51 protein-coding genes are annotated in these 57671 nt (G+C 42.8%); 31 read left to right on the top strand and 20 right to left on the bottom strand.

The features are described from left to right. Positions 1-61 precede the first annotated feature (61 nt). Together RM544_RS17460 and RM544_RS17455 are read left to right on the top strand one after the other, a co-directional pair. Positions 62-988 (top strand): hypothetical protein, encoded by a 927-nt coding sequence (locus RM544_RS17460; RefSeq protein ID WP_311363111.1) that lies wholly within the window; start codon positions 62-64, stop codon positions 986-988. A gap of 67 nt (positions 989-1055) precedes the next feature. Beyond that, entirely contained in the window at positions 1056-1757 is a 702-nt protein-coding gene (locus RM544_RS17455) for an aspartate/glutamate racemase family protein (RefSeq protein WP_311363110.1), read from the top strand. Positions 1758-1763: 6 nt separating this feature from the next. Here RM544_RS17455 and RM544_RS17450 read toward each other — a convergent pair whose 3' ends face one another. After that, positions 1764-2846: a methyl-accepting chemotaxis protein gene (locus tag RM544_RS17450; protein WP_311363109.1), complete on the bottom strand. Its 1083-nt coding sequence runs from the start codon at positions 2844-2846 to the stop codon at positions 1764-1766. Here RM544_RS17450 and RM544_RS17445 point away from each other — a divergent pair. Then, complete coding sequence (locus tag RM544_RS17445) at positions 2845-3060, top strand: hypothetical protein (RefSeq protein ID WP_311363108.1); 216 nt, start codon at positions 2845-2847, stop codon at positions 3058-3060. The genes RM544_RS17450 and RM544_RS17445 overlap by 2 nt on opposite strands. A gap of 203 nt (positions 3061-3263) precedes the next feature. Here the strand turns inward: RM544_RS17445 and RM544_RS17440 are convergent, their stop codons facing one another. From RM544_RS17440 to RM544_RS17430, 3 genes are all read right to left on the bottom strand, one after another. Further along, entirely contained in the window at positions 3264-4208 is a 945-nt protein-coding gene (locus tag RM544_RS17440; protein ID WP_311363107.1) for an AEC family transporter, read from the bottom strand. 57 nt (positions 4209-4265) lie between these two features. Then, complete coding sequence (locus tag RM544_RS17435; protein ID WP_311363106.1) at positions 4266-5831, bottom strand: AMP-binding protein; 1566 nt, start codon at positions 5829-5831, stop codon at positions 4266-4268. A gap of 122 nt (positions 5832-5953) precedes the next feature. Next, positions 5954-6415 (bottom strand): hypothetical protein, encoded by a 462-nt coding sequence (locus tag RM544_RS17430; protein WP_311363105.1) that lies wholly within the window; start codon positions 6413-6415, stop codon positions 5954-5956. Between the two features lie 173 nt (positions 6416-6588). Between RM544_RS17430 and RM544_RS17425 the strand changes: the two genes are divergently transcribed. The 4 genes from RM544_RS17425 (at position 6589) to lysC (ending at position 12708) form a co-directional block, all read left to right on the top strand. Next, the gene (locus RM544_RS17425) at positions 6589-7716 is read left to right on the top strand and encodes a PQQ-dependent sugar dehydrogenase (protein WP_311363104.1); all 1128 of its coding nucleotides are present in this window, start codon (positions 6589-6591) and stop codon (positions 7714-7716) included. 188 nt (positions 7717-7904) lie between these two features. Then, on the top strand, positions 7905-10517 hold the full coding sequence (gene acnB / locus RM544_RS17420; RefSeq protein WP_311363103.1) for a bifunctional aconitate hydratase 2/2-methylisocitrate dehydratase: 2613 nt from the start codon (positions 7905-7907) through the stop codon (positions 10515-10517). A 218-nt stretch (positions 10518-10735) separates the two neighbouring features. Next, a complete protein-coding gene (locus RM544_RS17415; RefSeq protein ID WP_311363102.1) occupies positions 10736-11293 on the top strand; it encodes a DUF192 domain-containing protein in 558 nt (185 codons plus the stop codon). A gap of 65 nt (positions 11294-11358) precedes the next feature. After that, positions 11359-12708, top strand: coding sequence for a lysine-sensitive aspartokinase 3 (lysC, locus tag RM544_RS17410; protein WP_311363101.1), 1350 nt, complete (start codon positions 11359-11361; stop codon positions 12706-12708). Positions 12709-12786: 78 nt separating this feature from the next. Here lysC and RM544_RS17405 read toward each other — a convergent pair whose 3' ends face one another. The 7 genes from RM544_RS17405 to RM544_RS17375 form a co-directional block, all read right to left on the bottom strand. Beyond that, the gene (locus RM544_RS17405; RefSeq protein WP_311363100.1) at positions 12787-14811 is read right to left on the bottom strand and encodes a HAMP domain-containing methyl-accepting chemotaxis protein; all 2025 of its coding nucleotides are present in this window, start codon (positions 14809-14811) and stop codon (positions 12787-12789) included. Between the two features lie 138 nt (positions 14812-14949). Continuing rightward, on the bottom strand, positions 14950-15768 hold the full coding sequence (locus RM544_RS17400; RefSeq protein ID WP_311363099.1) for a symmetrical bis(5'-nucleosyl)-tetraphosphatase: 819 nt from the start codon (positions 15766-15768) through the stop codon (positions 14950-14952). Between the two features lie 7 nt (positions 15769-15775). Continuing rightward, entirely contained in the window at positions 15776-16156 is a 381-nt protein-coding gene (gene apaG / locus RM544_RS17395; protein ID WP_311363098.1) for a Co2+/Mg2+ efflux protein ApaG, read from the bottom strand. 36 nt (positions 16157-16192) lie between these two features. Further along, entirely contained in the window at positions 16193-17008 is an 816-nt protein-coding gene (rsmA, locus tag RM544_RS17390) for a 16S rRNA (adenine(1518)-N(6)/adenine(1519)-N(6))-dimethyltransferase RsmA (RefSeq protein WP_311363097.1), read from the bottom strand. Further along, a complete protein-coding gene (pdxA, locus tag RM544_RS17385; RefSeq protein WP_311363096.1) occupies positions 17005-17991 on the bottom strand; it encodes a 4-hydroxythreonine-4-phosphate dehydrogenase PdxA in 987 nt (328 codons plus the stop codon). Before pdxA ends, rsmA begins: the two co-directional genes overlap by 4 nt. Further along, positions 17991-19307 carry a peptidylprolyl isomerase SurA gene (gene surA, locus RM544_RS17380; RefSeq protein WP_311363113.1) on the bottom strand — a complete coding sequence of 439 codons (1317 nt, stop codon included), beginning with the start codon at positions 19305-19307 and terminating at the stop codon, positions 17991-17993. The genes pdxA and surA overlap by 1 nt, the downstream gene beginning before the upstream one ends. A gap of 20 nt (positions 19308-19327) precedes the next feature. Then, positions 19328-21541 carry an LPS-assembly protein LptD gene (locus RM544_RS17375; protein WP_311363095.1) on the bottom strand — a complete coding sequence of 738 codons (2214 nt, stop codon included), beginning with the start codon at positions 21539-21541 and terminating at the stop codon, positions 19328-19330. A gap of 379 nt (positions 21542-21920) precedes the next feature. On the opposite strand from RM544_RS17375, the gene djlA reads away from it, so the two are divergent. The 3 genes from djlA (at position 21921) to RM544_RS17360 (ending at position 24571) form a co-directional block, all read left to right on the top strand. Continuing rightward, the gene (gene djlA / locus RM544_RS17370; RefSeq protein ID WP_311363094.1) at positions 21921-22799 is read left to right on the top strand and encodes a co-chaperone DjlA; all 879 of its coding nucleotides are present in this window, start codon (positions 21921-21923) and stop codon (positions 22797-22799) included. A 42-nt stretch (positions 22800-22841) separates the two neighbouring features. Further along, positions 22842-23753 carry a site-specific tyrosine recombinase XerD gene (gene xerD / locus RM544_RS17365; protein ID WP_311363112.1) on the top strand — a complete coding sequence of 304 codons (912 nt, stop codon included), beginning with the start codon at positions 22842-22844 and terminating at the stop codon, positions 23751-23753. 77 nt (positions 23754-23830) lie between these two features. Further along, a complete protein-coding gene (locus RM544_RS17360) occupies positions 23831-24571 on the top strand; it encodes a thioredoxin fold domain-containing protein (RefSeq protein WP_311363093.1) in 741 nt (246 codons plus the stop codon). Between the two features lie 8 nt (positions 24572-24579). On the opposite strand, the gene RM544_RS17355 is transcribed toward RM544_RS17360, so the two are convergent. The 3 genes from RM544_RS17355 to pdsO all read right to left on the bottom strand — a co-directional run bounded on the left by RM544_RS17355 (position 24580) and on the right by pdsO (position 28383). Beyond that, a complete protein-coding gene (locus tag RM544_RS17355) occupies positions 24580-25188 on the bottom strand; it encodes a class GN sortase (RefSeq protein WP_311363092.1) in 609 nt (202 codons plus the stop codon). Beyond that, the gene (locus tag RM544_RS17350; RefSeq protein ID WP_311363091.1) at positions 25188-27527 is read right to left on the bottom strand and encodes a marine proteobacterial sortase target protein; all 2340 of its coding nucleotides are present in this window, start codon (positions 27525-27527) and stop codon (positions 25188-25190) included. The genes RM544_RS17355 and RM544_RS17350 overlap by 1 nt, the downstream gene beginning before the upstream one ends. A gap of 85 nt (positions 27528-27612) precedes the next feature. Then, entirely contained in the window at positions 27613-28383 is a 771-nt protein-coding gene (gene pdsO, locus RM544_RS17345; protein WP_311363090.1) for a sortase-associated OmpA-like protein PdsO, read from the bottom strand. A 213-nt stretch (positions 28384-28596) separates the two neighbouring features. On the opposite strand from pdsO, the gene pdsR reads away from it, so the two are divergent. From pdsR to RM544_RS17250, 19 genes are all read left to right on the top strand, one after another. After that, entirely contained in the window at positions 28597-29289 is a 693-nt protein-coding gene (pdsR, locus tag RM544_RS17340) for a proteobacterial dedicated sortase system response regulator (protein ID WP_311363089.1), read from the top strand. Between the two features lie 3 nt (positions 29290-29292). Beyond that, positions 29293-31449 (top strand): proteobacterial dedicated sortase system histidine kinase, encoded by a 2157-nt coding sequence (gene pdsS, locus RM544_RS17335; RefSeq protein ID WP_311363088.1) that lies wholly within the window; start codon positions 29293-29295, stop codon positions 31447-31449. A gap of 197 nt (positions 31450-31646) precedes the next feature. After that, positions 31647-36236, top strand: coding sequence for a PAS domain-containing protein (locus RM544_RS17330; protein ID WP_311363087.1), 4590 nt, complete (start codon positions 31647-31649; stop codon positions 36234-36236). A 169-nt stretch (positions 36237-36405) separates the two neighbouring features. Beyond that, positions 36406-38121, top strand: a complete 1716-nt coding sequence (recJ, locus tag RM544_RS17325) for a single-stranded-DNA-specific exonuclease RecJ (RefSeq protein WP_311363086.1) — start codon at positions 36406-36408, stop codon at positions 38119-38121. 54 nt (positions 38122-38175) lie between these two features. Next, positions 38176-38457 (top strand): hypothetical protein, encoded by a 282-nt coding sequence (locus RM544_RS17320; protein WP_311363085.1) that lies wholly within the window; start codon positions 38176-38178, stop codon positions 38455-38457. A 10-nt stretch (positions 38458-38467) separates the two neighbouring features. Beyond that, on the top strand, positions 38468-39190 hold the full coding sequence (gene recO / locus RM544_RS17315; RefSeq protein WP_311363084.1) for a DNA repair protein RecO: 723 nt from the start codon (positions 38468-38470) through the stop codon (positions 39188-39190). A gap of 58 nt (positions 39191-39248) precedes the next feature. Further along, a complete protein-coding gene (gene pdxJ, locus RM544_RS17310; RefSeq protein ID WP_311363083.1) occupies positions 39249-39989 on the top strand; it encodes a pyridoxine 5'-phosphate synthase in 741 nt (246 codons plus the stop codon). 31 nt (positions 39990-40020) lie between these two features. Continuing rightward, positions 40021-40464, top strand: a complete 444-nt coding sequence (gene acpS, locus RM544_RS17305; RefSeq protein ID WP_311363082.1) for a holo-ACP synthase — start codon at positions 40021-40023, stop codon at positions 40462-40464. A gap of 3 nt (positions 40465-40467) precedes the next feature. Next, a complete protein-coding gene (rlmD, locus tag RM544_RS17300) occupies positions 40468-41835 on the top strand; it encodes a 23S rRNA (uracil(1939)-C(5))-methyltransferase RlmD (RefSeq protein ID WP_311363081.1) in 1368 nt (455 codons plus the stop codon). A gap of 106 nt (positions 41836-41941) precedes the next feature. After that, positions 41942-44089, top strand: a complete 2148-nt coding sequence (gene relA, locus RM544_RS17295) for a GTP diphosphokinase (RefSeq protein ID WP_311363080.1) — start codon at positions 41942-41944, stop codon at positions 44087-44089. A 1-nt stretch (position 44090) separates the two neighbouring features. Further along, a complete protein-coding gene (locus RM544_RS17290) occupies positions 44091-44483 on the top strand; it encodes a MazG nucleotide pyrophosphohydrolase domain-containing protein (protein WP_311363079.1) in 393 nt (130 codons plus the stop codon). Positions 44484-44495: 12 nt separating this feature from the next. Then, positions 44496-44705, top strand: coding sequence for a tautomerase family protein (locus RM544_RS17285; protein ID WP_311363078.1), 210 nt, complete (start codon positions 44496-44498; stop codon positions 44703-44705). A gap of 204 nt (positions 44706-44909) precedes the next feature. After that, positions 44910-45338, top strand: coding sequence for a 50S ribosomal protein L13 (rplM, locus tag RM544_RS17280; RefSeq protein ID WP_311363077.1), 429 nt, complete (start codon positions 44910-44912; stop codon positions 45336-45338). Between the two features lie 12 nt (positions 45339-45350). Further along, positions 45351-45743, top strand: coding sequence for a 30S ribosomal protein S9 (gene rpsI / locus RM544_RS17275; protein WP_311363076.1), 393 nt, complete (start codon positions 45351-45353; stop codon positions 45741-45743). Between the two features lie 323 nt (positions 45744-46066). Further along, entirely contained in the window at positions 46067-46699 is a 633-nt protein-coding gene (petA, locus tag RM544_RS17270; RefSeq protein ID WP_311363075.1) for a ubiquinol-cytochrome c reductase iron-sulfur subunit, read from the top strand. Beyond that, positions 46699-47964 (top strand): cytochrome b, encoded by a 1266-nt coding sequence (locus RM544_RS17265; RefSeq protein WP_311363074.1) that lies wholly within the window; start codon positions 46699-46701, stop codon positions 47962-47964. Before petA ends, RM544_RS17265 begins: the two co-directional genes overlap by 1 nt. Next, positions 47961-48695, top strand: coding sequence for a cytochrome c1 (locus RM544_RS17260; protein ID WP_311363073.1), 735 nt, complete (start codon positions 47961-47963; stop codon positions 48693-48695). Before RM544_RS17265 ends, RM544_RS17260 begins: the two co-directional genes overlap by 4 nt. Before the next feature lie 107 nt (positions 48696-48802). Further along, positions 48803-49435 carry a stringent starvation protein SspA gene (sspA, locus tag RM544_RS17255; protein WP_311363072.1) on the top strand — a complete coding sequence of 211 codons (633 nt, stop codon included), beginning with the start codon at positions 48803-48805 and terminating at the stop codon, positions 49433-49435. A gap of 31 nt (positions 49436-49466) precedes the next feature. Beyond that, positions 49467-49934, top strand: a complete 468-nt coding sequence (locus RM544_RS17250; protein WP_311363071.1) for a ClpXP protease specificity-enhancing factor — start codon at positions 49467-49469, stop codon at positions 49932-49934. Position 49935: 1 nt separating this feature from the next. On the opposite strand, the gene RM544_RS17245 is transcribed toward RM544_RS17250, so the two are convergent. The 4 genes from RM544_RS17245 to RM544_RS17230 are packed head-to-tail and all read right to left on the bottom strand — an operon-like array spanning position 49936 to position 53465. Beyond that, entirely contained in the window at positions 49936-50520 is a 585-nt protein-coding gene (locus RM544_RS17245) for a BON domain-containing protein (RefSeq protein ID WP_311363070.1), read from the bottom strand. A gap of 14 nt (positions 50521-50534) precedes the next feature. Further along, positions 50535-51128: a phosphoheptose isomerase gene (locus RM544_RS17240; protein WP_311363069.1), complete on the bottom strand. Its 594-nt coding sequence runs from the start codon at positions 51126-51128 to the stop codon at positions 50535-50537. A 41-nt stretch (positions 51129-51169) separates the two neighbouring features. Continuing rightward, the gene (locus tag RM544_RS17235; RefSeq protein WP_311363068.1) at positions 51170-51526 is read right to left on the bottom strand and encodes a YraN family protein; all 357 of its coding nucleotides are present in this window, start codon (positions 51524-51526) and stop codon (positions 51170-51172) included. Next, entirely contained in the window at positions 51516-53465 is a 1950-nt protein-coding gene (locus RM544_RS17230) for a penicillin-binding protein activator (RefSeq protein ID WP_311363067.1), read from the bottom strand. Before RM544_RS17230 ends, RM544_RS17235 begins: the two co-directional genes overlap by 11 nt. Before the next feature lie 129 nt (positions 53466-53594). On the opposite strand from RM544_RS17230, the gene rsmI reads away from it, so the two are divergent. Then, positions 53595-54452, top strand: coding sequence for a 16S rRNA (cytidine(1402)-2'-O)-methyltransferase (gene rsmI / locus RM544_RS17225; protein WP_311363066.1), 858 nt, complete (start codon positions 53595-53597; stop codon positions 54450-54452). Positions 54453-54591: 139 nt separating this feature from the next. Here the strand turns inward: rsmI and RM544_RS17220 are convergent, their stop codons facing one another. Together RM544_RS17220 and argR are read right to left on the bottom strand one after the other, a co-directional pair. Beyond that, a complete protein-coding gene (locus RM544_RS17220) occupies positions 54592-55863 on the bottom strand; it encodes a hypothetical protein (RefSeq protein ID WP_311363065.1) in 1272 nt (423 codons plus the stop codon). Between the two features lie 152 nt (positions 55864-56015). Continuing rightward, positions 56016-56480, bottom strand: a complete 465-nt coding sequence (gene argR, locus RM544_RS17215; RefSeq protein ID WP_311363064.1) for a transcriptional regulator ArgR — start codon at positions 56478-56480, stop codon at positions 56016-56018. Between the two features lie 222 nt (positions 56481-56702). Here argR and mdh point away from each other — a divergent pair, with 222 nt between their 5' ends. Continuing rightward, positions 56703-57641, top strand: a complete 939-nt coding sequence (gene mdh, locus RM544_RS17210) for a malate dehydrogenase (protein ID WP_311363063.1) — start codon at positions 56703-56705, stop codon at positions 57639-57641. The last annotated feature ends 30 nt before the right edge of the window (positions 57642-57671 follow it).

Genomic DNA, 57671 nt, shown 5'->3' with positions numbered 1-57671 from the left:
ATTGGTCATTATTAGTAGGCACAATGCCATCGAGTTTACTTTTATACACAATAAGGATCGAATGAAAGCTAGCCCTCTATTTTTTCTCAGTTTTTTAATCATTATATCTAGTAACGAAGCATCAGCAGATAGTCTTTTCAATAATAAGCTAGAGACACAGCTACGTTTTGACGATCGCTCGAATCGAGATCATCGTTTTCAGTATCGTGTACGTGCTTATTCGGCGTTTTCTATTCCCGACACATCCTGGACTATAAACGCATTCGCTGTAACTGGAGATGAATTTTCCTCTAGCCACAACACAATCGATAGTGATGTTTCCAATTACTTTTATTTACGTCGTATTTATTTCAGACACACTGGATCGCTGGGTAGTAAAACTGAAATTGGTGTCATACCCACTTATAAAGGACGAGTATCTTCTAGTGGATTGGCCAAAGATGGTTGGATAAAAGGGGCAAGACATGTTTATGCCTACGATAGCGCTACTAAATTTGAAGTGGTAGTCGGTGAGCTTGAAGATGATGACGCTAGTACCGCACTAGACAGCCTGCGTAAGCTTAATTACGTAGAGTTAGAGATATCATCGCAGATTAATGATTATTCGTCATATGAAGTGAGCCTGGAGCGTATGACGGATGCAAATTTTGCGCGTGCAGAATATCGTTACTTTACACCCGATTCGCCAACCTATTCGATTGAAATGATCAGTAGATTGAGTACCTCTAAGACAAAGTTTGTTTTAGGACTTGAAGATGAGATTACATTATTTGATAGACCCTTCGAATATTACGCTTATTACTCTTATGTCAGTCGTCGATTTGGTGCTAGAGCAGAATTGACCGAGGATTTCATCACGACCGGTAGCGGTTTATCGGTGGAAATTGAAACGAATATTTTGCAATCGGATAGCTGGGAAGCGTTCGCTCGCCTTGACGTATTTGACCAAAACACTCGCTTTATTCTTGGTGTCGGGTACGCTTTGTAAAGTTATAAGGCGACTCATAAACCAAATCATTTGAAAATAGGGAAAGTCTATGCAACGGCCAACGCCCATGAAAACGATAGGTATTTTAGGAGGTATGAGTAATCAAGCCACTTCAGAATACTATCGAATGATTAACGAAAAAGTGAATCAGCGGCTAGGTGGTTGGGAAATTGGCGAAACGCTTATTCAAGGTGTTAACTTTGGCAACATAGAATACTACGTGAGAAACGAGCGTTGGGATGAGGCTAGGGAATATATAGAAAAAAAAGCGATAGACGCCGAAAAAGGTGGTGCGGATCTTTTAATCTGTGTGAGCAATACAATGCATTGCGTTCTCGATCGCATGGAAGAAATTTTAAGTATACCCTTCATCCATATTAGCGACCCGACTGGGCAAGCAATTAATAAAGTGGGACTTAAAAAAGTGGGGATCTTAGGGACCAAACCTGTGATGGAAGCGAGCTATATAAGGGATCGCTTTAAAACTAAGTTTGATATTGAATTGTTGTCTCCAAACGAACAAGATCAAGTTTTGGTAGATCAAATTATCTTTGATGAGTTGGTGAAAGGGAAGATAAGTCTTGAGTCAAAACAACAGTATGTGGATATCAGTAGAAAGTTGTTGGAACAGGGTGCGCAGGGAATTATTTTAGGATGTACCGAGATATTTCTACTGCTTACACCAGAAGATTTACCAGAAGCTCCGCTGTTTAATACAACAGAGCTTCATGTTGAATCGGCAATAGAGTTAGCCCTTAAGCCTAAGTAATCAGGCTTACTTATTTAACGCCAAATCACTTAGCAATGACATCGTTTTAGCGCTCGCTGCTTCCATTTTCTCGAGTGCATGCACTGCATCTTTCATGTTTCCAGCATGGTAATATTCAAGTGCTTTTACGCCAAAATTATGCACATCAGCATGCGCTTGATCTAGGCTTCTAAAAGCGTTTTGGCTGCCATAAAGCTGAGCACCTTCATTCAAGTACCACTGCCCTAAACGACATGATTTGTGTGAGGAAAAGTCTTGTACAGGCTTGTTCGCAATACCATGAATAACACTATACACATCGCTTTTCCAAACAACATGATCGAGCTTAACTGTTTGAATAAAGCTTGTGTGAGAAGTTGTCGAGATAGCGCTTTGCATGTTTTCGCAAAACCTTACGATGTCACCATAGCTTTCATTTAATGTGTTAACACCTTTAGAGAGCGATTCATTATTACTTTGCACATCTTCTGCAGAGTCAACAGCGGTTTTTGTAGATGAAATAATATTACCAACAAGGTCTGCAACTTCGCTCGCTGATTTATTCGTTTCAGTGGCAAGCGATCTTACTTCGTCCGCGACGACGCTAAATCCACGACCGGCGTCACCGGCTCTGGCTGCTTCAATTGCCGCATTCAATGCCAATAGATTGGTTTGATCTGAAATGCTGGTGATGGTAGAAACAAATTTGTTGATATGATCTGCTTTATCTGACAATCCTGAGATATTCTCCGTCATGCCACCCATTTTGACACTTAGTCCGTCCATCGACGATGCGATGTGACTTAGTGAGCTAGTCGATTTCTCGAATAGATCGTTGATAGCCTTAACAGTGTCATTTTCTTGTTGTATAGACAAGAAGGATTCAAGTACAGATTCTCTGATACTCTCTATTTGCTGGAACGAATCGAGTGTACATTTAATTAATGCTAGATCGTGCCTCTCTTCAGGTTGGGCGTTATGTAGTTCTGTCATTAGATTCGCGTTCTCGCTTTGCTGCGCTTCTAATTCAGCTCTTAATTCATTCATTTCGCCCTTCAAACGGCGGTTCTCTTGTTCTAACAAAGAATACTTTGACGATGACACAAACATGTTTTTGTTTCCATTTTTGTTAACGGGCTATCTTCGACTGTGGCAGATCGCTGCCAAAAAAGTGACAGAAATTGCATCTTCAGTTCAGTCAGCTAATCACGAATCTGAATTTTTACGACTTGATATAGCTGTATCGGAAGTTTTCGATCTAACCTTAGTGCAATTATCGCAAATAATGCAAATAGTGCGCCGAATTGAAGTTAGAATGAGATGAAGTTAACTAACAGAACAATTGGTAAGCCTATCGCCAACAAAAAAATGGCCGCAACTAGTGCGAGATTCTTTATGTTTAATTCAAAATGGCGTTGTCGCTTGTTTTCTTCAGTCATAGAAACCTACGTTTGCTATTCATGGCTAGTCCTTAGCTTTTATACCATCGCTGGATGTGTAAAAAATATACTACGCTACCTAGGTCAACTACAAGTAATTCTGCAGTAAGGAGTATCCCGCAATAGTCACAGGTACAGAAATTATAGTGCTAATTGCAATTATATGGGCGGCTAATTGATGGTTGCCGCCAATTTTCCTGACCATTACGTAACTTGCTGCAGCTGTTGGAGCAATCGACATTAAATAAAGCGTCCCAAGTGTCATTCCTCGAAGATCAAAATAGATAGCGGCCAAGACAATACAAATTGGGTAAATAGTACATTTTATAAAAATACTAAACGTGGCAGCTTTCATATCGTTTCTGAAGCTTGAAAAACGTAACGCTGCGCCTGTACAGAGCAGTGCCAATGGGAGTGTAAGTTGAGCAAAATAGTCAGCGCTATTGAGCACTACTTGCGGCAACTCTATTTGAAAATGGGAAACTAATAGGCCAGAAACGATGGCTAGAATAATAGGGTTAGTTACTACACCTTTGCTAACTCTTAAGAATGACGTTTTACTGTCTAAGTAGTAATTTAAGATAAGCACGCTCAGAACATTATAGGTAATGGTTAAGGCGCCTAAGTATATTGATGCCAAAGCAAGCCCAGCTTCGCCATAGGCATTAGCACAATATGCAAGGCCGATTATCCCCATATTGGAACGAAATCCACCCTGTATAACAACGCCAAGGTCGGTGCGTTTAGCGACAAAATATGGACTAGCAAAGATTAACAACAAACAAACGGATAGGGTGCCCAATACACCCACAATTAACATAGTCGGTTCAGATAGTTCCGTGGCTTTACTAGTAATAATAGTGGTAAACAACAGAGCAGGCAGTGCGAAGTTAAATATTAAACGACTAGCACGTTCAACGAAGTCGTCGTTCATTAAGCCTGTTTTGTATAGCCCATAGCCGAACACGATCAAAAGCACGACCGGTCCGATGACCGAAAGTGAAAAATCAAGCATTGAAGTAGATTGGAGCACGTATTATCCCGAGGAAGTTCGTGCGGGAATAATACGCGCTTTTTGATTATGATGCTATTAGCGTAATTCTCTTCGAAGTATCTTACCGACAGTTGATTTTGGCAACTCATCGATGATGGTTATTTCTTTTGGAATTTTATACGCAGTAAGAAACTCTCTACAGTGTTCTTGGACTTGTTCCGAGCTTAACTCTTTACTTGTAGTAATGAAAGCACATACTCGCTCGCCAGTTTTATCATCGCTTTTACCTATGACCGCAGCTTCTAAAATATCAGAGTGTTTAGTTAACACATCTTCAATTTCATTCGGATAAACGTTGAAACCCGAAACAATAATCATATCTTTCAAACGGTCTACGATCTTAATACAACCATCTGGCAAACGAACACCGATATCGCCAGTTTTAAAATAGCCATTTGATGTCATTACTTTGGCTGTTTCTTCTGGGCGTTGCCAATACCCTTTCATCACTTGAGGACCTTTGGCAGCAATTTGACCTTCTTTACCATCAGCAACAGGTTGGTCATGCTCATCGAGCATCTGAATGTCAGTATCGCTCAAGGGTAAGCCGACTGAACCAATATGCTCATTGCCTGGTTCATTAAATGCGAGCACTGGGGCTGTTTCAGATAAGCCATAACCTTCTGTGACAGAGCAGCCTGTTGTTTTCGTCCATAACTCTGCAGCCGCACTCGTTAATGCGGTTCCGCCTGACATGGTGAGTTTCAGTTTACTAAAATCAACACTCGAAAACTCTGGATGTGCACATAAGCCCATAAACAAGGTATTTAGACCAGCAAAAGCGGTAAATTGATGTGGTTTAATGGTTTGCACAAAGGTATCCATATCACGTGGATTAGGTATGAGTAAGCACATTGCGCCTTTGGCGAATAAGGTCATCATACACACAGTAAACGCGTAAATATGATAAAGAGGGAGCGGGCACACAATAATTTCTTCACCTTCTGAAAACCCTTTCCCAAGGCGCTCTAGGGTTTGAATGCTGTTGGCCAATACATTTCTGTGTGTGAGTTCCGCACCTTTTGAAACGCCGGTTGTTCCTCCTGTGTACTGTAATATGCAACCATCATCGAGTGACATTTCCGGACGTTTGGGTAGCGTTAATTGAGCGCCTTGCTCAAAGATACTCATGAAGCAAGGATAATCGGCGGTGCAGTAAGCTTTTGTTAACATTTGTGGGGCGCTAGTGATGACCACAGTATCGATATTGGTTTTATCTTTGATTGCTTCATATTTTGGCAAGAAGTCTTCTAAAATAACGAGGGCTTTTGCTCCCGAGTCACTGAATTGGTGCGCCATTTCCGTTGGTGTGTACAGTGGGTTTGTATTGACCACCACCAAGCCGGCTCTTAATGCTCCATAAATAGCAATTGGATTTTGGATGAGATTAGGCAGTTGAATGGCAATACGATCGCCAGCTTTAAGGCCTCCTTTTTCCAGTAACCACGCGCCAAACTGTGCAGAAAGGGTGTCAACTTCATTAAAAGTGACAGATTGTCCTAATGCATTATAAGCGGGTTTATCACCATATTTTTTGAAGGTTTCTTCTATGTAATCTGCTAATGAATGAATATGGGAAGGTATTACCAATTGCTGACTCATGTCACATCCTTAATGTATATATTCGCGAAAAGATTAGCGTGCTACCTTAATATCGCGTTGAATTAATTAACAATCAATTTACATTATAGGTGGATATTGACAATTTGGATTGAAAATAATTTTTACTGCCTTGTTTTCTGATTATGTTCATGCATAAACGCGTACGCTAAACCGCCAATCGCACCCGCGATACTTTGCATCAACATACCGCCTGTCCCCCGTGCACCCGCGATCAAAGTCACATTTAAAATTGGATGCATTGCAATCAGAATTGTCACTATTGCCATTGCACCAGCAAGGCAATGTATGAGTCGGTTTGAAATTTGTAATTTTCGCTTAATAACACTCGCAATCGGCATGGCTATCAACATACCTGCAAAGATAATTGAACCATATACCGGCAACAAGCCAATAAAATCATAGTAAACCGTTGTCAGTTTGTCATTCAAAGATAACTTAGCACCTACGTCAATCAAGCCAGAGAGCGTTGTTTGTGAATGCATAAGACTAGCAACGACAAAGGAAAGCAGGCTGGCGATCAACACCTGCGAAATGAAGATAAGGAAAGTGCGTAGTTTTTCCATTAATTGAATTGTCCTTTTTGATTGTTTAGTAAACTGATATGGTACATTTCAAACATTTAACGCTTCAACATAGCCCGAAAACAAACGTGTGTAAATGCTATAAGAAAAGGAAGAAAAAATTGTCTCGATTAAACAAGAGCCTCGTGAGCTGGCTTGCAGTAACGAGCTGCCTGATGAGTATTGGTTCACAAGCCTATGCTGTGCAGCCTTTGCCTATTGCCAATGAGGCATCAGACGCTGAAATGACAAGGCCGAGTTTTAGTACCCGTTTAATCACGGAAGAGTTAAATACAGCTTGGTCTATCAACCTTTCTCCAAGAAATGAGTTATTCATCAGTGAAAGAGACGGCACAGTCGCAGTACTCTTGGCAAGCAAAGAAATCAAGCGCTATACCCTGCCCATTAATGATATGTATCGCAAAGGCCAAGGGGGCTTCTTAGATATAACATTTCATCCAAACTATATCAGTAATGGCTGGATATATTTGAGCTACGCTGCTGGCACTGATAATAGTAATGGTTTGAAAATTATCCGATTTAAATTACCCAGTGAAGGTCAAGACGTAAGCCTATTAGAAGATGTGTTCATGCAAAGTGATTTGCGAGCTACGCCTGTTCACTACGGTGGGCGTTTAGTCTTTCTTGATGACAAGTCACTGTTAGTCACCACAGGGGATGGTTTTGATTACCGCGAACAAGCCCAAGTATTGAGTTCTCAAATGGGTAAGATCTTACGCATGAGCGACACAGGACAGGCGCTTCAAGACAACCCATTCTTTATCGCAAATAAACCAGAACAACAATATGTTTTTACGCTTGGGCATCGAAATCCTCAAGCATTATTACGAACACCCTCCGAGCTAGTGTTATCGAACGAGCACGGTCCCGATGGTGGAGATGAAATTAATATCATTCAGGCTGGTTTAAATTATGGGTGGCCGGTGATCACAAATGGTAAAGACTACTCGGGAGCGCTCATTACGCCATTAAAGAAACACGAAGGTATGCAACAAGCAAATCATGATTGGACGCCTTCTATCGCGCCTTCGAGTATGATTTATTATGACGGGGGCAGGTATCCTAGTCTTAGAAAGAGTTTGATTGTAGGCTCACTAAAATTTAAAAATATCAGAGTGTTATCTTTTAACGATGACCTCGCGTTTAACGATAAGCAGGTCGGCCAAGAAAAAGTCATTCTAAAAGACTTTGGGCATCGCATTAGAGACATAACAGTTGGTGCAGAAGGGGAGATCTTGATCTTAACGGATAGCGATCCCGCTCGCATATTCGCCTTGGAGTGAGGCTATCTATCACCAATATCCATTAACATTATTAAAACAATTAGTTTGCTGAATATCGGCTATAATCAAGGAAAAATGGAAGAGCATTCAAATTGTTATTGTAAAGCGCTATACTATGCGTCGCATTTTATCATGAACTTCGTTCCTGCCGTTGAAATAAGCACCGGCACAATTAAGAGGGTTAAATAGTGTTAGAAAATTATCGTAAGCATGTAGAAGAACGTGCAGCAGAAGGCATCCCAGCGAAACCACTTAATCCAGAGCAAGTGGCTGATCTGGTTGAACTATTAAAAAACCCGCCGGCGGGCGAAGAAGAGTTCCTATTGGAATTAATCTCAGAGCGTGTCCCTCCTGGTGTGGACGAAGCGGCATATGTAAAAGCTGGCTTCCTGAGTGCAATCGCTAAAGGCGAAGAATCATGTGGCCTAATCAGCCGCGATGCTGCGGTACAGTTACTAGGTAACATGCACGGTGGTTACAACATCGAAACACTAGTTTCTCTACTTGACGATAGCGAATTAGCTGAATTAGCGGCTGAAGAGCTTAAGCATACCTTGTTGATGTTTGATGCATTCCACGATGTAGAAGAAAAGCACAAGGCAGGCAACAAATTTGCGACTGAGGTCCTTGAGTCTTGGGCTGAAGGCGAGTGGTTCACTTCGCGTCCAGATCTTGCTGAAAAAATTACCTACAGTGTATTTAAAGTCACTGGTGAAACTAACACCGATGATTTGTCTCCGGCACCGGATGCATGGTCTCGTCCAGATATCCCATTACACGCTCGTGCAATGTACAAAATGACCCGTGATGGTCTAACACCAGAAACGCATGGTGAAGTTGGTCCACTAGCCCAAATTGATGAAATCAAAGCAAAAGGTCATCCAGTGGCGTTTGTTGGTGATGTAGTGGGGACAGGTTCTTCGCGTAAGTCTGCAACAAACTCAGTACTTTGGTTCTTTGGTGAAGACCTTCCGGGTGTTCCTAACAAGCGTGGTGGCGGTGTTTGTATTGGCGGTAAAGTCGCTCCGATTTTCTTTAACACAATGGAAGATGCTGGCGCACTCGTTTTTGAAGCCGATGTTGAGAAACTGAACATGGGCGATGTCATTGACATCTATCCGTTCGCGGGTGAAGTGAAGAATGCTGAAACAGGTGAAGTGCTGTCTACTTTCGAGTATAAATCAGACGTACTACTTGATGAAGTTCGCGCTGGTGGCCGTATCAACCTTATTATCGGTCGCGGTTTGACTGAAAAAGCGAGAGAGTCTCTAGGCTTAGGTCAAACTGATTTATTCAGATTGCCAGAAGTACCAGCTTCATCTGATAAAGGCTTCACACTTGCTCAGAAAATGGTAGGTAAAGCATGTGGTGTTGAAGGGATTCGTCCTGGAACATATTGCGAACCTAAAATGACAACGGTTGGTTCACAAGATACCACCGGTCCAATGACAAGAGATGAGTTGAAAGATTTAGCATGTTTAGGTTTTACCGCAGATTTGACTATGCAGTCTTTCTGTCACACTGCTGCTTATCCAAAACCTGTTGATATCGATACGCAACACACATTGCCAGATTTCATCATGAACCGTGGTGGCGTATCTTTGCGACCAGGTGACGGTATCATCCACTCATGGTTGAACCGTATGTTGTTGCCAGATACCGTTGGTACAGGCGGTGATTCACATACACGTTTCCCAATGGGTATTTCATTCCCTGCGGGTTCAGGTCTAGTGGCGTTTGCTGCTGCAACGGGTGTTATGCCGCTTGATATGCCTGAGTCAGTACTGGTTCGTTTCAAAGGTAAAATGAAGCCAGGTATCACACTACGTGACCTCGTTCATGCCATCCCATTATACGGAATCAAGCAAGGTTTATTAACGGTTGCTAAGAAAGGTAAAATCAACGCTTTCTCTGGCCGTATTCTTGAAATTGAAGGTCTTGAAGGTTTAACAGTAGAGCAAGCGTTTGAGTTGTCAGATGCCTCAGCAGAGCGTTCTGCGGCAGGTTGTACAATCAAGTTGTCTGAAGAGTCAATTGCTGAATACTTAAATTCTAACATCACTATGCTACGTTGGATGATCAACGAAGGTTATGGCGACCCAAGAACACTTGAACGTCGTGCTCGTAAGATGGAAGAGTGGCTAGCTGAACCTTCATTAATGCAAGCCGATGCTGATGCTGAATACGCTGAAGTCATCGAAATTGACCTAGATGAAATTAACGAGCCTATCCTTTGTTGTCCAAATGATCCTGATGATGCAAAAACATTATCTGAAGTTGCGGGTGACAAAGTAGATGAAGTATTTATCGGTTCATGTATGACTAACATCGGTCACTTCAGAGCAGCGGGTAAACTACTTGAGCAATTCAAAGGCACATTACCAACACGTCTATGGATGTCTCCTCCAACGAAGATGGATGAAGCTCAACTGATGGAAGAAGGCTACTTTAGTATCTATGGTAAAGCGGGCGTTCGTATGGAAATGTCTGGTTGTTCATTATGTATGGGTAACCAAGCACGTGTTTTAGCTGGCGCAACGGTGCTATCAACATCAACACGTAATTTCCCTAACCGTTTAGGTGATGGTGCTAACGTTTATCTTTGCTCTGCTGAAATGGCAGCGGTTGGTGCAATTGTTGGTCGTATTCCTACTGCAGATGAGTACATGGAATATGCAAGCAAAATTGAATCAATGAGTGGTGAAGTATTTAAGTACTTAAACTTCGATCGTATGCCAAAGTTTGCGAAAGCAGCGACAGCAGCCAAAGAGAAGATTATTCCTACTTTAAATATTGCTTAACGCTTATTGATTAGTGAAATAAAACAGAACGTGTTCTGTTTGTAAAAGCCGGTAGTTTAGATTTTTCTAACTGCCGGCTTTTTAGTTTTAAGATGTAATAAAATAATTGTTAACACTGGGTTTTTTTCAATCCATAATGGTATGACGAATATGCTGATGCTAAGTAAGAACAGAGCACAAAGTGCAACAAGGCTGAAACGAGCTGATACGGAGTCACAATGAATAAACTAGTCACTACTGGGATGCTGATCTGTGCATCACTCTCCTTCTCTCTGTTTGCTTGTGCTGACGAGCGCGCGGGAAAATACCAAGTTCAAAGTCAAGCTGACAGCTTTCAAGATGACTTTGGTGATCTTACAGAAGAAGAAAAAGCATTACTGAAAGACGACAGTCGTATCAATATTGAATTTCACAATATGGCCTTGACAGTAGAGTTTGCTGATAGTCCAGACGAAAGAGCGTTGGGCCTAATGCATCGCAAGTCTTTGTGCGAAGACTGTGGCATGTTGTTCCAGTTTGATAGTGAAAGAATTGCTAGCATTTGGATGAAGAATACTTTCGTACCACTAGATTTAGCCTATATCACTGTAGACGGAACGATTATTGATATTGAGCAACTAGAACCTCACGATCTCACTTCTGTTAAATCGTCTCAACCTGTTCTATTTGCACTTGAAATGAATCAAGGCTGGTTTGAAAAGAATAATATAAAAGAGGGTGACAAGCTCTCTATCGAAGGTCGTGTGAAGCAACCAAAAAGCTTCAAATCAAAATGAATTGATAGTCGATAATCGAGTCAGAAATACTATTACATATTGCATTAGGAAGAGTACAAAACATTATGACTACCACGTTAAACGTCGCAAAATTTGGCGGCACTAGCGTAGCTAACTACGAAACAATGTGCAGTTGCGCAAAAATAATCGCTAATAACCCCAATACTAGAGTTGTTGTAGTAAGCGCAGCGGCCGGTGTGACAAATCATTTAGTGGCTCTGGCAAACACGCCGTTAACGAGCGTACAAATAGACGATATTGTTCAGAAAATAACAGACATCGAACTAGCGATAGTAAATCGATTAAAGCATCCTGAAGATGTGCAGGAGAAGTTGACAGTAAAGCTAGAAGAGCTGAAAGCGTTAGCTACCAACGAAGAAATTAACTTCAGGGATGACTTGAAGGATGCCTTACTTTCAATGGGTGAAAGAATGTCTTCCCTATTATTTAGCGCGGTGCTGCGAGAATTTGAAGTGCCGGCAATCAATTTTGACGTGAGAAAAGTGCTCAGAACAAACTCTACATTCACTAATGCGTCGCCAGAAGTATCGACAATTAAGCAGTTATCCCATTCTTTATTATTACCAGAGCTGTCACATTCAGTCATGGTAACGCAAGGATTTGTTGGTGCTGATGACCAAGGAAGAACAACAACCTTGGGGAGAGGTGGTTCTGATTTCACCGCAGCACTATTGGCAGAAGCGATAGAAGCTGAAACCTGTGAAATTTGGACCGACGTTATTGGGGTTTATACTACAGATCCTCGCATTACGGATAAGGCTAAGCCACTTCCTGAGTTGAGCTTTGAAGAAGCCGCAGAGATGGCCACTTTTGGTGCAAAAGTCCTTCATCCTGCCACTATGGAGCCTGCGCTTAGACAGAATATCAAAGTGTTTGTCGGCTCAAGCCGAGAGCCTGAAAAGGGAGGTACATGGATTGTTCGAGATTGTGAGCACGAGCCTTCGTATCGCGCTATTACCCGCCGTAAAGATCAGGTTATGGTAACGGTTAAAACACCAAAGATGATGTATGCTCAGGGCTTCTTACAGCGAGTGTTCACTATTATCGCTAAACATCAGTTGTCAGTAGACTTGGTGACAACCTCTGAAATATCAGTTTCATTTACCTTAGATAACCCACCTAATACAGTGTCTGAAAAAATGAATAAAGAGACTTTAGCTGAGCTGACTACGATATGTGATGTTTCGGTAGAGCAGGGCTTTGACTTGGTCACGGTTGTTGGTAATAACATGCACAGCGCGGCTGGAGTCTCAAGTAAGATATTCGCTGCAATTTCAGACTTTAATTTAAGAATGATTTGTTTTGGTGCTAACCCACATAATTTATCTTTTGTAGTGAGCAATCAGGACAGTGAAGATGTAGTCAAAGTACTACACAACGCTTTATTTGAATAGCAAATCGGCATTACAAAGCATTAAAAGCAAAAAGCCCAATCCTTAGATTGGGCTTTTTATTTTAACAAATGTTTGTTGCTAGACTTTAAACTCACCAATAGACTCTTGGAGTTCATCAGCCAGCCTTGCAACTTCAGCACTTGATTGCGTCGTCTGCTGCGCACCTAGGGTGGTTTCTTCTGCAATACCAACAATACTTTCTAGTTTTTCGCTGATTTCGGCAGATACTTGATGCTGCTCTCTGGCTGCATGTTCAATTCGAGTACTCACCTCATGCGCTCGGTGTACTGCATCAGTAATTAGGTCGAGCGCTTGGGTTGCTTTCTCGGTTTGGGCGACACAGACTTCAGTCTGTTGTTTACCTTGAGTCATAACGGCAACAGCTTTTTCAGCGCCCGCTTGCAGTACTTCAATCATTGAATTGATTTCTTGCGTTGATTGCTGCGTGCGGCTCGCTAGCGTGCGAACTTCGTCTGCCACAACGGCGAAGCCTCTTCCCTGCTCACCCGCTCTTGCTGCTTCAATGGCTGCATTCAACGCGAGTAAGTTTGTTTGGTCAGCAACACCACGTATCACGTCAAGAATACCACCGATACTTGCGCTGTCTTGATGTAGCTTCTCGATAACATCTGCAGCTTCCTGCACGTCTCTAGCCAATACTTCAATAGTATGTTTGTTGTCTAGCGAAATCTGTTTCACTTTTTCAGCTTCTTTGTCTGCATGACCAATTTCTTGCAAGGTGTCATCCGCACTTTGAGAAACTAACTGCGAAGTACTGTGCATCTCTGTGGTCGCTGCAGCAATCTGCGAAATTTGTGACTTTTGTTCTTGAATCGAATTTGTTGTTTGTTCCGTTACTGCTGATGTTTCACCAGAGGCGGCGGCAAGCTGCTCCGCCCGTTTGTTGATACCATCAATTAAGGTCTTCAAGTTGTCGATAAGCATATTGCAGTTTTTCGACAGAATACCAAATTCATCATTAGATGAGTCATCTAGTCGGTGGGTTAGATCACCAGATGAAGCAATTTGTAGTAAGTTGTTCACTCGTTCAAGCGGCTTGGTAATTGCTGTCACACTCTTAAATGCAGTGAAGGCAGCTATACCCAAGGAAATAAGCACCATGACGATGATCATTTGCATGCTTGAGCTAACTTGTTTGTTTACACCGCTCTTCACGTCGACCGCTTTTTTGTTGGCCAACTCAAGCAGGGAGGATAATGCTACTAGGGCGTCTTCGATGTCTTTGTCTGAAAGCAGTAGATATTTTTTTGAATCGATTGCTCTTTCAAGCATATTAGCTTGCAGTCTAAGGATACCATCGGTGCCTGTAACAGTGTCTTCAATCACACTGATGAGTTCACCAACTTCTTCTAACGTACCACTGTCATCCTGGCCATTCGCCATGTTCACTAATTCAGAGTATTTGTCTCTTGCTTGACTCATTAATACCCTGACTTCTTGGCTTCTTATGTCTGCGCGCTGCAATGTCTCTGTTTGTACGTAATCACTAGATGCTGTCAAAAGAAGGAGAAGACTAGATTCAAGGCTAGCACCTTCTTTGGCTACTCTGCTCAGGGTTGGTGAGTCGATAACTTCATCTAGGTCGGCAAAGTCCAACAGCAATGAAGATGCGTCGTCTGCACTTTCTTCAATCTTTTCAAACTCATTTTCGATTGTATCTACCAAGTCGAGTTCAGCCAAATGATTGCTGTAGACTTCAACAGAATTTGTTACGTAGTTTTCAAACACAAGCTCAACTGCGCCAAGGGCACTATTGAGACTCTTTTCTTCACTTACCACTTTACGCAGGTCAGAAAGCTCACTTTCAAAGTTGGTGCGACTCAATTCAAAGGCTGTTTGCTTCTCTTTCAATTCTTCTTGAGTGACGGTTACGTATGCTTCAAACGTAAGGCGACCCATGTTGAGAAACGAGGCTTTTAAGCTATTACTACTGCCTACGGTGGGGAGGGCAAGTTGGCTGACTTCTTCTGTTGCGCTATCAACTTCATTTAAGTTGTACAATGAAATTCCGCTTAGAACGACTAGCAATAAACTGATCACGGAGAAGCCACCAATGACCCGCATCGCAACGGTTAAATTCATTTTATATACCCTTAACTACCGACCATATAGTAGTGTTTAAAAATTTGTTTAATACGATAATAACCGAAACCAAAAAAGCTTCGGTACTTCTATCTATAACTATGTCTATAAGAGGTATCGGTTATGGGAACTAATACTTTAAGCTTGAATGGAAAAAAGTTGCTGGTCTTCGATGCAATAGAGTGTCATTTGTTTACCCCATACAAAGCCAGTATCAAGACCAATAACTTTGGGATTCTTTGTTTCACCCATAAGTGATGCCCAATGCCCAAAGATAAGAGTCTTGTTCGGTTTTAGCTTTGGGTTAGCGACGTCAAACCAAGGAGATAGGTTTTCCGGAGACAAACTCGGGTGGCATTTTGTTTTGAAATCCAAGGCTAGACCACTTAAAAAGCGCATACGCGTAAAGGCATTTACGACAAAACGCAAACGCTCTTCACCACAAAGTTCTTCGCTCCACACCGAGGGAGTATTTCCATACATTGTATTGAGGAGATCCTTGGCCTTCTTGCTTTGAAGCTGGGCTTCCACTTCTTGTGAAAGACTGATTGCTTTCTTGGGAGACCAAGTCGGATATAAGCCAGCGTGTGAAATGAGGTGATGTTTAGCCGGTTTCGCTGCTAAGGGCTTCTGCATTAACCATTCGATCAAAGAATCGAAGGATTTATGTTTCATCAAGGCTTCTAATTTATCTACTGGCTTTGGTGAGCCAATACCATGGGCCATCGCGATGAGATGAAGATCGTGATTGCCAAGAACGGTATCAAAGTGTTCACCCAAGTCATATAGATACTGCAAGGTATCGAGGGAAGAGGGTCCACGAGCAACTAAGTCACCAACTGCCCACAGCTTGTCGCGCTTTGGTTTAAAGCCAGCTTCTTTTAAAAGGCTTCGCAGGCCTTTATAGCATCCCTGTATATCACCAACAACGAAGGTTTTTGCCGTAGAAGACGTCATTTACTGACTAATGTAGACTATTTGGAGTAGACAGACTAAACACGGGAATTGGCTCACGGTATAACTCACCATTTGGTAGCTCAAATTCATAGTAGCCTTCCATCGTCCCTACCTCTGTTTTTAACATTGAGGCGCTGGTGTATTCGAAGCTTTCGTTGGGCTTTATGATAGGTTGCTCACCAACCACACCAGGCCCTTTGACTTCCACTTTTTCGCCATCACCATTTGTGATCAACCAATATCGATTCAATAATTGCGCGTCTTGCGAGGAGTTGTTTGTGATTGATACCGTGTAGCTAAATACAAACACAGATTCTTGATCGGCATTATGTTGGCGACCAATATATTTTGTTTTGGTATTGATACTTAACAAAGACTGCGTAGTCAAATTTCATTCCTTCCAGTGTCAATCAGAGAAAAGGGATTAGATAGACGCGTTAACCTTATTGGCTAATAGAGCAAAGTCTTGTAAAGACAATGCTTCGGCTCTCAATTCAGGTTTAATCCCAAGTGCTTCAATTTCATCATGACTGAGTAGGTCTTTCAAGCTATTGCGTATAGTTTTGCGACGCTGGTTAAATGCCGTGGTGACAACTCGTTGTAATGTATCAATATTATCAACTGGCGCTGGTGGCGTTTTATGTGGGATTAGTCTAACGACTGCTGAGTCCACTTTTGGCGCAGGTTTGAACGCACTTGGTGGAACAGCAACGACAGGAATGGCTTGACAATAATATTGCGCCATAACAGAAAGCCTGCCGTAAAGCTTATCTCCGTGGGTAGCACAGAGTCTTTTGACGACTTCATTTTGCAGCATGAAATGCATATCTTTTACTTTATCTGCAAAGGAAAACAGATGAAACATTAGGGGAGTTGATATGTTGTAAGGTAGGTTACCAAATATACGTAGCTTACCTTTTTCTTTGCTCTCATCACTTTCGAGCAAACTTGCGAAGTCAAATTTTAGTGCGTCTTGCTCAATGACAGTGAGTTTGCTGTTAAGGAAAGGGTGATGGCGAAGTCGTTTTGCAAGGTCTCTATCGAGCTCGACCACGGTTAAGTGATCGATATACTCGGCAACTGGCTCGGTTAAAGCGCCCAAGCCTGGACCAATTTCAACCAGGTTTTCCCCTGTTCTAGGGTTGATTGCGGAAACGATCTTGTCGATCACATACTGGTCATGCAAGAAGTTTTGACCAAAGCGTTTGCGAGCTGTGTGACCTAGATGCTTCTGACTCATACCTTTTTCCTAGCTAACTTGATCGCTTTATTAATGGCTTTCTCAAAACTGCCGCAATCAATATCACCACTGCCTGCCAAATCAGCAGCTGTGCCGTGGTCAACTGACGTTCTAATGAACGGTAGGCCTAAAGTGATATTCACAGATGCTCCAAAGCCTTTGTATTTCAATACCGGTAAGCCTTGGTCATGATACATTGCTAAAACAGCATCGGCTTGTTCAAGGTATTTTGGCTGAAAAATAGTATCAGCTGGAAGTGGGCCAATCAGGTTGATCCCTTGCTCTCTTAATTCATTTAACTTTGGTGTAATGACTAGAATTTCTTCATTGCCTAAGTGCCCATCTTCACCAGCATGCGGATTTAAGCCGCAGACATAAATGCGAGGCGATTCGATACCAAATTTTAATTTCATATCGGTGTGGATGATATGAATAACTTTGTCTAAACGCTCAGGTGTAATAGCTTTAGAAACATACTGCAATGGGATATGTGTTGTTGCCAAACACACTCGTAGTCCCTCGGTGGCTAGCATCATGACGACATCACTGCAATTTGATTGATTAGCAAAAAACTCTGTGTGGCCACTAAAAGAAATACCGGCCTTATTGATAATACCTTTGTGCACTGGGCCTGTGACTACGGCATCAAAGGTACCATCGATATTTTCTTGGCACGCTTGTCGAAGTGTTTCTACTACATAGTGTCCATTCTCACTATTGAGCTCGCCAGCAATAGCAGGTACTGAGAGAGGAATATGTTTTACCAATAATTGCCCTGGCTGTTGGACATAGGTAGAACCGTCTTCGTAAGGAATAAGGTCAACAATCAACCCCAATTGCTTTGCTCTTTGGGTCAGCATCTCAGTGTCAGCAAAAACCACCAACTGGGCTTCCCAAGCTTGTTGGGACAGTTTTAGTATCAGGTCAGGACCGATACCCGCGGGTTCGCCAGGTGTTACTGCTATTTTAAGTGGTTTTGACATTATAGGTCTTTTTTATCCAATAATTCGATATAGGCTGCATCTCGCATTTCACGTAACCAAGTGTCTGTTTCTTCACTAAACTTACGATTGAAGAGCAACTGGTATGCGCGATCTTCTTTGCGCTTTTCCGTTGCGTCATCCATTCTACGGTCAATTAATTGAATTAAGTGCCAACCGTGAGTTGTGCGAATGGGTTCACTAAACTCATCTTTTTCAAGACGACTCAGCGCTTCTTTAAACTCTGGAACATAGATACTCGGATCATTCCAACCTAAAACACCCCCTTTCAGGGCAGAACCAGGATCTTCTGAGTGTTCTTTCGCTAGCTTCGCGAAGTCTGCTTCGCCCTCAATCAAGTCTGCCTTAAATTTTAACAGCATCTGTTCCGCTTTCTGATCGCTCAAAATGATCGATGGTTTAATAAGAATGTGACGCGCGTTCACTTCTTCAACTTCCACAAGCTCGACACCTCTGGAATCCACAATTTTAAGAATATGGAAACCAGCGCCGCTGCGCAAAGGACCAATTAATGCATCTTTTTTCTCACCGTTAACCGCTTCAGCAAAAAGTGTCGGCATAGAGTTCACGTTCATCCAGCCCAAATCTCCACCCTCAAGTGCCTTTGGACCTGACGAAGAGGCAATCGCCAGTTTTGTAAAGTCGGAACCATTGTTCAGCAACTCGACTACACGGTCTGCAGTATCTCGCGCTTTGGTAATCTCCTCTTCTGTTGCGCTAGAAGGTAAGGCAATTAAAATGTGGCCTAAACGATACTCAGCTTGTTCTGCACCTTGTTGGTTGATCAGGTCGACAAGCGTCGCAATCTCTTGTGGTGTGATATAAATACGGCGTCTCACATTCGCACGGGTGACTTCGCCAGTAATTAGTTCTTCTCGCACTTTTTCACGATAGTTTTCATACGTCATGCCGTCTGCTTCTACACGACGTCGCAGTTCATTGATGTCAATGTTGTCTCGCTGTGCGATATTTTCAATTGTTTGATCCAATTGAGGATCACTAATTTGAATACCCATACGATCCGCCATTTGCATTTGAAGGTTCTTCAATATTAGGCGTTCAATTGCTTGGGTTCTAAGCGCACGATCAGAGGGAAGTGCTTGACCTTGGGCAATCGCCCCTTGTTTTACACCATCAACCAGCTCGACTATTTCGCTTTCTAATATCACACCTTGGTCAACAATCACGGACACTTTGTCGAGACTCTGCACTGCTGCATGACTGACCATGCTGAACATCAAAGTAGCGCTAATTAAACCTGCTTTTAGTACATTGTATTTCATATTTTCTCTAGTTATTTCAAATTCTACTGTTCTAATTAATTCAAAACGTAGGGTTGACGATAGCCAAACATCCCTTGTTCCAAAATGTCGGAATTTCTTTTACGACTACCAATACCCTTAATAATAAATTGCATCGCGATGCCAGAATCAAACTCATTGGTTGAGCGTAACCCAGTGTCGTCAAATCGATTACTCAAGTTTCGCTGGTAAGTCATTCTGATGGCCCAGCAACAACTTTCATATTGCAGGCCCATAAAGCTTTCTGTGGTACGGGACAGCTCAGCGTCACGATACCAACGACCTACCCAGTGCCAGTTTTTGGTTAATGGCCAACTTGCCGAAATACCAAACTGGTTGATTTCCTCACCTGATAAATCGCGAATAAAGCGATGGTTCATTTGTATGAGTTTATTATCGTCAATCCGATATTCAGTGGCAATACTACTTCGCTCTACTTTTTGCGTTTCGGTCGCTACTTGAATATCAGAGTGCAAAAACCAGCGTTGGTTCACTTGCCAATCTAATTCTGCTGCTAGCGCTGAACGGTTGTTGTCGCGCACGCTGCTAATTAGCTTTGATTCTTGTAAGTAAAATATTTGACCGATACTCAAAACCAACTTCTCTCTATTCTGTTGGTCAATCAGCCTAGCTGTGGCACCCAAGGTAAACTGATTGTTGTCATTAATGCGGTCTAGGCCAGTAAACTCTTGCCCGCGAAACAGGTTGTTAAACGTAGTCAGCAGTGGGGTCGTATCATAAAAGCCAATTTCAGATTGCTCTTCAAAACTAGTGTAAAGATATTGTGCCTTGGGTTCGAAGGTAAGCAGGTACTCACTCTTTTCGAACAGCTCGGTATTTTCAAAGATTAGGGAGCCATACAAACGACCTTGGCCAATTGTTCGAGAGACGCTTTCAGTCAAAGGACCCACATAATTGTCAACAAGATCTTGTTCATAATAGGTTTGTAACGCACTTACTTCAGCAAGCAATTCGCCCCATGCTCTTTGATATGGAATAGACAAGCTTGGCTCAATATGCACTCTGAATGCATTTGGAAGAGTATCCAAGTTGTTTTCGAAGTATGCAGCCTCAGTGCTCAGATTAAAATCAATAAACTCACCGAGATTAGCCTCATAATTGAGCTTCATTTCTGGTAATGCGCGATAAACATCGGGATGGTCGCCGATGACTTCAAAATCTCTAAACTGAAGACTAAAATCAAGATTATTAGAATAGTAGCTCAGGCCCATTTGACGATATAAATGAGTGTCTGCACGGTTATAATAGTCTGAGCCTAAGTCAACAATGTAGTTATCGTCGCTAATACCGCTAAAGTCGACATTTAGATTCCAGTTATCGCTGATTTTACCTTGGTGCAAATAACGGTAGAAATATCGCTCGTCCGTTTCAGCGGTATCGATATCATTTGGTAAGTATTCGAGCTGCAATTCGCCCTGATTTTGAGAGAACAAATAGCGGAACTCCGTTTTCAACTGCAAGCCACGATTAGTCATTAAACGTGGTGAAATAGTCGCGTCATAATTAGGCGCAATATTCCAGTAAACCGGCTGTTCATACTCAACGCCAGTCTGGCTTGAACTGCCTATATTTGGAAACAGTAATCCACTTTGACGTTCAGCAGTGACCGGAAATGCAAAATAAGGTAGCCAGAAAACAGGTACGCCACCTAAGTAAAACTTCGTATTGTATGCCTCACCGAACGGAGAGTCTTTTTCGATGACTATTTCACTTGCCGACATGCGCCAGTCCTCACCGCCTTTTGGACAAGTAGTGAAAGTGACTTCCTCTAAGCGCAAGCCTTGTTCACCCGATAGTGAAAGCAAATCTGCTGAGCCACGCCCAGCGATATCTTTGAATTGGTACTCGGTGTCTTGCATCTGCAAGAGCTTCAAGTCTGTATTGACTTCTACACCTTGACTTTCAACTTGCAGATCGTTGTCTCTGTATAACACATCGCCACTCGCAGTCACTTGGCGACCATTATTATCAATGCGAGCTATGTCGGCATTTATGATGGCATCGGGACTAATAATCTCGACATTACCATTAAATAGAGCGGTTTGATTTTGGATAAGCTGGGCATTCAGTGCGCTAACCGAGACTTTATTGTCTTTGGTAAGCACTGAGGAATCGAATTCATTGGTGGGAACGACGCACAGTTCCACTGACTGCGCGCTTACATTTAACGCGAACAATGGCAGCATGATGGTAGAAAACAGTTTGATCATCAATGACTTTTATCGGTAACCTATACAATGAAAAAGGGTGTAAATATGAAAGCGTGCGAGTGATACATCAGCATACTGACTATTATTCTCGCCGGCACTTAAAATACAATAATTAAGCTGCCATGTGGCAATACGAACACAAATTTGCAAAAATGTTCAGATAACCTCAAATTTTAATCGTTTGAACGGTAATAACCAACTATATTGTTTGAATTAGGTGAATAAAAGCATATTTCACGCAAATATGCTGGATTTTCAAACAAATTAACGCTTTTTGTCTGTTTTCTCAGCCTATTTTCGTCCACGGTGAATGTGATTTGGAGAGCGTTGACAGCGAAGAGATCACATTCTCATCATTAGTTTAAGGAGAGTCTACAACATGCAAGTCTGGGGGAAAGTAGTAGGTGTCTTTTTTGGCTTCATGTTTGGGCGTTTTGCTGGTGCAGTATTAGGTCTTATTGTAGGCCATATTTTTGATACAACATACAGTCGTGATTTTTCCCAGAAAGGCGGATTTGCCCGTTTTTTTTCAAGTTCAAATGATATTCAACAACAAGCCGTGTTTTTTCATAGCCTGTTTTCCGCGCTCGGTCACATTGCGAAGTCAGACGGAAAAGTCACTGAACAAGATATTCAGATTGCTTCAGCATTGATGGACCAGATGGCACTTAGTGGGGATACTCGAAAAGAAGCACAACAAGCATTTCGTGACGGTAAGCAGCGAGATTTCGCGCTTGTTGAGATGTTGCAGCAATTCAAAGAGCAATGTCATGCGCGTCGGGATGTGATGCAAATATTTTTAGAAATTCTTATCCAAGCGGCTTGTGTTAACCAGCGATTAAGTACGCCACAGTATGCGATACTCGTGAAGATCGCGAAAACTCTTGGTTTTAAGAAAATGGAGTTAGATTTTTTGGTGCATACTTTTGAGGCTGAGCAGCGATTTAGAGACGCCAGAACTCGAGCCCAAAATCAGCAAAGCTCCCGCAATCAGCAAGGGCGCTCTCGTTCCTACAATGCTCAGGATCCTCAATATTCACCCACCGCAGCATTGAATGATGCGTTTAAAATCTTAGGCATTGAAAATACTGATGATGTGAAAACGATTAAAAAAGCGTATCGAAAGCAAATGTCGCTGCACCATCCGGATAAGTTGGTGTCAAAAGGCCTGCCGGAGCAAACGCTACAGCTATCGAAGAAGAAGGCACAGGACATTCAAGCAGCCTACGAACTGCTGCGGCAAAAAAAGAATTTCTAGGTGATAGGCTCTGATGTGAATATCAAGCAAGAAAAAGCAGAAATGGCGATACTCAGTGACGACAATGAGCAAGTATTGAATGACTTTATCAGTATGCTTTGGGTCGAGAAGGGCTTGAGTGAAAATACGGCGAGTGCCTACCGTACCGACCTGACTAAGTTTTGCTTGTTTTTACAGAAGTCATTGGCCTGCCAATCTAACTTACTGGAAATCAGCACCTCAGATATACAGGCTTACCTCAGTCAACGTTTTGAGCAGAAACTATCACAACGTTCAACAAGTCGTTTTTTAAGTTCGACCCGTGCATTTTTCAAATACGCCATTGCTAAGAAATGGCGTTCGAGCAACCCAACACAGGGTTTAAGCAACCCGAAGCTACCTAGTTACTTGCCTGATACCCTGAGTGAAAAGCAAGTGGACGATCTGTTGGCGGCGCCCGCAGATAACGACCCAATTAATGTGCGTGATAAAGCCATGCTAGAAGTACTCTATGCCACTGGGATTAGGGTGTCTGAATTAGTTAACTTACAAATGAATGAGATAAGTTTATTGCAAGGGGTTATTAGAGTTACGGGGAAAGGCAACAAAGAGCGTTTGGTCCCTTTGGGTGAAGTGGCAGTGGATTGTTTGCAAATGTACCTAAAGGAATGGCGTCCTGAATTGCTGAAGAAGCCAAGCAATACTGTATTTCCGAGCAAACGAGGGAGCGTCATGACGCGACAAACTTTCTGGCATAGGATTAAGTTTCATGCCAAGCAAGCTGGAATCAGCAGCCATTTGTCGCCGCACACACTCAGGCACGCCTTTGCAACACACCTATTAAACCATGGTGCAGATTTACGCGTAGTACAGATGCTACTCGGGCACAGTGACTTGTCTACTACACAAATTTATACGCATGTGGCAACGGAAAGGCTTCAATCTCTTGTCGAAAACCATCATCCTAGAGGATAGGACTCGACATTATTTGAATGAAATCGTAGCTTATCACGGTCTGCTAGAACAGCAGATTTAATTTATCGGAACAATATATGACAATTTTTTCAAAAATATCAAAAGCGGCAACCATCTTTAGCGTAATAATAGGCATCTCATTTACGGCACTTGCTCAGGAAAAAAACGAGCATGCTGATTTGATTGAGCGATTTGAACGTAAACTGAAATTTAAAATTATTTCAGTTGCAGATTCGTCAGTACCGGGTTTGCTACAAATAAATACAGATACCGGCATATTCTACGCGAGCGAAAATGGTGAATACTTTTTGAGTGCACGAATATATAAGGTTGGCGATCAAATTGTTGATGAAACTGGCGAGGCACTGAAGAAATATCGTTTAGCGGGTGTCCAGCAATTCAAAGATTCAATGATTGAGTTTAAAGCGGATAAAGAAAAATACGTGGTATCAGTTTTTACTGATGCAACCTGCGGATTCTGTCGCAAGCTCCACAATGAAATGGACGTGTTGAATGATCTGGGCATTACTGTTCAATACTTGGCGTTCCCGCGCGCAGGGATCAACTCATCTGTCTACAGCAATACGGTCTCAATTTGGTGTGCTGAAGATCCTCAAGAAGCCATGAATAAAGCGAAGGCGGGTAGGCGAATTGCTTCTGCATCTTGTGCTAATGAAGTGACTGCACAATATAATTTCGGTAAGGCAATTGGCGTGAATGGCACGCCTAATATTATACTACCAGACGGTTCAATCATTAATGGTTATCAACCAGCTAAGGATCTTATTGAAACCTTGAAATCAGTCGCAAAGTCATAGCTCAGTAATTAGATTTTCTGAGCATGTACGACATATCGCTGAGTCGGGTTAGGCTCTATGCTATCGAAAGGATAGCAAGTGATTAGAGTGATGCTGCTTTGCGGGGTAGGCGCTAAAACGTCAAGGTTGTATTGGTCCACTATCCGAATATCGGTCACGCGATATACTTGCTTAACGATATGCTCCTGCTGGCGACTGGTTAAATAAACTAAGTCGCCAAGCTCTGCTTTTTTTAGTGTGTCGAAATGTGTATCTCTGTGGCCTGCAATTGCCGCGTTTCCCGGGGCTCCCAGTTCAGATGTATTTAATAAATGAGTAGGGCCAAACGCTAAATTGCGCCCACTCGCTCCTGAAAGAATATAATGGCTTTCATTCTGCATCGTTAACTCTCCAATGGGGTAGGTATCTGCCCAAGGCCATGGTTTCTGCTGCTCGCCAGTTTGCGCATAGTGGTGCCAAGAACTAGCAATTAAGTACTGTGCATATTTGGCTTTCGCTTTTATATAGAAACCGTCGAACAATAAAAATATCGCCGTGCCGAATAATATATAAACCAGCACCGTTTCAAGAGTAATGACCTGCTGAAAGAAGTGCTGAATGCCGTTTTTGGTGCACATTAGTATGCTCCCTTCTTCGCTCTGTAGATGCCTTTACGATATAAAAAGAGTAAGCCTAGGCTCAGTAACAGAATGCCAATGACAATTCTCAGCTCCGCCTGGCTTGCGGTTTGTGGCAGGCGGCCCATTTGTTGGTTTGACTTCTGTGCTAGCATTCCTTTAAGCAAAGCCCCATCTTTCGGCATATGAGTCGGTGCACTTGGCACAACATCAACTGCGACTAGGCTTGTATACTGGCTCACAATATGATGTTCCAAGGCCGTTTGAGTAATATCATCAACCATAGTGGCTATGAGATTGTCAGCATTTTGAGTGGTGCTCATATTAACTTTGCGCTTATCGCGTGTGAGCTGAGCTATTTTTTCTCGTGCCCAGAGAACATTTATCCCTGCTGATTTGCTTGGTGAGGTCTCACTGGGCGTAAAATGCCAAACTTGTTGATTGTATTTGGCAACAAGCAAAGGAGTATTGGCATCATGTAAACGAGGCGTTTCTTCAGTAATAGCCTGCTTATAAGAAATAATGAGTGGCTCACTCTTATACAAATCAGAAATCGTGGTAGGGAACATTTCAAAGTCGCTATAGTGCTCTAGTCCTTTCAAGTTCAACTGAATATTTGTCAGTGCGGGACTCTTTATTTTATGCAACAGTGCGCGCATTTTTTCATTTACTTTCTGAGTATCACCAATAAACGTGAAAGTTCCTTTTCCCGCTTTCGCAGCTTCAGTCATGAAGTAGGCATTTGGAGCACTACCGATCCCGACAGTAAAAAGTCGCTGTTCGCCGATGTTCTGTTCTATAAATTGCATTAAGCTATGTTCGTTGCTTACGCTGCCATCAGTAATGAAAAGTACTTGCTTAAACATTTTTGATGGCGAGTTATCGGGAGTAAAAAGCTCAGAGTTGGCTGAGCTAGGCTGATGATTTTCAGTCAAGGCCATAGCAAGCGCATGGTGCATCTCTGTTCCACCGTTTGCTTCCAACTCTGAGATAAAATCGAACGCTTCGGCTTTGTTTTCTATGTCAGCAAATTTGCTTTCCTTCCACATAAGCTCTGCGTGACTATTAAACTGTATAATATTGAATTTGTCAGACGCCGCTAAATCATCTACCGCAAAAGCCAGTGCTTGTTTGGCCTGAACAATAGCCTCACCAGCCATTGAGCCAGATGTATCGAGTACAAAAACAACTTCTCTGTCTGCGTTTATTTGTTCATCTGGCAGTGGAGGGTAAATCATAATAAGCCCATACTCACTGCCATTTACCCACTGTCTAAAGTGGCTTGTGGTAGGAGTAGAACCTAACTCCGGTTGCCAGTTGAGCACAAAGTCTTTTAAAACAACCTGTTCATTAGCTAAAGAGATAAGATAACGGTCGCCTTGCTTTCCTGAGCTGATATCCTGGTGGATTGGGTGATGTTCACTTTCAATATTCCGTATTGAGGTCCCAAGATCTAACTCAACACTCAGCGATATGCGGTCTGAAAAAAGGCTTAACTCATCTTGTTCATTCGCAAGCTCACCCTTGTCGATATTAGTATTAGGAATAGGTGATTCTTCCACTTCATTGATAGCACTTCGGAAGCTACCTTTGTACCGTGGTGTAATAGATAAGGGAAATCGAAGTGAGTAAGCACTGTCCTTATAGCTCAATAATTGTTGGTACTCTATCTGAACTTCAATCGTTTCGCCTGGACCAATGTTCGCCACCTTATTGGTGAACATGTTGGGTCTCTGTTGTTCTATTAAGCTTGCTTTCTTTCCTGCCTGTTTGGCTTTTTGATATACCTTTTTTGCTTCATCTTTTTGTTTAATAACTCCTTCAATGCTTCGATCACCTACTTTCATGAGCAAGCGGTCGACAGCTGCATTTTCTGGCAGAGGAAAGACATATAGACCATCAAGCCAGTTCTCACTGTTATTAGTAAAGGTTTGCGTAACGCTTGCTCTCGCGATCATGCCGGTGACCTTAATTGCTACATCGGTCTTCAATTGTGGACTGGGGAGATAGGCTGTCTTGCCATCGTCATCGAGTAACATGAAATAAAACTGCCCAGATTCGGTATTTTCGTAGGGAGAGCGATAAGGTTGCTGTGCTAGTCCGTTTTCTGCCAAGTAATCATTAATATGAACAAGTTGTGGATTGGCCTCATTGATATTCACAACATTTTGCGTCGCAATTAAGTTGATGCTTCGTTTCTCATCTTTAGAGATGCTAGCAGCAGAAGCACTCATTGCGGTACTTAACGCCGGTGTAAACATCGAAGGGGCAATAGCATGGACAATACTGACCACTCCGATGACTAAGATGAAAATGAATAGTTTTTGCAAAGATGACATGTGGACGTCCTTGAGGAAGTAAGTAAATCAGTGCCCTAAACTATTAGGGCACTGCTTGCATTGACGCAATAAAGGGCCTGACGACTTAGTTATTGGCTGCGGTCATTTCAGGACCTTTGCTACTGACTTTGACTTGTACACGGCGGTCAAAAAAGTTCTCTTCAAAGTTACCTTCCGTGCTCACTAACTCACTTTCACCAAAAGACTGGGTGATGATTTGGTTATCGTTGACAAATTGGCTAATCAAATAGTCTTTTACTGCATTCGCACGTTGCTCTGATAACACTTGGTTATACTGAGATTCGCCACGTTGGTCGGCAAAGCCTGAAAGCTCAATTTTTAGTTTTGGGTTTTGACGCAATTGACTTGCTAAACCATCGAGTTGTGATTTGTAGTGCTCTTCAATCAAGAATGACGCTGTTTTGAACTGAATATTGGTTTCTAAGTTTGGTGTCACTTGCTGTATGGCTTCGTTTACTGCACTATCCATCGCGGCAATTTGCGCATTCGCTTCTTCCATATTGATATCATATTCTTGTTGTAGCGCGCTCAATTCAGTTGATCGCGTTTGTAGCTCATTTTTAGTCAGTTCCAAACGTTTTTCATCATTGATATCGTCAGCGATAAATAATCCAAATAAACCTGCGACTGCTGCGCCGACTGGGCCAGCCACTGCGGCTCCAAAGACAACACCGGTGCCAAAGCCAACCGCGTTATTCGTGTTCTCTTGTGACTTCAATTCTTCCTCAGATACTTTTTGAGTAGCACTTGAAAAAGCCGAAACGCTCAACATGCTCATGAACGCAAGGCTAGTAGTTGCTGTGATAAATGCTTTGTTAGTTTGTTTTGTTTTCATGATTCTCTCCAAAGAGGTTTGTTTTAAAAAAGGTAAATGTTTAAGTCCTAATCATTAAACAAATACTTTGTGGCAGTTTCGGGGAGGAAAAATGGCAATGTTGAGGTCAATTGTGGCGAAAATATGGAAATTAGGGCCAGAAGCTTTCATGGCCACGATTTTTGTATATAGTGAACTTATCTCCTTTATAAAAGACAAAAAACAGAGCAGTAAATGGCAAAGAAGATAGCACTGGTTGAAGATGATAAAGCGCTTCGCGACAATTATATATCGGCTTTAAATCAACAGGGTTATGACGTTTCCCCCTACGCAAACAGGCCAGAAGCAGAAGCTGCTTTTCAACAAGCTTTGCCTGACTTAGCCATTATCGATATTGGTTTAGAAGACGAAATTGATGGTGGTTTTGCCGTGTGTCAAATGTTGCGAAGCAAATCCAAAACCTTGCCAATCATTTTCTTTACTGCCAGAGATAACGATTTTGATACTATTTGTGGTTTGCGGATGGGGGCTGATGATTACCTCACCAAAGATATCAGTTTGCCGCACTTGCTCGCTCGAATCGCTGCATTGTTTCGCCGTACAGAATTAATGAACCAACCCTTAGAACAAGCAGACCTTATTGTTTCAGGTCACTTGTCTATCGATCAGAAGCGAATGACAGTTAAGTGGAAGGACGTTCTAATAGAGCTCACCGTGACAGAATTCTGGATGTTACACGCAATTGCGAAGCACGCCGGTCACGTCAAAAGTCGCCAACAATTGATGGATGATTCAAAAATGGTTGTTGATGACACCACCATTACCTCGCATATTAAGCGGATAAGAAAGAAGTTTGTTCAGCTAGATGAACATTTTGACCGTATTGAAACAGTATATGGTATGGGCTACCGCTGGAAGGTTCAGTAAGTCATGACTAAATGGCGGCTAGGTCTCCGGTTTAAACTCCTTTTATTCTCCTCATTCTTGTTTGCTATTCCTTATTTGGGATACCAGTACGTATGGGAGTTAGAAGCATACCTGCGAATTGGCCAAGAGCAGACCATGGTAGGAACCGCGCGCTCCGTGGCGACGGCTCTGCATGAACGACCAAAACTCTTCGACGTTCAGTCTTCTTTTCTGAGTGATGTCACGCCCGGTACTGATTTGTATGCACATAAAATAACCTATCCTGTGCAGCTTGACGGCGATTTGAGTGACTGGGAAGATTTCCGCTCGCTTGCTATCGAGTATGGAGAACAAAACTTAATCGACATACGTCAAGCCTATTCACCCGAGAGTCTTCAGTTTCGTCACTTGATTGGAGAGTACGAAGGGTTTTTATATGCGATGTTTGACGTTCAGGATGATAATTTGGTATATCGCGCCCGTAATAGTTTGCGCATAGATCGCAATGATTTCCTTGAAATAGCGATGATTGACGCGAAAGGAGATTTCCAGCGTTATATTATTGCGCCAATGCAAGAAGGTTGGGTAAATGCCTACTTATTGCAGCAGAATCAGGACAACAATCAGCCAGAACGCCTCGAAACAAAAATTCAAGGATACTGGAAACCAAATGAGAACGGCTATGCAATAGAGTTACGTTTTCCCGTTTCCATGATGCAGAGCAGTATTGCATTTGCTATTAGCGATGTTGACGATGCCCAATCAAGGTTCAACAAGTACTCAATCGGCACCGCCAACCCGAGTAGTGCTGATGCCTTAGGTACTGTGCTGGTGCCCAGTCCTGAAATTGAAAGCATTTTAAAAGGACTTCAGTATTCTAATGCTCGGGTATGGGTGATTGATAAACACATGCGAGTACTCGCGCGCTCCGGCGACATTCAGCGCTCAGAGGGCTTTCAAAGCCAAACCACAGAAACGGACGCAACGAGTGGGTGGCAATACCTTGAGCAAGAATGGCTGCTTCCTTTGTATTATAAAATTCTGACGCGGCCACCAAATGATTTCGTCGATGATCTTGAGAACGCCTTTGCCTTGCAAGGGCAAGAAGTTGACGAGGCTCTTGATGGCACCCCTAGCTCTTTATGGCGGCTTAGTTCAGATAAGAAAGCTGTCATTTTGTCTGCTGCTCACCCAATCTATATAGATGAACAAGTAATGGGAGCGGTGGTAGTTGAACAAACTACCAATGGCATTAGAACCTTACGTAATAACGCCTTAGAAAAGCAATTTCATTTTTTCTTAGCGGTGATTATTCTCGGTACGCTCGCGCTATTCTTACTGGCATCGAGTATATCGTCACGTATTCGAAAGCTGCGCAACGATACTGAAAACGCTATTGATGCTTCGGGCAAGATCGTTAGCGATATTCAAGCGTCGGAGACACAGGATGAGATAGGTGATTTGAGTCGTAGCTTCAAAAGTGTGTTGGGCAAACTCGCTCAATACAATGACTACCTAGAAAACATGGCGTCGCGTTTGTCACATGAATTGCGAACGCCGGTGGCGATTGTTAACTCATCTCTCGATAACTTGTCTCTGCAAACTCACAGTGAAGATAACCAAGCATACATAGATAGAGCCAAGCAAGGTATTACGCGCTTGAGTAAAATTCTCAGTAACATGAGTGAGGCCACTCGCCTTGAGCAAGCGATTCAAAGCAGCGAACTTGAAACGTTTAATACGATAGATGTGCTGTCAGGCTGCGTAGAAGGATATCGATTAGCTTATGCTGAACGCCAATTCATTCTTGAAAGTGACGTAGAAGAGCTTTCCTTGATGGGGGCCCCGGAGTTGTTCGCGCAGATGCTAGACAAAATTGTCGCGAATGCCGTTGAGTTTAGCGCGAATGACGCAACTATTCGCTTTGCATTGAAAGGAAATAAGCAGGATTTTCGTATTCATATCAGTAATCCGGGTAGTTTGTTGCCAGCAAATATGCAAAACGAATTACTGGATTCAATGATTTCAGTGCGCAAAGAACAAAGCACTGAGCAAGTGCATCTTGGCTTAGGACTATACATTGCTAAGATGATTGCAACCTTTCATGGCGCAGCCATTAATATTGAAAATCAAAACGACGAGTCTGGCGTGGTAGTCAGTCTACATTTCAAATCAAAGTGAACAAAGTCCTCTAATACGTACTTTAATTCTACAACAATCGGCCGATAAAAGTGTTACTAGGATATCGTTTTGTCTAATTTAAGCGTCTATAGTTATTTATTACTATACTCTTTATGCTAATGCACTATTTTTAAGTTGCAGCCAAGGCGTTACCTTGTTCACTAGGATCTTTTTATTTTCGATTGGAACAATCAACAATGCCAAAGCAGTCGCTACTTTCAACTTTTACATTGGTGAAGCGGTTTTTTACTCTGTCTTTACTAGTGCTTAGCTCAGCTTCGTTCGCCTTGGGCGATAAACTTGCGCGCCAAGATGAGGGGACATTAAGTTTAGTTGCCTATGCTGGTATTGGCGCTATTGTTTTATTCATGGTGTTAACGATTTTTGCTTTTGTGTTGATGAAGAAGAAAGACAAAACGATCGAACTGCATGATGAAGTCCTATCGCACAAAGATGATCTACTTAACCAACTGAATTGTGGTGTATTGCTGATAGGCTTACGCGGCAATGTTATCGATTTAAATCAGACAGCAGCTAAATTGTTAGGTCGTGAGAAGAGTAGAGTGCTCACACATCCCGTCAATCAATTTTTTGGTGATAACGAAAAAGATCGGATCAATAAAGCGCTAGACAGTGATGAGCCAGTGACATTAATTGTGAAAGCGCCCAGCTCGACCATTACACTGCGCATGACAATTATCAAAAACAAAAGCATGTATGACGGTGTGGCTTATGTTATCTCCGTTGAAGATGTTGATCACTATGAAACTACTATTAAATCCAGTACTGCTCAGCTGAAAGACTTGAATGAACTGACGGAGCATTTATATCTAGGCCAGATGACTGTTGATTTTGAAAAAGAAACCTTTGAAACCAATCATATTTTATCCTCAATGTTAGGTCATGAAGAACCTATTTCTGGCGACTTTGAAGCGCTGAGTGAGGTTATCTGTCCGAATAATGCAAGCTTTTGGAAGCAGTCTTTTGAACTCGCTAAAGAGCAACATGAAGTCGATTTTAAAAGTGTTTTCTCTGGCATAGACTGCAAAGTTCCGGTTCGTGTCATTGCCATCAGCACCGCAAAAAATGAGAAAGGTAAGTCGATAGCGTTCAAGCTTCTTGTAACCGATGAAACTGAGCTGCGCCAGAATGAACGCCGCCAGTATGCAAGTGAACAAAAAGTGAAAGCCTTGCTAAACGTGTCCTTACACCCACTCTATATTTTGGATGAGGAATGTCGCATCGTGTCAGTGAATAGCCCATTTGAAAGAATGTTTGGCGTGCGCTTGGCTGAAGTTAAGAATAAACGCTTCGATATGCTCGGTTTAGTACCTGAAGATATCAATGTTTTACACAACCCTAAAGATACCCCTTTAACAATCGGGCGCGCTTTAAATAGAGAGTTCACTGGGCGTGTCGGCAAAGAAAGTCGCGCAGAAGAAGAGTTGATACCTGCATTGCGAGCGGCAAGTGACGAGCGTGATTCAAGTGAAACCTTGCACTTACGCTTAACGATTCAATCTTTTGGCGATGACAAAAACAACCGAGCAGGTTTTGCCGGTATGTTCCAAGATCTCACACTGCTGACTGAAACTCAGCGCCAGCTAGAAAGTGAACGGGCGCATTTCTCTAATTTACTCGACATTGCACCTATAGCCGTAGCGACGGTTGATTCTGAAGATAAAATTGTACACGCGAATACTGCAATGACAGAGCGTTTAGGGCTTAATGAAAAAGAGCTGAAGAAAGGCACTTTCTATCAGTTATTTAACGACGCAGATACAGCGGGTAGAGCAGCCAAACAATTACATCAAACAGGTCGTTTAAGAGCATTCCACACCAGCTTGCGCGGTAAAAATGATATTATGCATCCGAGTGAGCTACATATTGATCTCTTCGATAAAGAGAAAGAACAATATGTGTGTTGGATTTCAGACCGTTCTGGCGAGCAATTCCAACAACAGAAATTCCAGGGCCTGCTAGAGCATAGCAGTATGCCAATGGCGATATTGGACGAAAAGGGCTTCTCGAGGCTGAATCCATCAGCTTGTGAGTTCTTTGGCGTAGAGAATGAAGATGATTTGTGGGGCTTTGCACCTTACTCACAAGATCTGAATAAAGATGAAGGCGATGCTTACGAACTAGAACGTATAGTCAATCGAGTGAAGTATGATGGCCGCGCTAAAACGATTAATTGGGAGCACAAAGTAGGTACAACACTACGCCCATGCCAGGCAACTTATATCCCGATTTATAAAGGTAAAGAGTTTGATTCAATCCTGTGTTTGTGGACCGACTTAACAGAAATTATTCAAGCTGATCAAGCACGCTTGGAAGCGATAACAGCCCACAAGGAAGCCGAGCGTGAAGTGGCGGAGAAACAACAGTTGTTGCGTTCCAGCCATGAGCAGTTAGCGAGTAAGCTAAAAGACTTAAGAGATACTGAAACTAAGTTGCAGGAAGCTCACGATGAAATCTCTGAAGCAAAAATTGAATACATCAATTTGCAAGAGAAACATCAAAGCGTCACTGACAATCTGCAGCAAGTACAACAAGAGTACAGCAAGAGCAGGGAGTTGCTGAGTGAAGCGCAAGAAGTAAATAACGCGCTTACGGAGCAGCTCGAAGCGTCGACTGAAAAAGTAAACAACTTGCAAGGTCAGCGCAATCAAATTTCTGAGCAACTTCAACAAAGTGAACAAAACTTTAAGCAAGCTCAAGAGAAACTTGAAGCCAGTGAAGCCCATTCTCAACAATTAGAGCAGGAGCAAGCTGAGCAACAAGAGAAAATGAGTGCTTATGTGAATCAAATTGACTCTCTAAAACAGTCTATTACTGATAAAGACGCTGAGATTAATGAAGTTGGTTCACAAATTAACGAGTTACAAACGCAACTGCAAAGTAGTGACGATATCAGTGCGAAGTTGAAGCAAGCCCTGATCAATCAGCGTAAAGCAAGTGAAGAAGCTGAGCGTCAGCGCAGAGAAATTGAAAACACGTATAAAATGGCTCAGTCCGAACTCACCAACAAAGTACGTCATGTTGAGCATTTACAAAATGAAATGCAGAAGTTCGAAGAAATGTCGAAACAAGAAAAAGGCGACATGGCTGCTCAACAAAGCAAGTTAATGCAAGAGCTTGAAGAGAAACAGAAAATTTTGCAGGAAACACAAGGTGCATTGGACGAAGCGAAACAAGCTGCAGAGCAAGAGAAGCTTGAGAAGCAGCGTCAGCAAGAAGAAATGCAGCGTCTTCAATCTGAGCTTTCAGAAGCCGAACAACATGCCGCAGCGAAACTTGAAGAAATGAAACGCGTAGAGCAAGAGCGTGTCGAACAGCAGCAGAAGCTTCAGGAAGAATTGAAAGCGAAACAGCAGCGCTTACTAGAAACTGAAAATATTCTAAGCGAAGCGAAGCAACAAACAGAAGCGGAGAAAGCTGAGAAAGTTCGTCAGCAAGAGTTGTTCGATAAGTTACAAGCTGAACTGGCAGAAATGGAACAGCAAAGCCAAGAGCAGCAGCAGAAGCTTGAACAGTCTGGTAAGCAGTGGGAAGCACATCAAGAGCAATTAAAACGTGAAGTTGAAGCTAAGCGTCAAGAGCTTGAAAATTCCCAGAGTAAAATGGATGAAATCCAACAGCAGGCTGAGGCAGAGAAATTAGCTAGATTAGAGAAAGAGCAAAAATTAGAACAGTTATCTGTTGAGCTTTCAGATGTTGAGAGCAGAGCGGCCAAACAACGTGAAATGTTGGAAGGTAGTGAAGAGCAATGGAGTACTCAGCAGCAACAAATTGAAGAACAAAAGAAACAGCTTCAGCAAGCTTTACAAGAGGCTGAAAGTCAAAACCAGGCACTTCAGCAAAAACTTGAAGGTAACTTGCAAGAGTTACAGCAAGCTGAATCGCAAGCCACTGAGACGAAGTCGGCAGAGCAAAAACTCCTCGATGAGTTAAACCATGCCAAAGAGCAGCAAGAAGAGTTAGAGTCGCGCATCAAGCAACAGGAAGAGCAAGAACTTGCGCTTAAGAAACAAGTAGAAGAACAACAAGCTACCTTAATGGGGCGCGAGGAAAGTATTCAGGCCCTACAAGAAATGCAAGAAAAGCTAACTGCAGAGTTGCAAGCTGTGCAACAAGAATACTCGCAAAGTAAGCAAAGCTTGAACGAACAGCAAGACAACCAATCTGGTTTAGCCGATCAGCTTGCGAAGTTAGAGCAAGAGTTACAAGACAGTAAAGCGCAGTTAGATGATAAAGAGCAAGCCTTACAGAATGCGCAACAACAGTTGCAAAGCAATGAGGCGATGTTAGCTGAGCAAGAAGATGCATTGGTTGCAGCACACAAAGAAGAGTTGCAGCAAGCACAAGAAAAAATGCAGATTGAGAAAGAAACTAGCGCTGAGCCAGTTGAAGAGTCGCCAATTGCCCAAATGGAAATGCCTGAGAACCCCACAATGTGGTTCGATTTATTGCCATATCTGCAACAACAAGGGCAGGTGGATTCGCTGTCAACAGCACTCAATGAATTGATTGATGAGTTAAGTGAGGCAATCCAAGCTACTGACAATGCTGTAATGGAAGACAACACCGGTGAAATACTGCGCGGTGCTAGAAGGCTGGTTCAAACGGGTAAGAAGGTGAATGCAGAGGCCTTGTTTGATGTGGTGAGTCGTATGGATATCGATTGCGGTTCAGGCATGGTAGATAACATCTCTATCTCGTGGCCAAATACTAAACGTGCTTTAAATAACACCTTGAGAGTAATCTACGAAAATCTGCATGGCTAGATGACGATGCACAACCTTACCTAATTACGATAAGGTCACAACAAACCGTAAGCCTCGTTTTGAGTATTTAAAATGGGGCTTTTTACTTTTTTGGTCGACGTACTCATACATACTTTTATTTGCAATATGGTAGACTTTAGGTAAATCGACACGCAGAGAAATCAAACCATTGCATATAGAAAGACGCACGCCAATTCTACCCAATCCGATTGATGCATCGTTGCCACCGCTACTAGATAAACTTTATCGTCACCGTGGCGTTACTGATATTGCGCAGGTGCAAACGCAGCTCAAGCAGTTACATCACTACAATCAGATGAAAGGCTTGGAGCAAGCAGTTTTACTTATTGTTGAAGCGATTACACAAGAAAAAAATATCTGCATAATCGGTGATTTTGATGCCGATGGCGCGACAAGTACTGCTATTTGCATGCTGTCATTACGTGACTTTGGCCATCAAAAAGTAACTTACCTTGTGCCGAATCGCTTCGATTTTGGATATGGATTGAGTCCTGAGATAGTTGAGGTTGCGGCAAAAGAGGGCGCTGAGTTCATTATTACTGTCGATAACGGTATTTCATGTTTAGCGGGTGTAGAAGCAGCTAAGCAAAGAGGCTTACAAGTTGTCGTCACAGATCATCACTTGCCAGGCGCTACCTTGCCTGCAGCGGATGCTATCGTGAACCCTAATCAGGTTGGCTGTGAGTTCATGTCGAAAAACCTTGCGGGGGTTGGCGTTGCTTTTTATTTAATGTTAGCTATTAAGTCGAAGCTAGAGGAACAACAATGGTTTACTCAACAAGGCTTACCAACGCCTAATTTAGCGAAGTATTTAGACATTGTCGCTTTAGGTACCGTCGCAGATGTTGTGCCATTAGATAAGAATAATCGCGTACTTGTGCACCAGGGTTTGCAGCGCATTCGCAGCGGGATTGCTCGACCAGGGATCCGGGCTATTCTTGATATTGCTAACCGACCCTGTCAGAAAATTTCTTCAACAGACTTGGGCTTCGTCATTGGTCCTCGTTTAAATGCAGCTGGCCGCTTAGACGATATGTCGCTGGGGATAGAATGCCTACTAGTCGACGATGATTATCAAGCCCGACAAATGGCTGCGCGATTAGATGCTCTCAACCTTGAGCGAAGAGAAATCGAGTCCTCAATGCAAGAGGAAGCGATTAAAGCATTAGAGTCCTTAGCTTTTCAAGCCAAAGACGTACCAGCAGGGATCGTTTTATACAAGGAAGACTATCATCAAGGTGTTATTGGTATCCTCGCTGGACGTATTAAAGAAAAGTACTATCGTCCAACTATCGTGTTCGCAATGCAAGACGAGAAAGAAGTAAAAGGGTCAGCAAGATCAATTCCAGGTGTACATATCCGAGATGTATTAGAGCATATTAGCGCACAAAACCCGGGCTTAATCATCAAATTTGGCGGCCACGCTATGGCTGCAGGTCTAAGTTTAGCAACTGAAAACCTCGCAAGGTTTACAGCATTGTTTGAAGCTGCTATTGCTGAAGCAACAGAGGGTTTACCAGAGCAAGATGTATTGTTATCGGATGGTGAGCTGAAGAGCCATGAAATTTCACTCGAAAATGCTTCCTTACTCAAGCTCTCAGTTCCTTGGGGGCAGACCTTTGAGGAACCCTTATTTGATGGTGTGTTTCAACTGAAAAGCCAGCGAATAGTAGGGAAAAATCATCTTAAAATGGTAGTTGCACAGGATGGAGTTGAATTCGATGCAATTGCTTTTAACGTAGATTTGAATTTGTGGCCGAATAAGCAAGCTCGACAGGTAAATATGGCTTATCGCTTAGATATTAATGAATTTAGAGGCCAAATCAGTGTACAATTACTGGTTCAGGCTCTTCAGGCTGCTTAGTGTGAAGAAAAAAATATCAGCGTAAATCTATAAAATTGAGGAATAATGTCATAAATGGCTAGAAAAACGGCTTTGCAAAAATTATTAGAAACACATCCTAATTTAGTTCATTCAGAACTATGCAAAGTCACGTCTCACGTGCAACGAGAAGAAGATGGCTGGTACGTAAATACATTACTCATTGAAGGCAGTGATGTGCCATTTATATTTAAGCGTAAAAAGAAGTATAAAAATCTACAGGCTGGTGTCGTGAACCTGACCTACTACCCTGAGATGAAAGAAATTGCTGGCATGGAGTTTGAGACCATGAAAGTCGTCAGAATTAAAGCCAGTTAGGGCGCGCTGAGTGAGTAAAGAAATTTACGATGGCTATGTCCTGCACCGCAGACCCTATCGGGAAACTAGCTTAATTGTTGATTTTTTTACTTTGCAAAATGGCAGAGTGAGCGCAGTAGCAAAAGGTGCGCGCTCATCGAAGTCTGATAAAAAAAGCCTGCTCCAACCGATGCAATCACTCAACTTTGAATTAAGCGGGCGCTCTCAACTAAGAAATCTTGGCCGAGTCGAGTCGAATGCGCGTTCGTCAGTGCTGAGCCAAATGAGTCTTTTTTGCGTCTTTTATGTTAATGAAGTCTTGAATCGTGCTTTGCCAGAGGCTGAGGGGTTTACGCGATTGTTTCAGCAGTACGAGCTCACATTGAGCAATCTCGAGGGCTTATCGAACCGAGCCGCGACGTTGGCAGAATTGGAACCGGTTTTGCGGAATTTTGAATTCGTTCTGTTAGAAGAGTTGGGTTACTTACCTGATTTTGAATACGACCATCAAAATGAACGCCCGATTGTAAGTGATAAAAGTTATACCTTACTAAACGAAATTGGCTTTTGTGAATCTGATGGTCAGCAAACGCATGCTATATCTGGCGCTGCCATCATTGATTTGAAACAAGAGAATTGGCATAGAGATTCATTAAAGGCTGCGAAGCTGATTAGTCGTATAGCACTTCGACCCGTGTTGGGCGATAAACCTATAAAAAGTCGTGAACTTTTTATGCCTAGATCAACTACTTAGCTTGGTATGACGACTTTTAGCTCGTCTAAATAAGACATAAATTGTGAGGAGTGCGAGAGTGCAAAACATATTATTAGGCGTCAATATCGACCATATTGCCACTTTACGCAATGCGCGTGGCACTGACTATCCAAACCCTGTGCATGCTGCTGATGTTGCTGAAAGAGCAGGCGCTGACGGTATTACAGTGCATTTGCGAGAAGATCGCAGGCACATAAAGGATAAAGACGTATTTCTGTTAAAAGAAACAATTAATACTCGTCTGAATTTTGAAATGGCGGTTACTGATGAGATGCTAGCAATTGCCGCGAAAGTACTTCCGGAATTTTGTTGCTTGGTACCAGAGAAACGAGAAGAACTGACAACAGAAGGCGGCTTGGACGTAGCGGGCAACTTGAGTCGCATCAGCGATGCTTGTGCTCAATTAGCGGAACAGCATACTTTAGCTTCCTTGTTTATTGACGCCGATAGACAACAAATTGAGGCAGCAGCAACAGCGAAAGCCCCCTACATTGAAATACATACTGGGCAATATGCAGAAGCGAAGAATGAAGAAGAGGCGCTGCGTGAATTAGCTAAGCTAAAAGAGGGTATCGAGTATGCTCACGGCTTAGGACTGAAGGTTAACGCAGGTCATGGTTTGCATTATCACAATGTAAAACCCATTGCTGCAATTCCTGAACTAATCGAGTTGAATATCGGTCATAGCATTATTGCAAGAGCTGCTTTTGATGGCTTGGATAAGGCTGTAAGAGATATGCGCGCGCTGATGCAAGAAGCCCGTAGTCAAGGCTTTTAGTAAGCGTATTGTCGAGTTTTAAGGAAACCATATGGCGATCATTGGTATTGGCACAGATATAGTCGAAATTGCACGTTTACAAGCAAGTGTCAGTAAGTCGGATTCAATGGCAAAACGCATTCTAACTGCAAACGAGTATGCAGATTATACGGCCTTAAGTGACTTGCCGCGCATTCGACCTCGGCAGCAGGTCGAAATATCGGATAAAGATAGCGTAGAGTTGAGTTCGCAAGCGCGTTTCTTAGCTAAGCGTTTTGCTGCGAAAGAAGCAGCAGTCAAGGCGATTGGTAATGGCATAGGAAATGGCGTTAGTTGGCAACAATTAGAAATTGCGCACCGAGAAACGGGGCAACCCTATCTCAAAGTGAACGGTCATTTGCTGGCGCTTTTCGAGCAACAAGGGGTGAAACATTCGCATATTTCGATATCTGACGAGAAACACTATGCAACCGCCACTGTTGTGCTAGAGAGCTAAGCGATGGCCCAATTTTTCAAAGCAACGCGCAAAAAAGCGGAAACTAAGCCGCAGAAGTTAGTTATCAATGTTGATGTCATGGATCACCATGGAAATGGTATTTGTTTGCAGCACAAACCTATTGTCGTTGTCGCGGGTGGATTTACTGGTGAGCGCTATGAGGTCCTCGTAACGTCACAAAACACCAAAGTCTGGCATGCCAAAATACTCAAAGTCCTTAACGCAAATACGGAAGCGCGAACAACACCGTTTTGTCCATATGTAAATGACTGCGGCGGGTGTTCTCATCAAGACTTTAAAGCTGAGGCTTTACTCAGTGCTAAACAGGAACGCTTAACTACGTACGTCGATAAGAATCTAAGCCAGTTCGGTAGTCAAACTGCACAATGGGAACCAGCCATTCGCTCTGACATTACCAGTACCAGCAATGCTTACCGAAGAAGAGCTCGCTTGGCAATAGACGCGAGAAACCCAAAAAGTATTAAAATCGGCTTTCGTCAGAACCAGTCAAACAACGTTGTTGATATTCCGCAATGTTTGGTGTTATCAAAAGGTTTGCAAGCTTTTTATCCAGCGTTGGTTAGCTGTTTAAAAGGCTTGGATAGTATCGCAGCCGTCGGTCATATCACGCTTACCGAAGGTGCTGACGAGCGGCAAGTATGCCTTCACCTTACCAAGAATTTGAGTCAAGCGTCACTTACTTCTTTAATTGCGTTTGCTGAAGCGCAAAAAGTGAGCGTATTAACTCTGGATAAAGTGCGGGGCTTGTCGTGTCTTTATCCTCATGAAAGCGAGCAGGTTTCAATTAGTATTAGAGATGACGAGCGTGCAGTATTGCAGGTGAAACCTAATGACTTTGTGCAAGTGAATGGCGCTGTAAACAGTCAGATGCTTCAAAAAGCTAGGCAGTGGTTATCGTTAAACAAGAATGAAACTCTGGTAGATTTGTTTTCTGGCACGGGTAACTTCTCTCTTGCACTTGCGCCCGAGTGCAAGCGGGTATTAGGATTTGAAGGCCTCCCTGCTTTGGTGCAGCAAGCGCGAAATAATGCACAACTAAATCACATTGATAATTGTGAATTTGAAGTGGCGGACCTAAGTGAAGACGATGCAATTAAACGTTTAACACTGCCAAAAAACGCGGTATTCATAATCGATCCGTCGCGAGACGGTGCGCATACTGTTATGCAAAATATTGCCAAACTGGCCCCTACAAAAATAGTGTATGTTTCTTGCAACCCCACTAGTTTTGTACGCGACTTACAAGCCTTACCAAAAGGCTATATGATTTCAAAAATGTGTGCTTTGGATATGTTTCCTTTCACCAAGCACATTGAAATGATGGCAATGATTGAGCATGTGGGTACATAAGCAAAATGCCCTTAGGCCAAATTTTTACGAAAAAAGTCATCGACTTACTGTTTTGTGAACTTAGGTGACTTTTAGATTTATATACTTAACTTTGGACTGATTTACTATGGTTTCAATTCGTAGCGTTCATCAAACGAGTCGACCCTCTTTCGAGGAATGGTTGTCGGATTTAGATGTGTCTGAAACCACCAAACAGAAGCTCAATGAGATTTCTGACCGTCCAGAAGAACTGCTTATTGGCCAAGAGATGGTTGAAATTCTTCATGAGCTACACATGGATGATGAAACACTTCAGGCTGCTCTCGTTTTTCCTTTTTGCCAAATCCATGAACTAGATGAAGAAACCGTTAACTCACGTTTTGGTGCCGAAATCGGCAGTTTAATTGCTGGTGTCCGTCGTATGGATGCAATCAAAACCTTGCAATCCAGAAACCGCCAAGATGAAAATCACGTAGATGGACTTCGTCGTATGCTATTGAGCATGGTTGAGGATGTGCGGGCGGTCGTTATTAAAATGGCTGAGCGAATATGTACCTTACACTCTGTGAAAGACGCAGACGAAGAAAGCCGCGTTATTGTTGCTCACGAGTGCGCCAGTATTTATGCGCCGCTTGCTAATAGGCTGGGTATTGGCCAATTGAAGTGGGAGTTAGAAGATCTTTCATTTCGATATTTGCATCCCAATACTTACAAGCGTATTGCCAGTATGTTGGATGAGAAACGTTCAGATAGAGAGCAATACATTATAGATATAGTTACAAAACTACAAAGTCTACTGGATGCAGAAGGAATCAAGGCTGAGGTGATTGGTCGTCCTAAGCATATATACAGCATCTGGAAGAAGATGCAGAAGAAACAACTCACATTTGAAGAATTGTTCGATATAAGAGCCTTGCGGATCGTAGCGGAACGCTTGCAAGACTGTTACGCCGCTTTGGGGATAGTGCACACCAACTGGAAGCATATTCCAAAAGAATTTGATGATTACATCGCAACCCCGAAACAAAATGGCTACCAAAGTATTCACACCGTGATTGTTGGCCCGCAGGGAAAGTCTATTGAAATCCAACTTCGCACACAGCAGATGCATCAGGACGCTGAGCTAGGTGTAGCTGCACATTGGAAGTATAAAGAAGGCACGAGTGGCAAAACGGCTGGCTCTGAAGAACGTCTTAATTGGTTGCGGAAAATCTTGCAATGGCAAGAGGAGATGGCCGAGTCGGGTAACCTTGTCGAAGAGCTTCGCAGTCAAGTCTTTGATGACCGTGTTTACGTGTTCACCCCAAAAGGGGATGTGATTGATTTACCCCTGGGTTCAACACCTCTGGATTTTGCTTACTATGTGCATAGTAATGTAGGTCACCGGTGTAACGGCGCCAAGGTGAATAAACGCATTGTTCCTTTTACCTATAAACTACAAAGCGGTGATCAAGTCGAGGTCCTCACTGGAAAGCATCCTTCACCGAGTCGAGACTGGATGCATCCCGGTTTAGGGTATGTGCACTCGGCAAGGGCGCGTGCCACTATTCATTCTTACTTTAAAAAGCAAGATAAAGACAAAAACGCAGAAGCTGGGCGGGAGATCCTCGAGAGAGAATTAAACAAAGTTGATTTACCAGTGAAATTAGCGGCAGACGCAACCAACAAATTTAATGCAAACACCGTGGATGATCTTTTTGCATCCATTGGTGTTGGTGACCTTCGGGTGATGACTGTCGTGCATTACTTGGTGCAAAAACATGCGCCACCGCCTCCTGAACCTGAACTTCCAGCGATTAAACAGCGCCGCTCGAAGCCACGCAAAGACGGACAAGCAATTATCGCTGAAGGGGTTGGTAACCTATTAAGTCAACTTGCTAAGTGCTGCCAGCCAGTAGCTGGAGAATCCATCTTAGGCTACATCACCCAAGGGAAGGGTGTTAGTGTACACAAAGAAAACTGCCCGCAATTAGCTAATTTGCTTGAACAGCACCCAGAGAGACAAATTGAAGTTTCATGGTCTATCGAACATCAAACAAGCTTTCAGACTGAAGTAGTAGTGTATTGTCACGACAGAGCCGGTATCTTGAGGGATATTACGACAGTGCTATCGAACGAAAAAGTTGGCCTTCTCGGTGTTAATAGTTTAAGCAATAAAAACCAGAATACTGCAATGATTAAGCTGACACTCGAGGTGAGTGACGCGAGCAGTTTGAGCCGTGTGGCAGACAAACTGAAACAACTTACAGATGTCACAGATGTGAGTCGCAGCTAAGATGGGTTCCAAAACGGCCTTAAGCCAAGCATTTGAAATTCAGGCGAGTTGTTCCACATTGGGTTTCGATTGGGAAACTGTTGCGCCTGTATTTGATAAAGTCTTAGAAGAGTTACGTGAGGTCAATGACGAAATAATGCAAGCTGACGTTGACCCGCATAAAGTTCAGGAAGAGTTAGGTGACCTGCTTTTTGCAGTCGTCAATCTTTGTAGGCATCTCGATGTCACGCCTGAAGAGGCCTTGCATCAAGCGAATCAAAAATTCAATGGGCGTTTTGCCAAAGTGCAAGCGTATGCTGTTAAGCAGGGACGAACCCTCGAAACGATGTCAATGGAAGAAAAAGAAATCCTGTGGCAGAAGGCGAAGCTTGCAGAAAAACAAAATGAGCGTTAATTAGGAATCTCTATGCCAGTAGTTAATATACAAATTACGAAAGGTGCAACAAAAGCACAAAAAGCAGAGTTAGTGAAAGATGTGACTAAATCACTACAACGCGTTTTAGGGAAAAAGCCAGAATATACTCATGTCGTTATTCAAGAGATCGATGACGAAAACTGGGGATTTGCAGGCCAACTCACCGATGAATGGAAGTTATCACGTGGCGAAGGTTATTAACTGACAGTGATAAGTAAGTTTTATTGAGAAAGTACTTCGCTTTTCCGCTAAAGTCTGTATAATTCGCGACCTGCCCACATGCACCCACCTTTGGGAAGGTGGAAGATCGACCGGCTCGAAGGGGCTAACAGGTTGATATAATTGCACTTTAAGCGGATTTTCTGCTTGGTAGTGAACTTAACTGATAATTTCGGGTGACGAATAATGAAAACTTTTGTTGCAAAGCCAGAAAGCGTAGAACGCGACTGGTATGTGGTTGACGCCGCAGACAAAACTTTAGGCCGTTTAGCGGCTGAAATCGCGCTAAGATTGCGCGGCAAGCATAAGCCAGAGTATACACCACACGTAGACACTGGTGACTACATTGTAGTTGTTAATGCTGAAAAAATTACTGTAACTGGAAACAAAGCGAAGAACAAAACGTACTACGCTCACTCTGGTTACCCAGGTGGTCTTAAAGACACTACTTTTGAAAAGCTTATCGCTAAGAAGCCAGAAATGGTGATCGAGAAAGCCGTTAAAGGTATGTTGCCAAAAGGCCCACTAGGTCGTGCTATGTTCCGCAAAATGAAAGTTTTTGTTGGTCCTGAGCACACTCATGCAGCACAACAGCCACAAGTATTGGACATTTAAGGAGCGAGCAAAATGGCAGATACTCAATATTACGGCACAGGCCGTCGCAAAAGCTCAACAGCTCGCGTTTTCTTACGTCCGGGTACAGGTACAATTACTGTAAACCAACGTCCGCTTGACGTATTCTTTGGCCGCGAAACTGCACGTATGATCGTGAAGCAGCCTCTAGAGTTAGTTGAAATGACTGAAAAGTTTGACCTATACATTACCGTTTCTGGCGGTGGTATTAGCGGTCAAGCTGGTGCAATCCGTCACGGTATTACTCGTGCTCTTATGGAGTATGACGAAGCCCTACGTCCAGCGCTACGTAAAGCTGGTTTCGTAACACGTGATGCACGTAAAGTTGAACGTAAGAAAGTGGGTCTACACAAAGCGCGTAAGCGTCCACAGTTCTCAAAACGTTAAATCGTTTCGAAATACGTATTCAAAAAACCCAGCTTCGGCTGGGTTTTTTATTTTTAGCCTACCGCTATTGTTGAAAAAATTTCAGTCGATAAAGAAACAAATATGCAACTTGTAGAGAAATCTTGACTTATAACAAGAAAAACACGCATTTTTTCTCAGTAAATCCTTGTGTTTGTTAAGGGTTTTCTTTTAACATACGCTGTTAATATTAATCGAGTGTTTCTGCTCAAAAATGCTGACTTATTAAGCGCTTTTCTAAAGTACCGCAATGAAGTCTGCATTTTTGAGTTGAAACCTGTCTTTCCAACCCCGGAGAAAAGTTGATGAGCGATGTATCAGTAGATACCAATGAATCACCAACAAATAACGACCAACCTCAAAGTAGCGATCGCCGCAAATTTTTGACTGTAGGTACGTGTGTTGTTGGTGCAGTTGGTGCTGTAGGTGCTGCAGTCCCTTTTGTTGCCTCTTGGCAGCCGAGCGCAAAAGCCAAAGCGGCTGGTGCTGATGTCGAAGTTGATATTAGTGGTATCCAGCCAGGCCAAATGATTCGTGTTAAATGGCGTAGTAAGCCAGTCTGGATTGTACGTAGAACCCCTGAGTTGTTGGCTAGCCTTAGTGCTCACGAAGACCAACTTCGTGATCCAAACTCTGAGGTTGAGCAGCAACCGACATTCGCTCAGAATCAATATCGCTCTTTGAAAGAAGAGTACTTGGTACTAGTGGGGATTTGTACGCATTTAGGATGTTCACCACAGCATCTTATTGATGGTGACTTTGCTCAATACGCTGAAGGCATTGCTGAGGGCTTTTTCTGCCCGTGCCACGGCTCTAAGTTTGATATGGCTGGCAGAGTTTTTTCAGGTGTTCCAGCGCCATCAAACCTAGTCGTTCCTCCTTATCAATACGTCGACGATAATACTATTATCATCGGTTCTGAAGCGGAGGTTGCGTAATGAACGGATTACTTAGTTGGATTGAACAACGTATCCCAATGATGCGCGTTGCAAACATGCACGCAATTCAGTACCCAGCGCCCAAAAATATGAATTTTTGGTACGTTTTCGGCTTCCTTGCAACAATTGTACTTGTTAACCAAATCGTCACTGGTATCTGGTTAACGATGAGTTATGAACCTTCAGCAGAGCGAGCGTTCGCTTCTGTTGAGTACATCATGCGTGAAGTTGAATTTGGAAACGTGATTCGTTACATGCACAGTACGGGTGCATCGGCATTCTTTATCGTTGTATATCTGCATATGTTTAGAGGCATGATGTACGGTTCATATCAAAAGCCACGTGAGTTGCTTTGGATATTTGGTATGTTAATTTACCTCGCGTTGATGGCTGAAGCTTTCATGGGCTACGTTTTGCCATGGGGTCAAATGTCTTACTGGGGAGCGCAGGTTATTGTCTCTCTATTTGGTGCGATTCCGGTTATCGGTCCTGATTTAGTTATCTGGATACAAGGTGACTACGTTATCTCGGGGGCTACGCTTAACCGATTCTTTGCGTTACACGTTATTGCTTTGCCACTGATTATCGTTATCTTGGTATTTCTGCATATCATCGCTCTACACGAAGTTGGTTCAAACAACCCGGACGGCGTGAATATTAAGCATAAGAAAGGCTCATTGCCAAAAGATAAGCTTACATCTTATAAGATCCATGAGTATTACACAGACAAGTACGATATTGTCGATGACGTAGTGCCGTTCTTCCCGCATATCGTTTTGAAAGACTTAGTAGCGTTCAGTGTGTTCTTATTTGGCTTCTGCTACATCATGTTCTTTATGCCTGAGATGGGAGGATATTTCTTAGAAAAACCGAACTTTGAAATAGCCAACCCTTACAAAACGCCAGCGCATATTTTCCCTGTTTGGTATTTCACACCTTTCTATGCAATTCTGAAAGCTGTTCCAGATAAGTTATTTGGTGTATTGACGATGTTTGCTGCTATCGCTGTTCTGTTTGCGTTGCCTTGGGTTGACCGTGGTAAGGTGAGATCATGGCGCTACAGATGTGGCCTTCACAGAGTGAACTTGCTGGTATTCGCTGCTGTGTTCGTTTTCCTTGGTTATCTTGGTGGTACGCCACAGGAAAACTGGAAGATTGTTGCATCACAAATTGCTACCATCATGTATTTCGGATTCTTTGTCCTATTGTTTATTTATTCAGGCAAAGAAAAAACCAAGCCAGTACCTGAGAGGATTACACTATGAAGAAGTGGTTAACTACACTACTACTTTTGCCAACACTCGCTTTTGCTGCTGGTTCAAATATCCCACTGGATGAAGCTGGTATTGACCTTAAAGACAAAGAGTCATTGCAGCGCGGTGCGCAGACCTTTATGAACTATTGTTTAGGTTGTCACCAGATGCAATATCAGCGATATCAGAGAACTTTCGAAGATATCGGTGTACCGCTAGAGATTGGAGAGCAGTACTTGCAGTTTACAGGTGAAAAGGTGAGTGATTACATTACATCAAATATGCCTTATGAATCTGCAGCTACATGGTTTGGTGCTCCGCCTCCGGATCTGACTTTGGTCAACAGAGTAAGAGGCTCGGATTGGTTATATACCTATATGCGCACTTTCTATGTTGATGCAAGTCGCCCATTTGGTGTGAACAACCTTACTTTCCCTAACGTGGGCATGCCTCATGTATTGGAAGGTTTGCAAGGAACACCAAGACTTGCTACCGAAATGAGAATGATCGACGGTGAAATGACTGAAGTTGATGTAGGCTTGCGTACCGATGGAAATGGCAAGCTTACAAGCGACGAGTATGACCAGACAATTCGCGACTTGGTTAACTTCCTGGCTTATACCGGTGAGCCGTCAAGATTGCAGTCTGAGAAAATTGGTAAAGGTGTCCTCATCTTTATCCTTATCTTCTTTGTGTTCGCATACTTGCTGAAGAAAGATTATTGGAAAGACGTTAAAAAATAAGGTCTTACCCCAATATTTTTATAAAAGGGGCAATGCGCCCCTTTTAGTGTTTTTAATTGTTACTATTATTTTGCAATTCTCATTGTCCTGAGAATTCGGAGGTTTTAATGGCTGTAGCCACAAACAAGCGTTCAATCATGACGTTGTTTTCTGACAATATCGATATTTATAGTCATCAGGTGCGCATCGTTCTTGCTGAAAAAGGTGTTGGCGTTGAAATTAGTTTTATCGATCCAAGCCAGTTAAGCGAAGATTTACTTGAGTTGAACCCATACGGCACAGTTCCAACGCTAGTTGACCGTGAGTTAGTGTTATATAAATCTCATATCATTATGGAATATTTGGATGAGCGTTTCCCACACCCACCTTTAATGCCTGTATATCCTGTGTCACGTGGTGAAAGCCGTCTAATGATGCACAGAATCGAGCATGACTGGTATGTGTTGGCTGCGAAAATCTTCCGCAACGAACCTGGCGCAGAAGAGGCTCGTACTGAATTACGTGAGTCTTTATTGGCCCTAGCACCAATCTTTGCTGAAAAGCCTTATTTTATGAGTGACGAATTCAGCTTAGTTGATTGTTATTTAGCACCTTTATTATGGCGTTTACCAGCCTTGAATATCACACTTAGTGGTGCTGGTAGTCGTGATGTTGTTGCTTACATGAATCGCATTTTTGAGCGCGCTTCATTCAAAGCATCATTAACAGACCAAGAACGTGAGATCCACAACCCACTGTAAAGTGGATTGTGCATCGTACTAGAGGTATTCAGTGGATAATATGACCAGCAACCAGCCTTATTTACTTAAGGCTTTTTACGATTGGATAGTGGATAACGGTTTAACACCCTATATTGTTGTTGATGCAATATTACCGGGTGTGGAAGTGCCACAGCAATTTGTAAAAGAGGGTCAGATTGTACTGAATATCTCTCCTAGTGCCTGTGTTAATTTACACATCGAACTAGACTCTATCTCCTTTCAGGCACGCTTTTCTGGTCAGCCTATGCAAGTTTATGTCCCTAGTATTGCTGTTTCAGCTATCTACGCCAGAGAAAATGGTGCGGGAACGGTATTTACACGCAGTGAAGAAGAGCTTTTAGCTTATGAACAGGCCTTATCTTCAGAGCAGCCTTTGCAAAGTGTTGAATCGAAAAAAGAAAAAACTAGTGAGCCCGTCGAGAGTCAGGGCAAAACAGATAAGAAATCTAACAGACCTAGTTTAAAAGTGGTTAAGTAAGCTACTCAACCAGCTCCATTACCCGAATTACCTTCGTAACACCATTAACATTTCTTGCAGCTTCGACGGCCGCAGCGGCCTCAGGTTTGGTCAACAAACCCATAATAAACACCTCACTATCCTCAACGACTAAATCAAGCTTAAACAAAGGAATGCTTTCGTCAGAAATCATAATGGTTTTTAACTTAGAGGAAAGCCAAACGTCATTCATGGTAGATGTCGCTGGAATCGGCTGTCCTAAACGAACTTGATTGTGGACTTTTACTACGTTATTTGTCGCTACGGCTGCTTGTTCAACTCTTCGAATCATCTCTTGAGTGGGGGCTTGACCGGTTAGTAAGACTTGACCGTTGTAGACATCAACGCTGATTGCGGCTTCATCTTTCACTAAGGGGATATCATTGATAGCACTTCTTACCCGGCTCTGTGTTGTCTTATCATCTATTTGTGTACCAACGGTCCTTCTGTCTGTTGCAGAGGCCGTGGCAGCGGTACCTACCGTTCCTACGGCAACCAATGCACAGCCTGATTGTAATACCGAAGCAAACAATACCAAAAAGGCTAACTGTCTTCCTTTACTCAACATACAGTATTCAGTTCCTATTCTGCGTCACTCACGGGAAAGAGTGCGTTATCAATTGATTCACATAAATTGTGAATGACTAAAAGATGAACTTCTTGGATCCTCGCTGTTCGAGATGAAGGTACGCGGATCTCAACATCGTTCTCGCTCAAGAAGCCAGCCATTTCTCCACCGTCTTTTCCAGTCAATGCAACGATTGTCATATCTCTTGCAAGAGCAGCTTCCATTGCATTGATAACATTACGACTGTTACCACTAGTCGATATCGCTAGTAGGATATCGCCAGGCTGACCCAGAGCCTTGATTTGCTTCGAGAACACTTCGTCGTAGCTGTAGTCATTTGCTATAGACGTAATGGTCGAGCTATCAGTCGTTAAGGCCATGGCCGGTAGAGAAGGACGGTCTCGCTCGTATCTGTTCAATAGCTCTGATGAAAAGTGTTGCGCATCGCCAGCTGAACCACCGTTGCCGCAACTTAATATTTTATTGCCTCGAATAAGAGCTTGAACCATCATAGTCGCTGCTTTTTCAATAGGAACGGGAAGCTCCTCTGCAGCAGCAATTTTCGTTTGGATACTTTCTGTGAAGCTCTTCTTTATATTCTCAAGCATGAATTCGCCTTATTAATTGCGTTTTATAACAAACGCTTGTTTTACACATTTTTAAGCCAGTTTACCTGTTCATCGTCTATTGCTACAACATCTATTCGGAAATTTGTATGAAACGGGTTGCAGTTCTTTTGTAACAAATAATAATTTATCGCTTTCTCTAATTTTCGGCGCTTCCGCACAGTGAATTGCTCTGCTGCCGCTCCATAACTATTACTTTTGCGGTATTTCACCTCAACAAAAACAAGCTGTTTCTTATCTTGCATAATCAGGTCTATCTCTCCGACCTTGCAAGTAAAGTTTTGTTCCATGAAACGAAGTGATTGTTCACACAAAAAGCGCTTGGCTATTTGTTCTGCATCAAAACCGCTTAGACTCGCTGTAAACTGGTTAGAGAGCATTTGTTTGTGTGATCTCTTCTTCGGCGATCAGGGCACTGGGTAACTGTCGCACAACCTCTCGGTCTGCGTTCACTGACAACTTACCAGACATACCGGATAGTTCGGTGTGACTGAAAAACGCAAGTTGCTGCATTTGTTCAGAGAACTGAAACGCATCAAAGCCAAAGGCAAACAAGCGCAGAAAAGTACTGGGTGGATTGTTCCATATACTATCGACTTCCTTTGCTAAGGCTTGTCGACGCTGTTCTGGCATCAAAAATGGCATATCGACGAATACTAAGTTGCGTAAGTCTCGAATACTGTTTTTGTTGAGTTGATGCTGGTAGCTATATGAGGTAGCGAATACGGGAAGCGTATCTTCGGTAAATAAACTAATACTCGCTTCTATAATGGGATTTAATAACTCTACTTCTTGGGGTTGAGCAAAGACTACGAACGCATCCACGTCACGTCTGTTGCGAGTCACGCTGTGCACGACCTCTGAACTAAGCCTCGACATTTGACTGATGCGCTGTTGGCTTTGCAACACATCCAAGGCATCAGTAATACCAATCCGTAAACTCTTATTGTCGGTGAAGGTAACTATCTTTGGTAATCTGGTAGCGGCAAATGGGTCGTCGGTGCCCACACTATTTAACGCTAACCATTGTTGATTGAACGCGTCTATCATGCGACGACTGATGGACGAGTCATTTGATATCAAAATTGGCGTTTCTACTTGCTTGCTATGCATAAGATTAGCTAGTTGAATGGCTTCATCTTCTGGCGCTAGGGCAAAATACACCTTGGCTACGCCAGTTTCTTCAATCTCACCTCGGTCTTGGTTGTTTGTTCGGTTTAGGTAGACAAACATCGACTCAGGTAAGCGTAAATCCTTGATCATATTGACATGATCTCTTAGTAATGGACCAATAATTACGTCGTATTGACCTAGTGATTCTGCGTTTATTTCATCACTTTTAAAACGTGTACTGTCAGAGCCGGTATCGATGAACGTTAGCTGTGGTATAGGCGCACCCGGATTGTTTTGTTGAATGTCTTGTAAGCGGTAGAAAAACGCAGACATTATGCCTTGCTTAATTGCATCACCTTGCGCTTGAACCCGACCGCTGAGTGGCAGAAGCACAGCAATTTTTTCTACTTTTGTAATGTTTTGTTCCATATAACGTTGAATATCAACCGGTAACTCAACAGACAATGGATGGCTTGGATGACGCTCCTGCCAAAATGCAATAGCCTGTTGACGACTGACGTCATTTAAGGCCTCATCTTCAATAATGTTAGCTAGGGAATAATACGCTTGCATCAGACCATTTTGATTCGCTAATGTTTGTTTGTTTTGCTTTGATGACTTCAAAAACCATTCCCATAAATTATGCTCTGGTGCATTATTTAGAGGTGAGTCAGCATTGAGTTGCTGTGCTAACACGCTCGATGCCAAGTCCCAGCGCTGATGCAATGCGGCAACATGCGCGATTAGAACTTCTTTACGATTAGTGAAAGCTGGCTCATTAATCGTCGAAAGCCACGAGATCATAGTATCGATTGGCGTTTTCAGGAGTTCAACCGAATTGCCTGAGGCATAATGTTCAATTAAGGAGCACTCCGCTTTTAATAAGGTTGCATATTGTTTTTGAAACGGTTTGGTTAGAAAGGGTTCTATGTTTGCAACAATAATATCACTGCGTACACATTGCTCTCCAGTTTGAAAGTCCTGAGCTGCCTCAAGTAGCAGTTGATTTCTCTGGTTAATATCACCGTTACGTTGCCATTGTTCTTCAGCACGTTGTAAAGACAATTCAGCATTGCTCACTACGAGCTCTTTACTCGGCTTTTCGACTTTTGTGATCGGCGCAGTCACTACTTTCTCAACTTTGGTCGCACAACTGCTAAGAATAAATACAGAGAGAAGGATACTGGCTAACTTAAGTTGATTCAAAATGTGTCTCGATTTGTCCATATGTGCTTAGTTTACTCAAGGCGAAACAAATATCTATCTTCTTTCGCATATTCTGATCGAAAGTCGGTGTAGAATATGCTCTAAATAGCTCAATATAGAATGAAATTAATGCAAAATAACTCAGCCGGAAGGCTTTTCATTGTTCCTACTCCAATAGGTAATTTAGCTGACATTAGCAGTCGTGCGATAGATGTACTGAGCGCTGTTGATATTATTGCGGCCGAGGATACTCGGCACTCTTCTCGTTTACTATCTCACTGCGATATTCCAACGAAGACGATATCTCTGCATGACCACAACGAAGCCGCTCGTTCGAAACAATTAGTAGAACTATTACAAAAAGGAAGTGATGTTGCTCTCATTTCAGATGCGGGCACCCCCCTGATTAGCGATCCCGGGTATGTGTTTGTGCGTGATTGTCGAGAGTTTGGAATAAAGGTGATTTCCTTGCCTGGTCCGTGCGCGTTAACCACAGCTCTCAGTGCATCTGGCTTGCCAACTGACAAATTTATGTTCCATGGTTTTTTACCTGTAAAGCAAGCAGCAAAAGCAAAGGCTTTAGAGGCGCTTAATAATAGTGGGTACACAACTGTCTTTTATGAAGCGCCGAGGCGAATTAGAGACACCGTCATGGCATGCGCTGCGAATTTGCAAACAGATCATGAAATCGTTTTGGCGAAAGAACTAAGCAAGGCCTTTGAAACATATATCCAAGGCAGCGCAGAGCATGTCTTAGCGTGGTTGGAGCAAGACCCCAATCATCAAAAAGGAGAGTTTGTACTGATGATTTATTGCCCTAATAATCTCCAGACTGGCGAGATATCGCAGGGCGCTTTGGATCTGCTCAAGTTAGTTTCAGCAGAATTACCTTTGAAAAAAGCGGCTGCAATTGCTGCTGAACACTATGGCCTTAAAAAGAACGCATTGTACGAAGCAGGTTTGAAGTTAAAAAGTGATAAGGATTAGCTGTTAGGTTCCCGCCTTCGCGGGAATGACAGTAGTTTTCGCGGGAATGATGGCGCGCGTTTCGTCATCACCGCGCGTTTCGTCATCACCGCGAAGGCGGTGACCCCTAGTCACTATCCACTTTTTAACTTACTGCTTTTTACAGTGAGAAGTATGTAGTTAAGACCGTGTCTATCAAATCTTGCATTTTTTGTCCGGCTTCGCTCATTAGCTCTTCGCTTGCGCCATCGACGGCGACCTGAGCAGCAATCACAAATGCAATACTTTCATTTTCAGGACGGACAGAAGAAGATTCGCCTACTAAGGCAGTCATTGGCAAACAAACATAGGCTAACAATACATTCTCGGTTGTTCCTCTCGTTTCACTTGGCCCCCAACCGATTTTATTAAAAACGCGCCATAAGCCATTGGTTTGACTATCTAGCACTGATTTGTATTTTTGTCTTCGTTGCTTGGTATCCACTGTATCGAGTGTCGCGTGTGGTTCACTTCGCCTTAAAAGTTGCTTTGCGATTGCATCCTGTAGCATCGTAGATATCCCGACAGACATACCGCCTAATTGTGAGGAACCTGTTGAATTACCGGCACCATAGAATAAGGTCTTAATATCTCTCTCATCAAGGAATGGATGGCGTGTCTTGGCGTCAGTTTGATGCATGGCTAAGCGTTTCAGCCACTCGGCTTGTGCTAGCGTAGTCATCGGTTTGTTACCAGTCGTACCGCAGGTTTCACAACGATAGGGGCGATACGCCTTATCTTTACTAGCATCATTGTTAAAATCTAAAGGGGTTTGTGAAGTACCGTCTATGGCTGACCAAATTTTAGATTGAGGCTCGAAGCTACTTGCTCCGTAGGAACCTCGAAAAAAGATATGCGGCGTACTTAGTCTTAACCACTTCTCATAAAATAGGGCAGTTAAGTATTCACGAGTTGCAACATTGGCAAAGAAGGTAGCAATAGCATTGCTGTCTCCATTGGCGTCACCGAACGCATCATAACTGTTGATGCTGGTGATTAAATCAGCAATATTGGTGTATCCAATTTTCCCTTGGGCCGACACGATCGAATTGTTTTGCTCTTTCAATGCAGCAATTGCGCCCGTAAAGGCGAATATTTTTGAAGAGCTCCAAGGTTCATATAGTGTCGCTTGGGTGTTTGCATTTGACATGTAATGATAAACAGCTTCGCCATTATTCTGTTTAATATCAATCACTAATACTTTACCCACTGACTTATCCAGCATTGGAAAAGCGTTCCAATCATGGCTAACTCTTTCCTCCCAACGCGCATTACTGTAATCGACTTTCTTACTTGTTTGGTACGTACCTGTATAGTCCTTTCGCAAGTTATTAGGGTCGGCGCATAAATTGTTATGCCCTTTGTCGTCAGGAAGGTATGGAGCAGTATTCATTACCTCATGATAAAACGAAGTTGAGGCGAAGATTTCGGGTTCACTTTGTGGCGCTGAACATGCGCTTAGCATGCACAACGCAAAGCATAAACCCGATTTGGGTGTGTTATTAGAAACGGTATGTGAGTGACTAGGTCTTTTGAACAAGCGCTTTATACACTCTCAAAAAGGTCTTCAACTCGTTGGCGAAGGTCTTCAATTTGCGTAATATCGGCTGGCGCGATGAAAATTGTATCGTCGCCAGCAATGGTACCGAGTACGCCGTCGGTATGACTCAATGAATCAAGTAAACGAGCAATAAGTTGCGCTGCTCCAGGGCTCGTTCGAATGATGACCATCACATTGTTGTGCACGATGTCTAAAACGAGTTGCTTTAAAGGGCTTTTTGCCGTTGGCATACCTAGTTCAGGCGGCAGGCAGTAGACCATATCACCCCGAGCATTACGGGTTCTCACCGCACCGAATTTGCTGAGCATACGAGAGACTTTGGATTGACTGATATTATCGAAACCATGTTCCTTCAGGGCTGTAACAATTTCGCCTTGTGAGCCATAGCTCTCGGTTTTAAGCAACTCTTTGAATGCTTTGATTAAGGCGTCTTGTTTACTTGTCGACATGTGTATTCTTTTCCTAACTGAATTTTAGGGTATTCTGCAACAGCACTCTGGTTTTCGCAAACGAATGAAATAAAAATGTGTGACAAAAGTGTTAATTAGGTAAATTGTTTGTAATCGTAAACTAAAATAATCTATATAAGACCATCCGGTGATTGAGATTTGCACGGTTATGGCTTATGGTGTCGCCCGTATAATTAAATGCTAAATTAACAGGAGATTCTTATGAAGGTAGCTGTTCTAGGCGCCGCTGGTGGTATTGGTCAAGCCCTATCGTTATTACTAAAAACTCAATTACCGGCAGGTTCTGAACTTGCTTTGTATGACGTTGCGCCGGTTGTCCCAGGTGTAGCTGTTGATTTAAGCCATATCCCTACCGATGTTGCAGTGACGGGTCATGGAAAAGATGACTTAGCTGATGCACTGACTGGTTGTGACATTGTTCTAATTCCGGCGGGTGTACCAAGAAAGCCTGGTATGGATCGCTCTGATTTGTTCAACATTAACGCAGGTATCGTTAAGAACCTTATCGAAGCTGTAGCGGACAACTGTCCAAAAGCATGTGTTGGTGTGATTACTAACCCGGTTAATACCACTGTTGCGATTGCTGCAGAGACCTTGAAAGCCAAAGGTGTATACGACAAGAATAAGTTATTCGGTGTCACTACCTTGGATGTTATCCGCGCGGAAACGTTCGTTGCAAATCTTAAAGGTTTGAAGACGACTGATGTTCACGTACCTGTTATCGGTGGCCACTCGGGCACAACTATCCTTCCATTGTTATCACAGGTTGAAGGCGTAAGCTTCAGTGATGAAGAAGTTGCTAGCTTGACTACTCGCATTCAAAACGCAGGTACTGAAGTTGTTGAAGCTAAAGCTGGCGGCGGTTCTGCAACTTTATCTATGGGTCAAGCAGCAGCACGTTTCTGCTTGTCACTCGTTGCAGCAATGAAGGGTGAAGCGGTTGTTGAATATACTTACGTTCAAGTTGACGACTCTGAAGATGCAGCCTTCTTTGCTCATCCAGTACGTTTAGGTCCAAACGGCGTTGAAGAAATTTTACCGTACGGTGATTTAAGCGACTTCGAAGAAAATGCTAAGAATGCTATGTTAGAAGGCCTTCGTGGTGATATTAAATTAGGCGTAGAGTTCGTTACCGCCTAATTTAAATAATATAAAAGAAAAGCCAGCATA

The sequence above is a fragment of the Brumicola blandensis genome, assembly GCF_031846165.1.
Taxonomy (GTDB): domain Bacteria; phylum Pseudomonadota; class Gammaproteobacteria; order Enterobacterales; family Alteromonadaceae; genus Glaciecola; species Glaciecola blandensis.
Note: the sequence above shows the minus strand (reverse complement) of the source record. Positions and strands in the feature narration are given on the sequence as shown.

What these genes read in the sequence shown, in the direction of transcription:
- RM544_RS17460 (WP_311363111.1), top strand. Translation starts at nt 62, where the DNA reads ATGAAAGCTAGCCCTCTATTTTTTCTCAGTTTTTTAATCATTATATCT.
- RM544_RS17455 (WP_311363110.1), top strand. Translation starts at nt 1,056, where the DNA reads ATGAAAACGATAGGTATTTTAGGAGGTATGAGTAATCAAGCCACTTCA.
- RM544_RS17445 (WP_311363108.1), top strand. Translation starts at nt 2,845, where the DNA reads ATGTTTTTGTTTCCATTTTTGTTAACGGGCTATCTTCGACTGTGGCAG.
- RM544_RS17450 (WP_311363109.1), bottom strand. Translation starts at nt 2,846, where the DNA reads ATGTTTGTGTCATCGTCAAAGTATTCTTTGTTAGAACAAGAGAACCGC.
- RM544_RS17435 (WP_311363106.1), bottom strand. Translation starts at nt 5,831, where the DNA reads ATGAGTCAGCAATTGGTAATACCTTCCCATATTCATTCATTAGCAGAT.
- RM544_RS17430 (WP_311363105.1), bottom strand. Translation starts at nt 6,415, where the DNA reads ATGGAAAAACTACGCACTTTCCTTATCTTCATTTCGCAGGTGTTGATC.
- RM544_RS17425 (WP_311363104.1), top strand. Translation starts at nt 6,589, where the DNA reads ATGAGTATTGGTTCACAAGCCTATGCTGTGCAGCCTTTGCCTATTGCC.
- RM544_RS17415 (WP_311363102.1), top strand. Translation starts at nt 10,736, where the DNA reads ATGAATAAACTAGTCACTACTGGGATGCTGATCTGTGCATCACTCTCC.
- lysC (WP_311363101.1), top strand. Translation starts at nt 11,359, where the DNA reads ATGACTACCACGTTAAACGTCGCAAAATTTGGCGGCACTAGCGTAGCT.
- RM544_RS17405 (WP_311363100.1), bottom strand. Translation starts at nt 14,811, where the DNA reads ATGAATTTAACCGTTGCGATGCGGGTCATTGGTGGCTTCTCCGTGATC.
- RM544_RS17400 (WP_311363099.1), bottom strand. Translation starts at nt 15,768, where the DNA reads ATGACGTCTTCTACGGCAAAAACCTTCGTTGTTGGTGATATACAGGGA.
- rsmA (WP_311363097.1), bottom strand. Translation starts at nt 17,008, where the DNA reads ATGAGTCAGAAGCATCTAGGTCACACAGCTCGCAAACGCTTTGGTCAA.
- pdxA (WP_311363096.1), bottom strand. Translation starts at nt 17,991, where the DNA reads ATGTCAAAACCACTTAAAATAGCAGTAACACCTGGCGAACCCGCGGGT.
- RM544_RS17375 (WP_311363095.1), bottom strand. Translation starts at nt 21,541, where the DNA reads ATGATCAAACTGTTTTCTACCATCATGCTGCCATTGTTCGCGTTAAAT.
- djlA (WP_311363094.1), top strand. Translation starts at nt 21,921, where the DNA reads ATGCAAGTCTGGGGGAAAGTAGTAGGTGTCTTTTTTGGCTTCATGTTT.
- xerD (WP_311363112.1), top strand. Translation starts at nt 22,842, where the DNA reads ATGGCGATACTCAGTGACGACAATGAGCAAGTATTGAATGACTTTATC.
- RM544_RS17360 (WP_311363093.1), top strand. Translation starts at nt 23,831, where the DNA reads ATGACAATTTTTTCAAAAATATCAAAAGCGGCAACCATCTTTAGCGTA.
- RM544_RS17355 (WP_311363092.1), bottom strand. Translation starts at nt 25,188, where the DNA reads ATGTGCACCAAAAACGGCATTCAGCACTTCTTTCAGCAGGTCATTACT.
- RM544_RS17350 (WP_311363091.1), bottom strand. Translation starts at nt 27,527, where the DNA reads ATGTCATCTTTGCAAAAACTATTCATTTTCATCTTAGTCATCGGAGTG.
- pdsO (WP_311363090.1), bottom strand. Translation starts at nt 28,383, where the DNA reads ATGAAAACAAAACAAACTAACAAAGCATTTATCACAGCAACTACTAGC.
- pdsR (WP_311363089.1), top strand. Translation starts at nt 28,597, where the DNA reads ATGGCAAAGAAGATAGCACTGGTTGAAGATGATAAAGCGCTTCGCGAC.
- pdsS (WP_311363088.1), top strand. Translation starts at nt 29,293, where the DNA reads ATGACTAAATGGCGGCTAGGTCTCCGGTTTAAACTCCTTTTATTCTCC.
- RM544_RS17330 (WP_311363087.1), top strand. Translation starts at nt 31,647, where the DNA reads ATGCCAAAGCAGTCGCTACTTTCAACTTTTACATTGGTGAAGCGGTTT.
- RM544_RS17320 (WP_311363085.1), top strand. Translation starts at nt 38,176, where the DNA reads ATGGCTAGAAAAACGGCTTTGCAAAAATTATTAGAAACACATCCTAAT.
- acpS (WP_311363082.1), top strand. Translation starts at nt 40,021, where the DNA reads ATGGCGATCATTGGTATTGGCACAGATATAGTCGAAATTGCACGTTTA.
- rlmD (WP_311363081.1), top strand. Translation starts at nt 40,468, where the DNA reads ATGGCCCAATTTTTCAAAGCAACGCGCAAAAAAGCGGAAACTAAGCCG.
- relA (WP_311363080.1), top strand. Translation starts at nt 41,942, where the DNA reads ATGGTTTCAATTCGTAGCGTTCATCAAACGAGTCGACCCTCTTTCGAG.
- RM544_RS17290 (WP_311363079.1), top strand. Translation starts at nt 44,091, where the DNA reads ATGGGTTCCAAAACGGCCTTAAGCCAAGCATTTGAAATTCAGGCGAGT.
- RM544_RS17285 (WP_311363078.1), top strand. Translation starts at nt 44,496, where the DNA reads ATGCCAGTAGTTAATATACAAATTACGAAAGGTGCAACAAAAGCACAA.
- rplM (WP_311363077.1), top strand. Translation starts at nt 44,910, where the DNA reads ATGAAAACTTTTGTTGCAAAGCCAGAAAGCGTAGAACGCGACTGGTAT.
- rpsI (WP_311363076.1), top strand. Translation starts at nt 45,351, where the DNA reads ATGGCAGATACTCAATATTACGGCACAGGCCGTCGCAAAAGCTCAACA.
- petA (WP_311363075.1), top strand. Translation starts at nt 46,067, where the DNA reads ATGAGCGATGTATCAGTAGATACCAATGAATCACCAACAAATAACGAC.
- RM544_RS17265 (WP_311363074.1), top strand. Translation starts at nt 46,699, where the DNA reads ATGAACGGATTACTTAGTTGGATTGAACAACGTATCCCAATGATGCGC.
- RM544_RS17260 (WP_311363073.1), top strand. Translation starts at nt 47,961, where the DNA reads ATGAAGAAGTGGTTAACTACACTACTACTTTTGCCAACACTCGCTTTT.
- sspA (WP_311363072.1), top strand. Translation starts at nt 48,803, where the DNA reads ATGGCTGTAGCCACAAACAAGCGTTCAATCATGACGTTGTTTTCTGAC.
- RM544_RS17245 (WP_311363070.1), bottom strand. Translation starts at nt 50,520, where the DNA reads ATGTTGAGTAAAGGAAGACAGTTAGCCTTTTTGGTATTGTTTGCTTCG.
- RM544_RS17240 (WP_311363069.1), bottom strand. Translation starts at nt 51,128, where the DNA reads ATGCTTGAGAATATAAAGAAGAGCTTCACAGAAAGTATCCAAACGAAA.
- RM544_RS17235 (WP_311363068.1), bottom strand. Translation starts at nt 51,526, where the DNA reads ATGCTCTCTAACCAGTTTACAGCGAGTCTAAGCGGTTTTGATGCAGAA.
- rsmI (WP_311363066.1), top strand. Translation starts at nt 53,595, where the DNA reads ATGCAAAATAACTCAGCCGGAAGGCTTTTCATTGTTCCTACTCCAATA.
- RM544_RS17220 (WP_311363065.1), bottom strand. Translation starts at nt 55,863, where the DNA reads ATGAATACTGCTCCATACCTTCCTGACGACAAAGGGCATAACAATTTA.
- argR (WP_311363064.1), bottom strand. Translation starts at nt 56,480, where the DNA reads ATGTCGACAAGTAAACAAGACGCCTTAATCAAAGCATTCAAAGAGTTG.
- mdh (WP_311363063.1), top strand. Translation starts at nt 56,703, where the DNA reads ATGAAGGTAGCTGTTCTAGGCGCCGCTGGTGGTATTGGTCAAGCCCTA.